The sequence below is a fragment of the Pseudomonas sp. SDO55104_S430 genome (assembly GCF_054070595.1).
Genome location: NZ_JBSVXG010000029.1, coordinates 1 through 43,808, shown reverse-complemented (window position 1 = coordinate 43,808; position 43,808 = coordinate 1). Strand labels below are relative to the sequence as shown.

The 43,808-nt window shown below is 60.1% G+C and carries 37 protein-coding genes and 1 pseudogene; 21 read left to right on the top strand and 17 right to left on the bottom strand.

Going from position 1 to position 43,808, the window contains the following annotated elements; genetic code table 11:
- Positions 1-160: 160 nt before the first annotated feature.
- Complete coding sequence (gene tynA, locus ACW9JE_RS08285; RefSeq protein ID WP_457432476.1) at positions 161-2,449, bottom strand: primary-amine oxidase; 2,289 nt, start codon at positions 2,447-2,449, stop codon at positions 161-163.
- Positions 2,450-2,851: 402 nt separating this feature from the next.
- Between tynA and ACW9JE_RS08280 the strand changes: the two genes are divergently transcribed.
- The 6 genes and pseudogenes from ACW9JE_RS08280 to ACW9JE_RS08255 all read left to right on the top strand — a co-directional run bounded on the left by ACW9JE_RS08280 (position 2,852) and on the right by ACW9JE_RS08255 (position 9,077).
- Positions 2,852-3,268 carry a DUF6306 domain-containing protein gene (locus ACW9JE_RS08280; RefSeq protein WP_224540753.1) on the top strand — a complete coding sequence of 139 codons (417 nt, stop codon included), beginning with the start codon at positions 2,852-2,854 and terminating at the stop codon, positions 3,266-3,268.
- A 16-nt stretch (positions 3,269-3,284) separates the two neighbouring features.
- Positions 3,285-4,439 (top strand): cyclopropane fatty acyl phospholipid synthase, encoded by a 1,155-nt coding sequence (gene cfa, locus ACW9JE_RS08275; protein ID WP_457432475.1) that lies wholly within the window; start codon positions 3,285-3,287, stop codon positions 4,437-4,439.
- 147 nt (positions 4,440-4,586) lie between these two features.
- Positions 4,587-4,685, top strand: a pseudogene (locus tag ACW9JE_RS08270) (hypothetical protein); the annotation flags it as partial.
- Between the two features lie 318 nt (positions 4,686-5,003).
- Entirely contained in the window at positions 5,004-5,516 is a 513-nt protein-coding gene (locus ACW9JE_RS08265) for a sigma-70 family RNA polymerase sigma factor (RefSeq protein ID WP_175377663.1), read from the top strand.
- Between the two features lie 55 nt (positions 5,517-5,571).
- Positions 5,572-6,555: a FecR family protein gene (locus tag ACW9JE_RS08260; RefSeq protein ID WP_457432474.1), complete on the top strand. Its 984-nt coding sequence runs from the start codon at positions 5,572-5,574 to the stop codon at positions 6,553-6,555.
- Between the two features lie 98 nt (positions 6,556-6,653).
- Positions 6,654-9,077: a TonB-dependent siderophore receptor gene (locus tag ACW9JE_RS08255; protein WP_457432473.1), complete on the top strand. Its 2,424-nt coding sequence runs from the start codon at positions 6,654-6,656 to the stop codon at positions 9,075-9,077.
- Positions 9,078-9,179: 102 nt separating this feature from the next.
- On the opposite strand, the gene ACW9JE_RS08250 is transcribed toward ACW9JE_RS08255, so the two are convergent.
- The 3 genes from ACW9JE_RS08250 to ACW9JE_RS08240 all read right to left on the bottom strand — a co-directional run bounded on the left by ACW9JE_RS08250 (position 9,180) and on the right by ACW9JE_RS08240 (position 13,057).
- The gene (locus ACW9JE_RS08250; RefSeq protein ID WP_457432472.1) at positions 9,180-10,496 is read right to left on the bottom strand and encodes an MFS transporter; all 1,317 of its coding nucleotides are present in this window, start codon (positions 10,494-10,496) and stop codon (positions 9,180-9,182) included.
- Between the two features lie 91 nt (positions 10,497-10,587).
- Complete coding sequence (gene rraA / locus ACW9JE_RS08245) at positions 10,588-11,100, bottom strand: ribonuclease E activity regulator RraA (protein WP_457432471.1); 513 nt, start codon at positions 11,098-11,100, stop codon at positions 10,588-10,590.
- A gap of 1 nt (position 11,101) precedes the next feature.
- The gene (locus tag ACW9JE_RS08240; RefSeq protein WP_457432470.1) at positions 11,102-13,057 is read right to left on the bottom strand and encodes an aconitase family protein; all 1,956 of its coding nucleotides are present in this window, start codon (positions 13,055-13,057) and stop codon (positions 11,102-11,104) included.
- Between the two features lie 94 nt (positions 13,058-13,151).
- Here ACW9JE_RS08240 and ACW9JE_RS08235 point away from each other — a divergent pair, with 94 nt between their 5' ends.
- From ACW9JE_RS08235 to ACW9JE_RS08205, 7 genes are all read left to right on the top strand, one after another.
- On the top strand, positions 13,152-14,060 hold the full coding sequence (locus ACW9JE_RS08235; protein ID WP_457432469.1) for a LysR family transcriptional regulator: 909 nt from the start codon (positions 13,152-13,154) through the stop codon (positions 14,058-14,060).
- 159 nt (positions 14,061-14,219) lie between these two features.
- Complete coding sequence (gene napE / locus ACW9JE_RS08230) at positions 14,220-14,387, top strand: periplasmic nitrate reductase, NapE protein (protein ID WP_224539946.1); 168 nt, start codon at positions 14,220-14,222, stop codon at positions 14,385-14,387.
- A 33-nt stretch (positions 14,388-14,420) separates the two neighbouring features.
- Entirely contained in the window at positions 14,421-14,681 is a 261-nt protein-coding gene (locus ACW9JE_RS08225; protein WP_457432468.1) for a chaperone NapD, read from the top strand.
- Positions 14,678-17,182, top strand: a complete 2,505-nt coding sequence (gene napA / locus ACW9JE_RS08220) for a nitrate reductase catalytic subunit NapA (RefSeq protein WP_457432467.1) — start codon at positions 14,678-14,680, stop codon at positions 17,180-17,182. Before ACW9JE_RS08225 ends, napA begins: the two co-directional genes overlap by 4 nt.
- An 11-nt stretch (positions 17,183-17,193) precedes the next feature.
- A complete protein-coding gene (locus ACW9JE_RS08215) occupies positions 17,194-17,679 on the top strand; it encodes a nitrate reductase cytochrome c-type subunit (protein WP_224539952.1) in 486 nt (161 codons plus the stop codon).
- A gap of 9 nt (positions 17,680-17,688) precedes the next feature.
- On the top strand, positions 17,689-18,285 hold the full coding sequence (locus ACW9JE_RS08210) for a cytochrome c3 family protein (RefSeq protein ID WP_457432466.1): 597 nt from the start codon (positions 17,689-17,691) through the stop codon (positions 18,283-18,285).
- A gap of 246 nt (positions 18,286-18,531) precedes the next feature.
- Entirely contained in the window at positions 18,532-19,980 is a 1,449-nt protein-coding gene (locus tag ACW9JE_RS08205) for a PucR family transcriptional regulator (RefSeq protein WP_457432465.1), read from the top strand.
- 121 nt (positions 19,981-20,101) lie between these two features.
- Here the strand turns inward: ACW9JE_RS08205 and ACW9JE_RS08200 are convergent, their stop codons facing one another.
- From ACW9JE_RS08200 to ACW9JE_RS08170, 7 genes are all read right to left on the bottom strand, one after another.
- Complete coding sequence (locus ACW9JE_RS08200; RefSeq protein ID WP_224539958.1) at positions 20,102-20,452, bottom strand: cupin domain-containing protein; 351 nt, start codon at positions 20,450-20,452, stop codon at positions 20,102-20,104.
- Between the two features lie 12 nt (positions 20,453-20,464).
- Complete coding sequence (locus ACW9JE_RS08195) at positions 20,465-21,847, bottom strand: NAD(P)/FAD-dependent oxidoreductase (RefSeq protein ID WP_457432464.1); 1,383 nt, start codon at positions 21,845-21,847, stop codon at positions 20,465-20,467.
- 37 nt (positions 21,848-21,884) lie between these two features.
- Complete coding sequence (locus ACW9JE_RS08190) at positions 21,885-23,285, bottom strand: amino acid permease (RefSeq protein WP_457432463.1); 1,401 nt, start codon at positions 23,283-23,285, stop codon at positions 21,885-21,887.
- 213 nt (positions 23,286-23,498) lie between these two features.
- Entirely contained in the window at positions 23,499-24,248 is a 750-nt protein-coding gene (locus tag ACW9JE_RS08185) for a hypothetical protein (RefSeq protein ID WP_457432462.1), read from the bottom strand.
- Between the two features lie 85 nt (positions 24,249-24,333).
- Positions 24,334-26,181: a DUF5666 domain-containing protein gene (locus ACW9JE_RS08180; RefSeq protein WP_457432461.1), complete on the bottom strand. Its 1,848-nt coding sequence runs from the start codon at positions 26,179-26,181 to the stop codon at positions 24,334-24,336.
- Complete coding sequence (locus ACW9JE_RS08175) at positions 26,178-27,023, bottom strand: DUF6502 family protein (RefSeq protein ID WP_457432460.1); 846 nt, start codon at positions 27,021-27,023, stop codon at positions 26,178-26,180. Before ACW9JE_RS08175 ends, ACW9JE_RS08180 begins: the two co-directional genes overlap by 4 nt.
- 192 nt (positions 27,024-27,215) lie before the next feature.
- Positions 27,216-27,902, bottom strand: coding sequence for a hypothetical protein (locus ACW9JE_RS08170; RefSeq protein WP_457432459.1), 687 nt, complete (start codon positions 27,900-27,902; stop codon positions 27,216-27,218).
- Positions 27,903-28,364: 462 nt separating this feature from the next.
- Here ACW9JE_RS08170 and ACW9JE_RS08165 point away from each other — a divergent pair, with 462 nt between their 5' ends.
- A complete protein-coding gene (locus ACW9JE_RS08165) occupies positions 28,365-28,850 on the top strand; it encodes an Hcp family type VI secretion system effector (protein ID WP_457432458.1) in 486 nt (161 codons plus the stop codon).
- Between the two features lie 44 nt (positions 28,851-28,894).
- Entirely contained in the window at positions 28,895-29,569 is a 675-nt protein-coding gene (locus tag ACW9JE_RS08160) for a DUF4225 domain-containing protein (protein ID WP_457432477.1), read from the top strand.
- A 744-nt stretch (positions 29,570-30,313) separates the two neighbouring features.
- Here ACW9JE_RS08160 and ACW9JE_RS08155 read toward each other — a convergent pair.
- Complete coding sequence (locus tag ACW9JE_RS08155; protein WP_457432457.1) at positions 30,314-31,162, bottom strand: FMN-dependent NADH-azoreductase; 849 nt, start codon at positions 31,160-31,162, stop codon at positions 30,314-30,316.
- Positions 31,163-31,231: 69 nt separating this feature from the next.
- Positions 31,232-32,005: a ParA family protein gene (locus tag ACW9JE_RS08150; protein ID WP_457432456.1), complete on the bottom strand. Its 774-nt coding sequence runs from the start codon at positions 32,003-32,005 to the stop codon at positions 31,232-31,234.
- A gap of 213 nt (positions 32,006-32,218) precedes the next feature.
- Here ACW9JE_RS08150 and ACW9JE_RS08145 point away from each other — a divergent pair, with 213 nt between their 5' ends.
- Positions 32,219-33,982 carry a SulP family inorganic anion transporter gene (locus ACW9JE_RS08145; RefSeq protein WP_457432455.1) on the top strand — a complete coding sequence of 588 codons (1,764 nt, stop codon included), beginning with the start codon at positions 32,219-32,221 and terminating at the stop codon, positions 33,980-33,982.
- Between the two features lie 144 nt (positions 33,983-34,126).
- Here the strand turns inward: ACW9JE_RS08145 and ACW9JE_RS08140 are convergent, their stop codons facing one another.
- Complete coding sequence (locus ACW9JE_RS08140) at positions 34,127-35,329, bottom strand: YbfB/YjiJ family MFS transporter (protein ID WP_457432454.1); 1,203 nt, start codon at positions 35,327-35,329, stop codon at positions 34,127-34,129.
- A gap of 139 nt (positions 35,330-35,468) precedes the next feature.
- Between ACW9JE_RS08140 and ACW9JE_RS08135 the strand changes: the two genes are divergently transcribed.
- The 3 genes from ACW9JE_RS08135 (at position 35,469) to ACW9JE_RS08125 (ending at position 39,592) form a co-directional block, all read left to right on the top strand.
- Complete coding sequence (locus ACW9JE_RS08135; RefSeq protein WP_457432453.1) at positions 35,469-36,056, top strand: TetR/AcrR family transcriptional regulator; 588 nt, start codon at positions 35,469-35,471, stop codon at positions 36,054-36,056.
- Between the two features lie 52 nt (positions 36,057-36,108).
- Positions 36,109-36,996 (top strand): aromatic amino acid DMT transporter YddG, encoded by an 888-nt coding sequence (gene yddG / locus ACW9JE_RS08130; protein ID WP_457432452.1) that lies wholly within the window; start codon positions 36,109-36,111, stop codon positions 36,994-36,996.
- A 166-nt stretch (positions 36,997-37,162) separates the two neighbouring features.
- Entirely contained in the window at positions 37,163-39,592 is a 2,430-nt protein-coding gene (locus ACW9JE_RS08125) for a TonB-dependent siderophore receptor (RefSeq protein WP_457432451.1), read from the top strand.
- 117 nt (positions 39,593-39,709) lie between these two features.
- Here the strand turns inward: ACW9JE_RS08125 and ACW9JE_RS08120 are convergent, their stop codons facing one another.
- Positions 39,710-40,585, bottom strand: a complete 876-nt coding sequence (locus ACW9JE_RS08120) for a helix-turn-helix domain-containing protein (RefSeq protein ID WP_457432450.1) — start codon at positions 40,583-40,585, stop codon at positions 39,710-39,712.
- A 138-nt stretch (positions 40,586-40,723) separates the two neighbouring features.
- Here ACW9JE_RS08120 and ACW9JE_RS08115 point away from each other — a divergent pair, with 138 nt between their 5' ends.
- Complete coding sequence (locus tag ACW9JE_RS08115) at positions 40,724-41,626, top strand: DMT family transporter (RefSeq protein WP_224542092.1); 903 nt, start codon at positions 40,724-40,726, stop codon at positions 41,624-41,626.
- A 9-nt stretch (positions 41,627-41,635) separates the two neighbouring features.
- Here the strand turns inward: ACW9JE_RS08115 and ACW9JE_RS08110 are convergent, their stop codons facing one another.
- Both ACW9JE_RS08110 and ACW9JE_RS08105 read right to left on the bottom strand, forming a co-directional pair.
- Complete coding sequence (locus ACW9JE_RS08110; protein ID WP_224542094.1) at positions 41,636-42,145, bottom strand: DUF2165 family protein; 510 nt, start codon at positions 42,143-42,145, stop codon at positions 41,636-41,638.
- 162 nt (positions 42,146-42,307) lie between these two features.
- Positions 42,308-43,282 (bottom strand): 2-hydroxyacid dehydrogenase, encoded by a 975-nt coding sequence (locus ACW9JE_RS08105; protein ID WP_457432449.1) that lies wholly within the window; start codon positions 43,280-43,282, stop codon positions 42,308-42,310.
- Between the two features lie 197 nt (positions 43,283-43,479).
- On the opposite strand from ACW9JE_RS08105, the gene ACW9JE_RS08100 reads away from it, so the two are divergent.
- On the top strand, positions 43,480-43,737 hold the full coding sequence (locus tag ACW9JE_RS08100) for a hypothetical protein (RefSeq protein WP_457432448.1): 258 nt from the start codon (positions 43,480-43,482) through the stop codon (positions 43,735-43,737).
- Positions 43,738-43,808 lie beyond the last annotated feature (71 nt).

Below are 43,808 nucleotides of genomic sequence, written 5' to 3'. Positions count from 1 at the left end.
ACAGTTTTTTGTGCCGATCACAGCATCTCCAAACAACCCGGAACCCTGTGGGAGCGGGCTTGCCCGCGAAGAGGCCGGTACATTCAGCATCCCTGTCGACTGACCCAACGCTTTCGCGAGCAAGCCCGCTCCCACAGTTTCTTGCCGGTTTCTTTGGGTGTTACTTCGGCGCATTGAGGTTCAAGGTCGGGGTTTCGTCGAAGAAGTTCCACGGCTTGAGCAACACATGCACCCACTCGGTCGGCATGATCGGCCACTCTTCGGCGCGGGCGATGTGGGTGGTGCCGGTGGTGAGCCAGACCACGTCGTCGGTGTTTTCGATGGAGTGGTTGTCCTGGGTGAACTGACCCAGGCCCGAGTCCTTGTCCGAGCGGTTCGGGTACTTGCCTTCCGGGTACTTCTCTTCAGGGTTGTACTGGGTCACCCACAGTTGCTTGTCCATGAAGCTCAGGCGGTGGTACAGCCATTCATCCTTGCCGAAGTTGGCGCCCTTGGCCACCGGGTGCGTGCCGCCGGCATACGGAATCAACTGGTAGGAGACCGGGTTGCCTACCTTGTTTTCCTTGCTGAAGTTGGTCAGCAGGCGCACAGTCGACGGGTCGAATTTCTGCGCGGCCTGTTGTTCGGTGCTGACCACCTTGGTTTCGGTCTGCATGGTGCTGGTGCGCGGGCCGCCGCGGTCGTTGGGCAGCACCACCGGGTTCACTTCCACCAGCGAGTTGCTTTCGCCGTCCACGTCCATGTCCAGGCGGAAGTTATAGATGTGCTGGTGCGTGGTGCCGACGATGTTGTGGTCGAGCAGCGTGCCGTAGCGGGTGTCTTCCTTGGCGGTGTCATCGTGCATGGTCTTGGACTTCACGCCCTTGACCGCTTCGATGCCGGTGGCGCCGGCGTCGATGCCGATGGTGCCGTTCTGCTGGAAGACCCAGTCGAAGATGTAGTCGTAGTTGCCCACGGTGCTGATCCAACGCACCACCAGTTCACGCCGCTCGGTGCTCAGGTTCGGCTGGCCCATTTCCTGGTGCTTGTACTCGGGCCCCGCATAGCGCTCGAAAATCGCCATGGCTCGTGGAATCTTGGTCGGCGCGCCGGTGTAGTCGGCGATGGTCGCGTCCAGCAGCACGGCATTTTCCGGGGCGTCTTTGCCACGGGCGATCGGCGAAGTCAGGGTGCCCATACCGTAGTCGCCGGAATCCAGGTAGGCCTTGAAGTACCAGCCGACATCCGGGTCACCGTAAGGCACGATCATGCCGCCCAGCGAGCCCTCGTACATGATTTTGCGCTTCTTGCCCTTGTCGTCGTAGGTGACGGTGGACAGGATCGGCCCGACCCGCGAATCCATCCGCACGTGGAAGTCCCAGTTCTGCCAGTGAATGCTGTTGCCGCTGATGGTGTAGTTCTTGCCCTCGGGCTCGGTGATTTCCAGCGGCTTGACCGCCACGCCCTTGCGCCCGCGTCCGTCATAGGGCGTGGGTTTCATCGGCACCGGGATCAGCGCTTCGTCTTCGATCTTGATCAGCTTCTTCTGTTCCAGATCGACAATCGCCACCAGGCCTTCGATCGGGTGCGCCCAGTAGTTGCCGTCGCCGACATCCAGGTAGCTGACGATCTTCAGCAGGCGCTTGTCCTGGGCCAGGCCGTCCTTGCCGTCGAAGTAGCCGACGGTCAACGGCGTGGCGACAACTTTCTTCACATCATTGATGCCGCGCTTGGCCAGGGCCTGGGCGTATTCCGGGCTGGCCTCGACCGCCGATTGCACGGTGGCGAAATCATCCAGCAACACCATGCCGTGGGCGCCCTCGATCGGTTTCCAGGACTTGAGCTGCTTGCTGTCCAGATCCACCAGCGCTTCGATCACATGCTTGCCGTCCAGTACCACGATGGAGGCCTCACGCGGTTGCGCGACGTTCTGCCCGGTGAAGGCGAAATTCCACACCTGATCCTTCGGCGGCTCCTTGACCGAGACCTCGGTGAAGCGGAAGCCCGGCTTGTAGTTCTCGGATTTCTTGACGATGTCCACCGCCGTGGTGATTTCATCCGCGCTCAATGGGTTGAGCGGGTTAGGGCGGGTTTCCACGACGAAGGTGGTGTCCAGGCCCGACTGGAAGACCTGGTTGATGAAGTCCTTGGACATGTAGGCGGTCTGGCCCTTGAACACCACGGGCACCGTCAGCTCCATGCGCTTGCCGTTGAGCATGGCCACTTTGCTGTTCGGCTTGACCTTGAGGAAGACCCCGTCCTTGGCGATGGTGAAGACATCGGCGTAGTCGTCCCACTTCACCGAGGCGCCGAATTCCTCGAGGCCCGCTTGCAGCGGCACCATTTCCGCGTGGCCGCCATGGGCCAGCGCGTCGCCTGCAAAGAAAGGCAGGCCAAGGGTGCCCAAGGCGATGGCCAGGGCCAGCGGGGCCAGTTGTTTTCTGTTTTTTGTTTTCAGGGAGGTGAACATTCTGGGTTCCTTCGGGAATACCGGGTCAGGCATGCCAGCACTTTGCAGCAGCCGGTGAATGGCTGCATTGGAATGGCTGCCAGAATCCTTCGGATTTGTGCCTGAGGCAACATTTCCGCTGAACGGTTTGGCTCGGTGGAACTGGTTTTTTATATCAATGTTGAAAGTAAATAGTGAATTAGTCGTATGGATTCAATGATTTACTGTTTTAGTTCACTCGCTACAGCTTCAAGTTATTGCTGGTTGCCTGCATTTTTTTTGCACTAAACATTGGCGCCATTGATCGGTTGCGCTCGCCGGTTTTCCATCAATATTTTTGCTTTGAAGGCTCATCAATATTCATTACGGCTGTGTAAATGGCCGGGGATATGCTCGTGAACGACGTTTCAGGAGTCGATTATCGTGAGCGAATTAGTCAAGCACGAAACCATCAGCCTGCTTCAGGAGTTGCTCGAAGCGGAACGCGCCGGCGCGCGGCTGGCAACGGAAACACTCAAGGAAGCGACCGAAGAACAGCAGCAGGAACTGTTGAACAAGATTCAGAAAGGCGAGGCGGAAAGTTGCCGGCGCATACGGGACTGCATCAAGTACCTGGGTGGCATACCCAGTGCCAGCGTCGGCGAGTTTTACAACAAGGCCATGGCCATTGAAGACATCGTCGACCGATTGTTCTTTATCGACAGAGGACAGCGTTGGGTGATCAAGAAACTCAACTCCAACCTTGCGCTTATTCCCGAGAAGTTTGTTCGAAAAGAACTGGAAAACGTTCTGAAGATTCATGTGCTCAATAGTGATGCGTTCAATCTTAAATATACGTGATGTGTAAGGGTTGTTTATGCGGACTGAATTGACTGGCTGTACCGATACGCAAGCAAACCAGACCAAGGCTCATCGGTTTGTGCAGGGATTGTTGAAGTCTGCGGGTTTGTCCATGAACGGCTGCGCGCCGTTCGACATGACCCTGCTGGGCGATGGCGTGCCCGAGGCGGCATTGTCCAGGGGCAACCTGGGCTTGGGCGAGGCCTACATGGCGGGGTTGTGGGATTCCCAGGAGCTGGACGAGTTCTTCTCCCGGCTGATGCGTTCCGGGGTCACCGACACGGTCAACCCGTTCGCCATCATTCTCCATGCGCTATCGGCGAAATTCACCAATCGCCAGACCCAGGACAAGGCCTGGGAAGTCGGCCAGAGGCATTACGACCTGGGCAACGACTTCTACGCCAGCATGCTCGACGGCCGCATGACCTACACCTGCGGTTACTGGAAAGACGCCAGCACCCTTGAAGATGCGCAAAACGCCAAGCTCGATCTGATTTGCCGAAAGCTTGATCTGAAACCCGGCATGAAGGTGCTCGACATTGGCTGCGGCTGGGGCAGTTTCATGTCGTATGCGGCCGAGCACTATGGCGTTGAATGTGTCGGCGTCACCATCTCCAAAGAACAAAGCGAGTGGGCAAAAAAGCGTTATCCACACTTGCCGATCGAATTCAGGTTGCAGGATTACCGGGATGTGAATGAGCAATTCGACCATATCGTCAGCGTCGGCATGTTCGAACATGTAGGGCGCAAGAACCATCGCGTTTACATGGAAACCGCCAATCGTTGTCTCAAGGATGACGGACTTTTCCTGCTGCACACCATCGGTAAGAACATCAGCAAAACTGCCCCCGATCCATGGATCGACAAATACATTTTCCCCAATGGAGATCTGCCCTCCATCGCACAAATCGCCACTTCGATCGAAGGCCTGTTCGTCGCCGAGGATCTGCACAACTTCGGCGCCGATTACGACAAGACCCTGATGGCCTGGTTCGACAACTTCGAACAACACTGGCCGCTGTTCTCGGCGGAACTGGGCGAGCGCTTCTACAAGATGTGGAAGTACTACCTGCTGTCCTGCGCCGGCGCGTTTCGCGCGCGGGATATCCAGTTGTGGCAGTGGGTGTTGTCGAAGAAAGGGGTGATGGGGGGCTATTCCCGCGTCAGCTGAGCACCGATCCCCTGTAGGAGCGAGCACGCTCGCGATGGAAGCCCAGACACCGCGGGGCATCAGGCAACCCGCGTCAACGTTGACGACCATCGCGAGCAAGCTCGCTCCTGCAGATTTCGTGGTGCTTAGCTGGTTGCTGGAATGACCCTGGCTCGGGATGCGATGTTGCAGCAGCGGTTGCTGATCAATAATCCGCGGGAAGTGAGTGAGGCGGATGCGTTGGCGATTTATCAGGCTGCGTACTGAAAGCAGTACCATTCCTTCGAGATCGACGCGCACTTTGTGGCGAGGGGGCTCGCCCCCGTTGGGCTGCGAAGCGGCCCCAAAACCTGCCACCGCGGTCCTTCAGTTACACCGCATTGGCAGGATTTACGACTGCTGCGCAGCCGAACGGGGGCGAGCCCCCTCGCCACAAAGTAAATTGCCGACTTATCGCCCTCTGTCATTTCTTCGACTCCCCACCAAACGCCCCTCCGCGAATGAAAACAACGCCCGACCACAAGTCATTGCTTCAGCTTAATACGAAGCATTACTATTCACGCCCCGTTCACACAGCACACCGCAATGACCCTCAAGTTGCCCCGCAGACACGGCTTTTTCGAGCATTACGAAGAGTTGGTCGGGACCTGGACTCGTCGCCTGAGAAATCGTCAGCAGGCCGAGGATCTGGCTCACGACACCTTCGTGCGCGTGCTCGAGTCCGATTCGGCGGCGGTGCAGCAGCCACGGGCGTATTTGCACCAGACCGCGCGCAATATCGCGGTGGATGCCTATCGGCGAGAGGATCGGCGTGAGGAGCAACGGGGCGCCATGGAGTCAGAGGCGATCGATCTCAGTGTGTCGTCAGCCGGCGACCCGGAGCATTACATGCATGCGATCCAATTGGCTGATTCCATCGAGCGGGCGCTCACGGAGCTGCCGATCAACTGCCGCAAAGTGTTTGTCTGGCAGAAGATCGAAGGCCTGACCCAGGCGGAAATCGCCGAACGCCTGGGACTGTCCAAGAACATGGTGGAAAAGTATATGATCCGCACGTTGCGGCATCTGCGCGACCGCCTTGATGGACTGCAATCGTGATGCGCGCCGCCGCTGTAGGGCGTCTATTTTTATCCCCAGCCAAACAGGAACTTCCATGATGGATACTCGTGATTGCGCGTGCGGGCAAACAACAGTTCGCGATGACGCGGCGCGGTGGTTTGTGCGTTTGCAGGAACCTGCCGTTGATGTCGAGATGTATCGCCAATTTGAACACTGGCTGGACGAGCACCCTCAACACCGAACCGAATTCGAATGTCTTCAAGGCGTCTGGAAAGCCGCCGACCTGGTGCCGTCGGAGCGTCTTCTGGCGCTGTGCGAAGAGGCGCCGGCGCCGATCAAGCGCCGGCCGATCCTGCGTTATGCGGTGGCCGCCAGTGTGGTGGCGGTGGCGCTCGGTCTGGGACTGTTCAGCGGTCTGAATCACCCATCGCCTTACACCGCGGAGTTTTCCACAGCCCTCGGCGAGCGCCGGCAGGTGGCGCTGCCCGATGGCTCGACCGTGGACCTGGACAGCCGCAGCAAGATCCAGGTGCACTTTGAGAAGAACCGCCGTGGCATCGAGCTGACGGAAGGCGAGGCGATGTTCAGCGTCCAGCATGACAGCAGCCGGCCGTTCGTGGTCGAAGCCGGCAGCGGCAAGGTCACGGTCACCGGCACCCGTTTCGATGTGCGCCGTGGCAGCACCGACACGCGGGTGGTGGTGGAGCAGGGCACGGTCAAGGTTCAGGGCCGTTCGGCGCCCGACAACGATTTCATCAGCCTCACCGCGGGCCTCGGCACCCATGTCGATGCCCAGGGCAAGGTCGCGGCCGCCTACGCGGTCAACCCGACGGAAATGACCGCCTGGCGCAACGGCAAGCTGGTGTTCAACAACACAAGCTTGAGCGATGTCGCCGAGCAGGTGTCGCGTTATCGGGCCAAACCACTGACGGTCGCAAGCCCGGCCGTGGGCAGCCTGCGCCTGACCAGCGTGTTCAAATCCGACAACACTGATGCGCTGCTCAAAGCCTTGCCGAGCATCCTTCCGGTGGCCGTTCGCACCCTCGATGACGGCAGTCAGGAAATAATTTCAAAATAAAATTCAGGTTTTTTTCGAGTTCAGCGTCTTCCTGTTCAACTGCAACTGGTTTGCATTAACAAGCGCACACTCTTGCGATCCACAGGAATACGTTCGACGTGAAAAAATCCACCGCTCAAACCCCGACCTTCCCTTGGTTGCCGCTGGCGCTCGCGCTGGCGGTCAACGTTGCGATGCCTCAGGCATTCGCCGCCGATGCCATCCACATCCAGGCACAACCATTGGGTCAGGCCCTGACTCAGCTGGGTCAGCAAACCTCGTTGCAGGTTTTCTTCAGCCCTGACCTGGTCGCCGGCAAGCAAGCCCCGGCGGTGGATGGCAATCTTTCGCCGGAAGAAGCGCTGCGTCAGTTGCTGCAAGGCAGCGGCCTGCAGTATTCCATCGATGAAGGTTCGGTGACCCTGATGCCCGCACCGACGCAGGCCTCCAACGGTCCGCTGGAACTGGCCGCGACCGACATCAAGGTGGTCGGCGACTGGCTGGGCGATGCCGATGCCGCCGTGGTGCAGAACCACCCGGGCGCGCGGACGGTGATCCGCCGCGAAGCCATGATCGAGCAGGGCGCGATGAACGTCGGTGATGTGCTCAAACGCGTACCCGGCGTGCAGGTGCAGGAAGCCAACGGCACTGGCGGTAGCGACATTTCCCTCAACGTCGGTGTGCGCGGCCTGACGTCGCGCCTTTCGCCACGCTCCACCGTGCTGATCGACGGCGTGCCGGCGGCCTTCGCTCCCTACGGCCAACCGCAGTTGTCCATGGCGCCTATTTCCTCAGGCAACCTGGACAGCATCGACGTGGTGCGCGGCGCCGGTTCCGTGCGCTACGGGCCGCAGAACGTGGGCGGCGTGATCAACTTCGTGACCCGCGCCATCCCGGAACAACCGACCGCTGAAATCGGCACCACCCTGGAAACTTCCCAGCACGGTGGCTGGAAGCACATCGACACCGCCTTCATGGGCGGCACCGCCGACAACGGCATGGGCGTGGCGCTGTTGTACTCGGGCGTGAACGGCAATGGCTACCGCGAGCGCAACAACGGCAACGACATCGACGACGTGATCCTCAAGACCCATTGGGCGCCGACCGATTACGACGATTTCAGCCTGAATTTTCACTACTACGACGGCAGTGCCGACATGCCCGGCGGCCTGACCCAGGCCCAGTACGACGCCGACCCGTTCCAGTCCGATCGTAACAACGACAACTTCAGCGGCCGCCGCAAGGACGTGTCGTTCAAGTGGGCCCGGCAGATCGACGACCGCACCCAGGCCGAAGTGCTGACCTACTACACCGACAGCTTCCGTGGCAGCAACATCGCCGCCCGCGACCAGAAGACCATCGGCTCGTTCCCGCGCACCTACTACACCTTCGGCATCGAGCCGCGGGTGTCCCATGTGTTCGACGTCGGCCCGACGACCCAGGAAGTCAGCGTCGGTTATCGCTACCTCAAAGAAGGCATGCACGAAGAGGCGAGCCGCCTGGCGCTGGTCAACAACGTGCCGGTGGTGCGTCCGGGCTCGGATGGCCATGTCTATCAGGACCGTACCGGTGGCACCGAGGCTCACTCGGTGTATATCGATAACAAAATCGATGTCGGTAACTGGACCATCACCCCGGGCGTGCGTTTCGAACACATCAGCACCGAATGGCATGATCGCCCGGTACTCGACACCGCCGGCCGGCCTGTGCAGGAAAAACGCCGCAGCATCGAGAGCAACGAGCCGCTGCCGGCGGTGAGCGTGATGTATCACATGTCCGATGCCTGGAAACTGTTCGCCAACTACGAAACCTCGTTCGGCTCGCTGCAGTATTTCCAGCTCGGCCAGGGCGGTTCGGGTGACAACACGGCCAACGGCCTGGAACCCGAGAAGGCCAAGACCTACGAGATCGGTACGCGCTACAACGATGACGTGTGGGGCGGCGAAGTGACGCTGTTCTACATCGACTTCGACAAAGAGCTGCAGTACATCAGCAACGATGCGGGCTGGACCAACCTGGGCGCAACCACGCACCGGGGTATCGAAACCTCGATGCATTACGACCTGGCGGCATTGGACCCACGCCTCGAGGGCCTGACCGCCAATGCCGGCTTCACCTATACCCGCGCGGTGTATGAAGGTGAAATTCCGGGCTTCAAGGGCCGCGACCTGCCGTTCTACTCGCGTCAGGTGGCCACTGTCGGCCTGCGTTACGACGTCGAGCGCTGGACCCATAACATCGATGCCTTCGCCCAGTCCCAGCAGCGCGCGCCGGGTGTCGCGGTGAACGCCGACGGCAGCTTCACCAACAACTACATCACCGAAGGCACTGCCGATGGCCAGTACGGCGATATTCCGGGTTACGTCACCTGGAACGTGCGCAGCGGCTATGACTTCGGGCCTTCGTTGTCGAACTTGAAGGTGGGGGCAGGGGTGAAGAACGTCTTCGACAAGCAGTACTTCACTCGGTCCAGCGACAACAATGCGGGGATGTACGTGGGTGCGCCGCGGACGTTCTTTGTGCAGGCCAGTGTAGGGTTCTGATAGACCCGCTTGCCGGATCGCTCCCACATGGGTTGGTGATCACAACAACCCCTGTAGGAGCGAGGCTTGCCCGCGAATGGTGGTAAACGATGACGCGGCCGGTCAGACGGTTTTGCGATCATCCGGCAGCCCCCAGTAGATGAGGCCTGCGCAAATCACACAGAACGGTGCCAAAGCCAGCATCCCCATGTAGGTATTGCCGCTCACATCATTGATATACCCCACCAACAACGGCGCCACCATCCCGCTGAGCTGGCCAACGGTGTTGACCGCCGCAATCCCGCCCGCAATGGCCAACCCGGTAAACGCCTGCTGCGGAATCGTCCAGAAGATCGGAATGGCAATGAACACACCGGCAGTCGCCAGCACCAGAAATGACGTCAGCAGCACATAGTGATCATTGAAGTAGCACGCCGCGAAGTAACCCACCCCGCCGACCATCATGCACAGCCACAGATACTTGCGCCGCTCTCCGGTGGCATCCGAGCGCCGGGTGACGTAGATCATGCCGATCGCCGCCACCAGATAAGGCAGCGCCGTCAGGAACCCCACCGTCAGCTCGCTTTTGATCCCCGACGCACTGATCAAATGCGGCATCCAGAAATTGAGCCCGTAGCCGGTGAGCTTGATCATGAAATAGATCACCGAGAGCACCGCCACCTGCCGGGTGAAGATCACTTTAAACAGCGACGACTGGATCGGTTTGTTCACCTTTTTGTCGTTATCCAGATTGCGCTGCAGCAAATCCTTTTCACCCTGGGTAAGCCACTTGGCTGACTGGATATCCCGGTCGAGCTTGAACAGCACGATCACGCCCAACAGGCTGCAAGGCAATCCGGACAGCACGAACAGCCAGTGCCAGCCGGCCAGCCCGAGAAAACCGTTCATGTATTCCAGGATCATCCCCGACACCGGCGCGCCCAGCACCCCGGCCAGCGGGATCGACAGGAACCATAGGCCGTTCATGCTCGCCAGGTTCTTCTTGGGAAACCAGCAGGCCAGGTAGAACAGGAGCGCCGGCCCGAAACCCGCCTCCATCACGCCGATCAGAAAGCGCAGGAAGTACAGGGTGTACTCGTTATAGGCAAACACCAGCGCCGCGGTCGCCAGCCCCCAGGAGACCATGATCCGGCAGATCCAGCTGGGCGCGCCGTACCGCTTGAGGCCATAGCTGCTGGGCACTTCGAACAGCACGTAGCCAAAAAAGAAAATGCTCGCGGCAAAACCATAGGCGGCGTCCGACAGCCCAAGCTCGGCCTGCATCTGGGTCTTGGCGAAGCTGATATTGATACGGTCGAAATAGGAAAACAGAAAACACACGATGGTCAGCGGCAGAATCCGCCAGGCGATACGCCGGTACAGCAGGAGTTCATCGATACCGGCGGTATCGATCGCAGCGCCTTGAATTGCAGTAGCCATGTCATTTCTCCGTAATTGTATTTGTTGGAGATCATTCATTCCGGCGCCACTGGCGACCGGCTATAGCATCAGGAAATCTTCAGCGTGCGAGTTACCTTGGACCCTCCAAAGCGCCGGGTAACTCAATGCGACTGAGCAGCACCCCGTCAGGGTCGGCATACAGCCAGTCGCCGGGAAACACATCGACACCGCGTATCGTCAGCACCTCTTGAACGATGCCGCCGCTCTCGTTATTCGAGCGAACCGGCCAGCATCCGGTGGCGAAGATGCCCAATTGCGTTTGCGCAAGCTGTGCCGAGTCGCGCACATTGCCGTTGATCAGCACACCGGCCCAGCCATTTTTCAGCGCCAGGGCCGCCAGGTTGTCGCCCAGCAGCGCCAGGGGATTGAGTCCCGCATCGATCACCAGTACCCGACCTTCGCCGTTGCCTGCCAGCAGCGTTCGAATCTCGCCATTGCAGCCATGGGCCTGGAGCGTGACGACCGGCCCCTGAAAACGCTGAAGTGCGCCGAACCGGCACCAGTCACCCGGCAATACCCGCAGGTTGCCGTCGATGAGCAGCGCTGCGTGCCGATCACACAGATCAGAGGTCGACAGGTTCATCTCAAACCACCTCCTGGCGGGCCGACTCACGCAATTCTTCAAAACTGCCCAGGCGTCCAAGCAGCGCGCTGGCCGCAACGGTATAGGGACTGGCGAGCCACACCTGCCCCGGTCCGGATCGACCGGGGAAGTTGCGGTTGATCGCACTGACCGTCACCTGATCGGCCCGGGTCGACGAGCCCGGCCCGCAGTTCGCGCAAGCGCCGCAGCCCGGCATGATCAACTCGACGCCGAGACGCTCGAAGGTCTTCAGGTAACCCTGTTCGATGCAGTAATCGCGAACGGCCAGGGTGCCGAATTGCAGATAAAGCCGGGTGTGCTCGGCGATGGTCAAGCCATGCTCCACACCCCACGCCAGTACTTCGTGGTAGTAATCGAAGTCTTCGCGCTTGCCGGCGGTGCAGGAACCGCCGTAGGCAATGTCCACGGCGATCTGTTGATCCAGCTCTGCCAGCGCCACTCCATTGCCGGGATCTCCGGGCGCCGCGACCAGAGGCGTCAAGCGCGAGCAGTCGATGGAAAACTGCTGTTTGTACTCGGCACCTTCATCACTGAACAGCCAGTCCTCCAGCACGATCTCCACGCCGCGCCGCTCGCGGATGAAATCGACGGTCTTCTGGTCCGGCTGGACGATCCCGGTGAAACCACCCAGCTCGGCAACCATGTTGGTCAGCGTCGCCCGCTCATCGATAGACATGGCCCGCACCGCTTCGCCGCTGTACTCGAACACCGCACCGATGGCGTTGCCCTGGCGGATCGACTCGTTGCGCAGCAGCTCCAGCACCACGTCCTTGGCGGTCACGCCGGGCTTGAGCCGACCGCTGAGTTCGACTCGGATGATCTCGGGCATTCGGCAACGGATGTAACCGGTGGCCCAGCTGTTGGCGATGTCGGTGGCGCCGGCCCCGAACGCCAGACAACCGAGGGCGCCGGAATGTGGCGAATGGGAATCGGTGCCCACCACCACCTGGCCCGGCATCGCGTGCTGTTCGGTCATCAGGGCATGGCAGATGCCTTCAGAACCGCTGCTTTCCTTCAACGCGCCATGGGCGACCACCGGGTAGCGGCGGACGAATTCGTCATGGGCCGAGGCCAGTCCGCCGACGGCGGCGAGCAGGTTGTCGCGCACATGGGGAAAGCTCTGGTTGGCGAGAATCAGGTGATCCTGGAAGGCGATGATTTCCTGGGGGCGCACCAGATTCACCGCCTCACCGAACGCCTCGTGCATGAAGTGCGCGCACATGCCGGTGAAGTAGTCATGGCTGAAGCGCCAGTCGGCGGAAATGAACAGACCATCGCCCCGCGCCACCGGTCCCTGGCTGATGCGCCGACGCTCGATGATCTTTTCCACCAGGGTCAGCGGACGATCACGGGGAATCGGATTGAAGACCTTTTCGTCTCGCGGCGGTAATTCGGCTTTGCTGTAAGGCAGCAGACCGCCCGCACGAATCACCGCTTGCGTAACCGCGTCACGCCCGACGAGAAACTCCTCGATATCGATGGCTTCACCTGCACGAATCCGCGAGATCAGGCCGAAATCGGTCGATGTATAGATACCGATGTTGTCGCAGTTCTGGCGATAGATCCGCTCGAAACTCTCGGCGATGATCAGGCGAATCCCCGCGGATTTCTCTGCCAGGGGGCTGGACTCGCGGGACGAACCCTTGCCATAACGCTTGCCGGCCACGGTGATCTGGAAGCCGCCGTTCTTCACCGCAAAATTGCCGATCGGCAGCACGCCCTGGGTCTTGAAGCCCACATAAGGAAACTCACCCAGGCGATGGTCGTAGGTCATCATGATGACCACCGGGGTGATTTCGTCGGTAGAAATATTGTCGCGAAGCGGCAAGGCCTCTGCCGTGGTCAAGTCGCGTCCCTGCAGTTGAGCTTTCACAGCTTCACTGCTGTCGGACAGGAACAGGATGCGTCCGTCAAAGCGGATTTTTGTGTTAGTCATGTTCTATCTCCTCACTGAGAGGGATACTAAACGTCGCACCTTCAAGCGATAGTGATCATTCATCAGCACAGCCATCACCAAATATCGGTACTCAATGCACTCCATCTGGCGATTCGACCCGACCTCCCTCAAGCTCTTCATTTCCGCCTGTGAACTGGGCAGCATTGCCCGCGCGGCGGAGCGGGAAAACATGGTGCCGTCCGCGGTGAGCAAGCGCATCGCCGAGCTTGAAGAAGCCATTGGCACGCCCTTGTTCTACCGGCACAAGAAAGGAATCGAGGCGACACCGGCCGGTCTCTGTCTGCTGGAGCACGCCAGACGCGTGGTTGATGACATGCTGTTGATGAGCGCCGAAATGTCGGGTTTCGCCGATGGCCAGCGCGGGCATATCCGGGTGGGCGCCAATCGTTCGAGCATCATCCAGTTTCTGCCGCAGGATCTGCGCGCGTACCGCGATGCTTTCCCCGAGGTCGCGATAGAGTTGCAGGAGCAGACCAGCGAAGAGGCGGTGGAATCGGTGCTGAGCAATCAGAGTGATCTGGCTATCAGCACGGATCTGGCGGGAGCGGTTGAGCGCGGGCTCGAAGTGCATGACTACCATTCGGATGAATTGGTGGTGGTCGTGCCGCAGAACCATCCGCTGGCTGATCTTCCCGAGGTGTCCTTTGCACAGACATTGGCGTTCAGCCACATTGCGCTGCACAAGGACAGCCCGCTTTACCGCATGCTCGATCAGGCGGCGCGCAGCTCAAAAAAGACCATCAGTTATGAGGTTCATGTAAAGAGCTTCGACGCGGTGTGCCGCATGGTGCAGGCCAACCTGGGCATCGCCGTCATTCCCCGACAGGCGATCAGCTACACCGACGGCCCCGGGCTTTGCATCGTCACGCTGACGGACAGTTGGGCGACCCGGCGTTTTCACATCGTGACGCGCCCTGCCCCGTATCTGACGACGGTGAGCAAAAGCTTTCTGGAGTTTCTTTGCGCGCAGGTTGCCAACTAGCGCAACTATTAATGCGAATGCCTCTTAATAGTGTTGATAAACTTTCAATGAGCCAACAATTGATTTAGATCATTACCGCCGGTCGCCAATCCCGCCAACATGAAACCCTCGTTTTTATAGTGAACTAGGCTGTTTTGAAGTTCGGCTGGAGATAAACCAATGTCATTGGCTGAAGAACAAAAAACACAGCGCCGAAAGGAAACCCGGCTGTTCCTGTTTCTTGTCGTCTGTCTGTTCCCCTTGCTGTCGGTGGCGATTGTCGGCGGCTACGGCTTCATCGTCTGGTTTTTCCAAATGCTCTACGGACCGCCTGGACCGCCTGCCTGATCAACTTTGGTAAGCGCCCGACGGAGTCAGCCCATGGATGAAACCTTGCATATAGCCAGTCTCGTAGTACTTGCACGGCCCGAACTTTTCGAAGCCGTCAAAGCCAACTTGCGTCTTCTCGATCATCTGGAACTGCATCAGGAAAGTCCCGCCGGAAAACTGGTGGTGGTACTTGAGGCAACCCACGAAGAGCAGATCCTGCAACGCATCGAACAGATCAACAACTTGCCCGGTGTTCTCAATGCCGCGTTGATCTATCACCAAATCCTCGACCACGCAGGGGAAACCGAATGAGCATGTCCCGCCGGGAATTCGTCAAGGCCCAGGCCGCCGCCATTGCCGCCGCCGCTGCCGGCCTGCCGATCGCCACTTCCGCAAGCAACCTGATCACCGAAGCCGACATGGTCACCCTGGACTGGAACAAGGCGCCCTGCCGTTTCTGCGGCACCGGTTGCAGCGTGATGGTCGCGACAAGGGACAACCGGGTGGTCGCCACCCATGGTGATGTAAAAGCCGAGGTCAACCGTGGGCTGAACTGTGTGAAGGGTTATTTTCTGTCGAAGATCATGTACGGCGTAGACCGCCTGACCCAGCCGCTGCTGCGCATGAAAGACGGCAAGTTCGACAAACAGGGCGAGTTCCAGGCGATCAGCTGGGACAAGGCCTTCGACATCATGGAAGAGAAATTCAAGCAGGCCCTGAAAAACAAGGGCCCCGAATCCATCGGCATGTTCGGCTCCGGGCAATGGACGGTGTGGGAAGGCTACGCCGCTAACAAGCTGATGAAGGCCGGCTTTCGCAGCAACAACATCGACCCTAACGCCCGGCACTGCATGGCCTCGGCGGTGATGGGCTTCATGCGCACTTTCGGCATGGATGAGCCGATGGGCTGCTACGACGACATCGAAGCCACCGACGCCTTCGTGCTCTGGGGCTCGAACATGGCGGAGATGCACCCGATCCTCTGGAGCCGCGTCACCGACCGACGCCTGAGCCAGCCCCACGTCAAGGTTGCGGTGCTGTCGACCTTCGAACACCGCAGCTTCGATCTCGCCGACATCCCCATGGTGTTCAAGCCACAGACCGACCTGTTGATCCTCAACTACATCGCCAACCACATCATCGAAAGCGGCGCGGTGAACAAGGATTTCGTCAGCAAGCACACGCGCTTCGCCAAGGGCGCCGAGGACATCGGCTACGGCCTGCGCCCGGACGATCCACGGGAAAAGAACGCGAAGAACGCCGACAAGGCCAACACCTGGACCGACATGTCCTTCGAGGATTTCGCCGCCTTCGTCAAACCCTACACCCTGGAGCGCACGGCGAAGGAAACCGGGGTCACGGCCGACCGCCTAAAGAGCCTGGCCGAGCTGTACGCCGATCCCAAGCGCAAGGTGGTGTCGTTCTGGACCATGGGTTTCAACCAGCACACCCGCGGGGTCTGGGCCAACAACCTGATCTACAACATCCATTTGCTCACCGGCAAGATCAGTGAACCGGGCAATAGCCCGTTCTCCCTGACCGGTCAGCCCTCGGCCTGTGGCACCGCGCGGGAAGTCGGCACCTTCTCTCACCGTCTGCCCGCCGACCTGGTGGTGACCAATCCCAAGCACCGCGCCACGGCGGAACAGATCTGGAAGCTGCCCGCCGGCACCATCCAGGAGAAGGTCGGCTTCCACGCGGTGCAGCAGAGCCGCATGCTCAAGGACGGCGTGCTCAACGTCTACTGGACCCAGGCCAGCAACAACATGCACGCCGGCCCCAACATCATGCAGGAGGTGTTGCCCGGTTGGCGCAACCCGGAAAACTTCGTGATCGTCTCGGACGTCTATCCCACCGTGTCCGCCCAGGCCGCCGATCTGATCCTGCCGAGCGCCATGTGGGTAGAGAAGGAAGGCGCCTTCGGCAACGCCGAACGGCGCACGCAGTTCTGGCACCAACTGGTCAGCGCACCGGGTGATGCCAGGTCCGACCTTTGGCAGCTGATCGAGTTTTCCAAGCGTTTCAAGACCGATGAGGTGTGGCCTGCCGAGCTATTGGCCAAGTCTCCTGAACTCAAAGGCAAGACCCTTTTCGATGTGCTGTACAGGAACGGTCAGGTCGATCAGTTCCCGGTGGCGCAGATCGAAAACGGCTTCAAGAACGACGAGGCCAAGGCCTTCGGTTTCTACGTGCAAAAAGGTCTGTTCGAAGAGTACGCGCAGTTCGGTCGCGGCCATGGTCATGACCTGGCCGGCTTCGACCGCTACCACAGCGAGCGCGGCCTGCGCTGGCCGGTGGTGGACGGCAAGGAAACCCGCTGGCGTTACCGCGAAGGGCTCGACCCCTATGTCGAGACCGGCAGCGACGTGCAGTTCTACGGCCAGCCGGACAAGAAGGCGATCATCTTCGCTCTGCCCTACGAGCCGCCGGCCGAAGCCCCGGACGAGCAATTCCCGTTCTGGCTGAGCACAGGGCGCGTGCTCGAACACTGGCACACCGGCAGCATGACCCAACGGGTCGATGAGCTGTACAAGGCCGTGCCCGACGCCTTGGTGTACATGCACCCTGAAGATGCCAAGGCCTTGCAGGCACGGCGCGGCAGCGAGGTGAAACTGATCAGCCGGCGCGGCGAGATCCGTGCGCGCATCGAAACCCGCGGGCGCAACAAGCCACCGCGCGGCCTGGTGTTCGTGCCGTTCTTCGATGCCAACAAGCTGATCAACAAGGTCACGCTCGATGCCACCGACCCGATCTCCAAGCAGACCGACTACAAGAAATGCGCCATCCGCATCGAATTGATCAGCGCGGCATGAGGAGAACCGTCATGACCTTTCGAATCCTGCCGTTGCTTTTGCTCGCCGTGATCGGCGCGGCCATCGCCGCCGAAGTCAATTACCCGCTGGATGCGCCGGCCCCCAACGGACGGCGCCCCGGTGGCACCATCACCCAGGAAATGCAGGCACCGCCTTTGGCCGAGGATGAAAACAAGGACATCAAGCGCGAGCGCAATTACCCGGAGCAACCGCCGACCATTCCCCACACCATCCGCGGTTATCAGATCGACAAGAACGGCAACAAGTGTCTGTCCTGTCACAGCCGGGCCAACAGCCCGCGCAGCCAGGCGACGATGATCAGCATCACCCACTACATGGATCGCGACGGCCAGCCGCTGGCGGCGGTGTCACCGCGTCGCTACTTCTGCACCCAGTGCCATGTGCCGCAAAAAGACGTGCAGCCGTTGGTGGGCAACAGCTTCGAGACCATCGACCAGATTCTGCAAGACGACGCCAACAACGCGAAGAAGCCTTGAGGAGGCGCCATGAAAGCACTGTTCGCCCTGCTCAAGGATTACTGGGGCATCCTGCGTCGGCCCAGCGTTTATTTCAGCCTGGGGTTCCTGACGCTGGGCGGTTTCATCGCCGGGATCATTTTCTGGGGTGGTTTCAACACGGCGCTGGAGCTGACCAACACCGAGAAGTTCTGCACCTCCTGCCACGAGATGCGCGATAACGTTTTCGTCGAGTTGCAGGAGACCATCCACTACACCAACCGCTCCGGCGTACGCGCCAGTTGCCCGGACTGCCACGTGCCCCACGAATGGACCCACAAGATCGCGCGCAAGATGCAGGCCTCGAAGGAAGTCTGGGGCAAGCTGTTCGGCACCATCGACACCCGCGACAAATTCCTCTCCATGCGCCGCGAGCTGGCAGAACACGAATGGGCCCGGCTCAAAGCCAACGACTCGCGCGAATGCCGCAACTGCCACAACTTCGAGTTCATGGATTTCACCCGGCAGAGCAAAAGGGCGGCAGCGATGCATTCGACGTCGTTGGCCAAGGGTGAGGCGACTTGTATTGACTGCCATAAGGGGATCGCGCACAAGTTGCCGGATATGAGTGGGGTCAAGGGTTGGTGACCGTCCGACGTTAGACCCGCGGTGTTCTTGGGATCATCGCGGGCAAGCCCGCTCCCACAGGTTCTGTGGGTGTACGCACATCTTGCAAACAACCGAAATCCCTGTGGGAGCGGGCTTGCCCGCGAAGGCGGTGGTTCATCCGAAATTTATGGGCCTGACACTCCGCCATCGCGAGCAAGCTCGCTCCTACAGGGGGATGTGAACGGGTACCATAGGCCCCCTCGAAACCGCCGGATCACCCCCACCATGCTCACGGTCCAGGACCTGCTCGATATCGATATACTGAAACTGCGCGCGATCGCCGGCCTGACCGGCACCGGCAGGACCATCACCTGGGCCCATGCCGTCGACCTGCCGGACCCATGGCGCTGGGTTTCCCCGGGTGATCTGGTGATGACCACCTGCGGCGGCATTCCCTTTGATGCGGACGAACAGGTTTCCTGGCTCGAACAACTGGTGCAGAGCAACGCCAGCGCCCTGGTGGTCGCGCCTCGCGATGACGCCCCGGAACTGTCCGACCTGATGCTCGACGCCGCTGACCGCCTGCTCTTCCCCATCCTTCGGGGCAGCTTCGAGCTGGAGTTCGTCAAGCTCTCCCACTATGTGATCGAAAGCGTGCTGCAGGCGCAGCGCGAGCGCTTCAATGCCAGCGAGCGGCTGTTTCAGACCTATGCCGAGGCGCTGCGCAAGGAGCCGGACATGGCCGGTCGGCTGTCGATCCTGGCGAGCACGCTGGATTTGAGTTTGAGCATCGAGGACGCGGTTAGTGGCACTGCAATCGTCGAGTCGGCCACCGTGTATAAAACTGCGGCAGAACGCCTTGAGCGAATCCCGATTGGCGGGCGTACTCGGGCCAATCTGGTCATGGCTCGCAAGGGTGAAAGAACCCAGAGTGATCCGATTCTGGTGCGTTCACTGGTGGGTCTTCTGGGGGTCGAACTGGAGCGTTTGATGATCCAGCGCGACCTGCAGCGCGATGAGGGATCGGCGTTGCTCCGCAGTCTGTTGACCAATGAAACCGAGTTCAGCCTGGCGCGGCCGATCCTGGCGCAACGCGGGCTGGCCGGGACGCTGGTCAGCGTGGCGATCAGGCCTGGCATCAATGGGCCGTGGGCAGCTGATGAATTGCATCAGGCTCCGGTCTTTCACCGTACGTGCCCTTTGCTGCTGAGTGATAACGATCTGCTGATCGCCCTCTGTCACGATGACAGCGAGATTTTCGATGCCCTTCGCGCCAGTCTCGGCGCAGGTACAGCGATCGGCGTCAGCGGGCCCATCGCCACGGCGACGGGTTTCCGCGAAAGCGTCAGACAAGCGCGTCTTGCGCTGATGCAGGCCCAGGAACTGAATGCCGGTGTGCTGCGCTACGGCGAGGCGGAAACCGGCCTGATCATGGCGCCCAAATCCCTGGCCGAAGCCCGGGCGTTGGTGGGGCGTTACCTGGGACCGCTGATCGAGCACGACCGAACCCAACGCGCGGCCTTGCTGGCGACGTTGATGGCCTTTCTGGAGAACGACGGGAACTGGAAGGCTACTGCGCTGGACCTGGACATTCATCGCCAGACCCTGGTCTACCGACTCAAACTGGTGGAGCAACTGACGGGCATCAAGCCCACGACCACGCAGGGAATCGCGCGGTTCTGGATTGCGATACAAGCGGGGAAGAATACCGAGTTGTTCGATAACAACCCGTAACCCCGGAACACTCGAAAAACCTGTGGGAGCTTGCCCGCGATGGCGGTGGGTCAGCCAATGAAAATGTTGAAGCTGCCGGCCTCTTCGCGGGCAAGCCCGCTCCCACAGGGTTGGGGTTGGATCAGTAGATGGCGTAGACCTTCCTCACCGTCTCCAGCACATCCCAGCGCCCGGTCCAGCCCGGCGGCAAAATGATCAGGTCCCCGCCGCGCACATCCACGGTTTCCCCGCTGGCGTCATCGGTCAGCTGGGCGCGACCAGACAGGATGTAGGTGAACTCCGTATCCGGACGATTGACCACCGGCCATCCCCCCGGCTGACATTCCCAAACCCCCAGATTACCCGTCGCTTCAGGCGCCAAAGTCTGAATAGCAATTTGCGGATCGCCCTTGTCTGCCCCCGCACGCTGACCAGCGGCCGTCAGCGGCAACTCATGAATAGCGGCATTTTTGATAATGGTGAAAGTTGGCATGAAGCTCTCCTGTTAATGCGCACCGGTCAGCTTTTCCAGCAACATGGCGGTGCGTGATGGGCGATGGGTGAGGCGCTCTTCGATATCGCTCAGGGACGCGGCGGCAAGTCCGCTGTTCACTCCCAGCCAGCGCAGTGGCTCGGGCTCCCAGGACGGTGAGCGATGGTTGACGATCGGCAAGCTGTTGATGTCGTCGTCCTGTTCAAGAATCAGGTTGCGCAGGATGCGGCCTGCCAGATTGCTGGTGGCGACACCATCACCAACGTAATTGCCGGCCCAGGCGATGCGGTTCTTGCGGTCGATGCTCACGGTCGGGCACCAGTCCCGGGAGACGCCCAGCGCGCCGCCCCAGCGATGAGTGATCCGGGCATCGGCAAGGTCCGGGAAGAATTCGAGCATCGTCTTGTGGATCTTGCTGTGAACGTTGTCCACCAGATCCGAATCCTCGGAAATCTTCGAGCCCCACTGATAAGGCGCGCCCCGGCCACCGAACACCAGACGCCCCTCGGCCGTCACCTGCCCATACACACGCAAGTGACGCATATCGTTGAAGGCCAAACGGTGATGCAGGTTCAGCTTGCGCCTTAGATCCTCAGGCAACGGCTCGGTGGCCAGCACCAGCGAATACAGCGGAATCACAAAGCGTGAGTGCCCCGGTTGCTGCGAAGTGAAAGCTTCGGTGGCGCGTACCGTGAACTTCGCGTTGATCGAACCCTGCGCCGTACGCACAACGCCCGGCGCATGCTCAGTGACCGCCGAATGTTCATAAATGGTCGCACCCATCTGCTCGACCAGCTTCGCCAGCCCGCGCACCAGCTTGCCGGGGTGAATCAGCGCGCAATGTTTGGTGTACAACCCGCCCAATGCGCCCCGCGCACCGACCGTGGCGACAGCCTGGGCCTGATCGAGCATCTGCCACTGATCCGGCAGCCCGAACCGCGCCGAGGCCTCCACCGTTGCCCGCACCCGGTCAAGCTGCGGCGCGCTGCGAGCCAGAGACAAAAATCCTTGCTTGGCGTAATCCGCATCGACCCCTTCCAGAGCCAGCACACGGCCGATCTCGTCGACCGTGTGGTTCATCGCGCCCTGCAGCTTCAAAGCCGCTTCGTGGGAATACATCTGCGCCACCCGGTCCAGGGAAATCGGGAAGATCGCCGAGGCCCAGCCGCCGTTGCGGCCCGAGGCGCCGAACCCGACTTCGTGCTTTTCCACCAGCACCACGCGCAACGACGGGTCGCTCTTGAGCAGGTAGTAGGCCGTCCACAAGCCGGTGTATCCGGCGCCGATGATGGCGACATCCGCCTCCACCGAACCTTCCAGCCGCGCACGGCCCGGGCCTTGCTCGAACCAGAGCGGCTTGTTGGGCAGTTGGGTCAAATCAATTTTTGCTGACATCGGATGGCTTCCCATAGACGGCCATGAACAAGGAGTTTCAAGCGACAGGTGTGCGCTGCGCGGCCACTTCACCGGCCCGTTGCCGGCTGCGGAACAGGCGCAGCAGTCCGTACGACGCGGCAATCGCGGCGATGGCGATCAGGCATTGCCCAAGGCTCAGCTGCATCGACGGATCGAAGGCCATGCTCACCAGAACGGCGATGATCGAGGCCGTCACCAACAGCGGCAGCCAGGGGTGCCACCACATCGCGAACTTCAGGCTGCCCTCTTGCAACCAGCGGCGGCGAAGCTTGAGTTGCGACAGGCAGATCACCAGGTACACGAACAGGAACACCGTGCCGGAGGAGTTGATCAGGAACTGGAAGACGGTGTCTGGCCAGATTGCCGCGATCACCACGCAGCCATAGCCCACCAGCGTCGATGCGATCACCCCACGCACCGGCACGCCCTTGCGGCTGACGCCGGCGATCCAGCGCGGCGCTTCGTCGTTGGACGCCAGCACGTACAGCAGTCGCGATGAGGTGTAGAGCCCGGCGTTCAATACTGACAGCACCGCCACCAGAATCACCGCCGTCAGCATGTGACCGGCGCCAGGGATGCCGATGTGCTCCAGGGTGGCCACGAACGGCGACTTGCCGGCCTTCATTTCGGTCCACGGCTGCGCCACCACAATGAAGAAGGTCGCCAACACGAAGAACACCAGAATCCGCACCATGACGGTGTTGACGGCCTTGCGGATGTTGCGCGAAGGGTCTTCAGATTCGGCAGCCGCGAGAGTCGCGACTTCGACGCCGGTCATGGAAAAGATCACCACCACGACGCCGGTGAACAACGAACTCAGACCGTGAGGCAGGAACCCGCCATGGTCGGTAAGGTTGCTGAAGCTTGCGGTCGAGCCCGGCCACAGATGGAACACGTAGGCGCCAGTGACCAGCAGGAACACGATGATGGCCGCGACCTTGACCCCGGCGAACCAATACTCGGCTTCACCGAAGGAATGCACCGACATCAGGTTCAGCAGGGTCATGCTCACCATCAGCCCCAGCGCAATGATCCACACCGGTATGTCGGGGAACCAGCCATTGATGATCTGCCCGCCGACCACCGCTTCGAAGCCGACCACGATCACCCAGAAATACCAGTACAGCCAGCCGGTCATGTAACCGGCCGGTCGCCCGAAGGCCATGCGTGCGTAGTCGACGAAAGAGCCTTTGGCGGGATGCGCCGCCGCCATCTCGCCAAGCATGCGCATCACCAGGGCAACGATGATCCCGGTGATCGCATAAGTGATGAAAGCACCGGGCCCGGTGGACGCGATGACCGCGCTGGACCCCACGAACAGCCCGGCGCCAATAACCCCGCCCAGGGCCAGCATGCTGATGTGTCGCGTCTTCAAGGCACGCTTCAAACGTGGATCGTGTTCAGTCTGAATAGGCATCGGTTGTCTCCTTTTATTGTTAGTCATCAACAGCGCCTGGGTTGAAGACTAGGGAGGACCGATGAGGCTGAACATCGACAAAATCCTAGGGGGATGGTGTCGGGTTAGACAAATGTATGAAGCCTATTCGCGGGCAAGCCTCGGTCCTACAGATGTTCAACCCGTAGGAGCGAGGCTTGCCCGCGAAGGCGATGTATCAGACAAAGAAATCTTTCAGAAGGTGTGGAACAACATCAACCCACCCTCCGCATCCGGGCTGGCATCGGAAAAGCCCTTGACCGCATACAACTGGACCTTCCACTCATGATTGAGCCGGTGGGTGAGGAACAGGGTCAGCTCCTGAATCTGCGAACCGGTGGAGACAACCCTGTCCCGCCAGTCATAGGAAAGCCCCGCCGATGTGCGGGTGGCCACTGGCATGGCGAAGCCCAGGGTGGCAAAGAACGGATCGTCGAAATCGGTACCCGTCGGGTCGCCGTATTTCTTCCAGCCCAAAGTGGCAAAGCCGGTCACCCGGCCGAAGCCCTTGGCCACGTCGACCTGGGCGGTGTAGTCGGTTTTGCCGGTGCCCAGGCACTGGTCTTCATCGGCGGTGGGAAACTTGACCTTGCCGATCAGGTCCACCAGCAGCCCGCCTTCACTGCCATCGAGCACCGCGTAATCGACGCTGGTGACGGTATCGCCCATGCCGCTTTCCACGTCCCGGCAACCGCCGGGCAGCGGATCGCCGTCGGGGCCGACTTCGGGGTTGGTGATGCGCAGCCAGGGGACGGTGACCTTGTAGATCATGGGGCCGGTTTCGTACTTGGCCACGACCGGCACGTACCAGATTTCCGAGGTGGTACCCGTGCCATAGTCGCCGCTGGAATAGTCGACGCCGATGGCGGTGCTGAAGGTATCGGCCAGAGCCGGTACCGAAAGACTTGCCAGCAGGCTGGCAAACAGGGAAAGCACGGGTCTCATCTTCACCTCAAGTCCTGTCGAGAACTGTGATCGGACTTACCCAGCCTAGTTGCTTATTGACCGGTTGTAGAAATGACTGCGCCGCTCACTGGCGGCCTGATCGATCTGGACGTTCTGCCTTCTCGGTTTTTTCGACTTTCTCAGGCTTTTCGATCTTCTCCACTGTGTCCGGTCGTTCGACTTTCTCAATGCGCTCCGGGAGTTCTACTTTTTCCACCTTCTCGACCTTTTCCGGTCGCTCGACTTTCTCTACTTTTTCGACCTTCTCCGGTCGCTCCACTTTTTCCACTTTTTCAACTTTTTCCGGTCGTTCCACCTTTTCGACTTTCTCGACCTTCTCCGGTCGTTCCACCTTCTCGACCTTCTCGACCTTCTCTACTCTTTCTACTTTCTCGACCTTCTCGACCTTCTCAACTTTTTCGACTTTTTCAACCTTCTCTACCCTCTCGACCCTGTCAGACGGCCCGCTATTGTCGATTCTCTCGACTTTATCAATCTTGTCGGACGGTCCGCTGTTGTCGATCCTTTCAGGCTGCTCAACCTTCTCACCGCGCTCGGACTTGCCGGACTTGTCCACCGATTCGGACTTGCCGCTTTCATTGCGGTCGACGTGATCGCTGCCGCCGCCCTTGCCACTGCGGTCATCGAGGCTTTCATTGCGATCCCTTGAATCGCCGCTTCCACGACCGCTGCTGCCGCGGTTGTCTGTGTTACTGGAGCCGCGTGAATCATCGGAGCCACTATCAGAGCCATGCCCCGAATCCTGCCCGGTACCACGCTCCATCCGACCGCGCCCCGAATTATCGATGCGTTCATTGTTGAACTCGACACGGGTTGCCCGCACTTCTCGGCCACCACTGAGCACCCCGCTCACCCGAACCCGCTGGTCCACGGCCAATGCTGCGGAGCCCTCGCCAACAAACACGGTGTCGCGACCCAGTTTCACGTTGAAGCCACCCACCACCACGCGACCATCCTGCTTGCTCTGCACAAGACCTTCGATGACGGCTTCGCGCACCCGACCGGCAAACGGCAGGCTCGGATCGGGGCGGCTTTGCGCCACTTCCAGTTGGCGACCGGACCACTGGCCACGCACCAGCACTTCCTGAGCCGGTGCCACACGAGTGCCCAGTTTCAAACCTTGCAGAGTGCCGGCGCGATCGACCGTACCGATGGCGCTGGCTTCCTTGAGGCCCGGCGCCCGCTCGATGCGGCTGGCCACCACTTGACCCTGGGCATCACGCAAGCCGCTGACCCGCACCGGATCGCCCGGCCGCAGCCCTTCGGCAACCCGGGCGCCTGCCGCCAGGCGCACCGGTTGTCCCATGACCCGCAGCGGCGCCTTGGCATTGGGCAGCGCCGTCAGCGGCCCTTCATAGACGTTGATGATCGAAATGCGCCCGGCCTGCAGGCCGCGCTTGGTCGGGAAGGCTTCCACGGCCACGACCTGACCGATCGCCAGATGCTCGCTGCTGGCGGCGACGCCGTTTTCGCTGACCGGCACGTCCTTGCCGAAATGCACTTCCATGCCATTGACGCAGATCGAGGCGAAGCCGGTGATGGTGCCGACGATACCGGTGCCGCCGGTACCGCCCGGACTGAAGATCGGTGCGCCGGTGCCGCCCACGCCACCGTTGTCACGATGAATGACGGGGCCGTCCACACCGGCCGCCACCGCGCCGGTGCCACCGGTGCCGCCAGGACGCTGCCTGGTGACAGGCGCGCCGGCGCCGTTGCCCATGCCGCTGGTTTCGCTGCTGACGCCGGTTCCGCCGGTGCCACCCGGGAACTGCATGCCGTTTGCACCGGCCATGCCCACTTCATCGCGGCTCACACAGGCCGGCGCTGCGTCCACCCACGCCGAAGTCACCGGGTTCAACCCCAGAACCAGGACGAGCGAGAAGGCACTGAAGCAGCGCTTGAGGGAAATCATGGCGCGGGTTTCACCGGCGAATTGGGCTCTGTGGGCTCAGTGTAGAAATAAAGTCCGATGGTGATGCGCTGGCGTTTATCGATCGTCGGCAAATCCGCGCTTTCCAGATCTGCGGCGAGCCGGCTGAACTCCAGCAGCGTCTGCATGCCCTCGCTGGCCACGGCCTCGCGCAGTTTCTCGACGCTGACCGCACTCAGAGAATCATAGTGCACGCTACGTTCGAAGAGCGGCTCGCCTTCGCCGCTCAGGTTATGCACCGCGGCGCTGGCATGGTCGTGCAGGTTGTGGCCAAGGTATGCGGCTTTTTCGTCGAAGCCCTTTTGTGGCACGAAGGCCTGGGCTTCAAGGTGTACGCAGTCCTGCTCATCGAGCCGCACGACGCCCAGACGCAACCACTCGTCGAGCACCACCCGTGCACGGATGTCAGTACTGATTTTCGCCACCAGGGCATCGAAGGAGCAGTCACCGCCGGCGCTGGCCAGTCGCGGCAGCGGCAATGCATGACCGGAACGTTTGCAGAATGGCTGGCAGGTGGTCCACGCGTTGACCAACTGTGCGCCCAGGGTGATGTTTTCCGGCAGAGTCGAGACCGACGCTTCGCTCTCGCTGCGCAACCGCCGGACATCCTTGCGATGAACTCCCGTCAGCAGGCTGATGCGGCTGTCGCTCGGGGCCTTGTCGTCCAGGCGAAATTCCCGATCGGCCACATCGACGAAGACTTCCTTGAGCAGATCGGCGAACACCGTGTAAGTGACCCCTTTGCGCAGCATCAGGCGCACGAGCGGGCGCATGACCCGTCGCAGGGCACTTATCAGAGAGGGAGGGAGTGTTGGCGATTGCATTCAGCGAATTCCTTGACAGTTGACCCCAGTATAACGACGCGGGAAAAAATCCCATACGAGCTTGTTGCCTTCTTTTCCGGGACAGCTGTAAAGGTTGCAAATAATGCATCAAAGGGGGCGTTTCGGTCCGAGTCACGCCTCATGCAAAACCCGCCCCCGAGGTTTTGCATGAGTTCTCATTTGCCGCGCAAGTCAGCTCCTGTGATTGTCATCCCCCGGTTCGCCGCCGACATGAACGCCGCGGTCATCACCCGGTTCGCCACCCACATGGTTGCCACGATTATCACCAGGCTCGCCGCCAACATGATTGCCATGGTCGTCGCCAGGCTCGCCCCCAACATGATTGCCATGATCGTCCCCGGGCTCACCGCCCACATGATTGCCATGATCATCGCCAGGCTCTCCACCAGCGTGATTGCCGTGATCGTCACCGGCTTCAGCATGATTGCCGTTGCGTCCGGAATTCGAGTTCCCAGCGTGGTCCGAGCCCGCATTGCCGTGACCGCTGCCACTGTTGCCGCCACCATTGCCAGCATGACCGCCACCGTCACCACCACTTCCGCTACCGCCGCCATTTCCACCATGGCCGCCTCCGTTTCCGCTGCCACCACCGCCGCCGCCACCGTGACCACCGCCGTTACCGCCACCACCACCGCCTCCGTTACCTCCTCCGCCTCCACCGCCGTGACCACCACCATTACCGCCACCGCCTCCACCACCGCTACCGCCACCACCGCCGCCGCCATGTCCGCCACCTTCTTTGGCGTAAGCGCTGGAGTCGTGGGAAATCGAATCAGGAATCAAAACAATGGACGCCGACAGCACACCACCGATGGCCATCGCCAATAGAGCCCGTTTGAAAACTGCTTGAACTTGCATATTCCGCCTCCTGGTCATCACCGCGAGAAACGTCGAATCAAGTCGGGAATGGTCTTAATTTTTGTTGGAATTCTGTGCGTGGGATATTTTCCCACATCGAAAAGCTAGACCCGTTTGGACAGACGTTCAAGCGGCGCAGGGAAAAGCCGACCGGTGGTTGGTCAACGAGGATATTCGTCAAATAATCGTCTCCGAGTTTGAGACGCGTGCGCCGATCCACGTGTGCGAGCCTGCTCGCGAAAAACGTCTCAACAGCACGTTCAAGGTTTGGGGAGCAATGGAACCAAAAACCAACGTCAGCCATACCACCTCACAGACATACCTAGCCGGATCTTTTACCGAACCGCCAATAGTCAGCAGACCTAAGCTCGACATATTCCGTAAAGTTTCTCGACAACTACTTACGGCGCGACTGAAACGCTTGCAATAGTATGTCCAACTGACTAACAAGGAGTGTCACGTATGGCTAACCATGGTTACATGACCATCACCGGTAAGGCTCAAGGACTGATTTCGGCGGGTTGTTCAACCCAAGATTCTATCGGCAACAAGTGTCAGGCAGGGCATGCGGATGAAATCATGGTGCTCTCTTACAGCCATAATATGTCTAATGTCGGAAATATCATCAAACCAACTCATCATCCAATTATCATAACCAAAAACGTTGATAAGTCTTCGCCGCTTCTTGCTCAAGCCCTCTCATCTAGAGAAGAAATAAACTGCACCATCAGTTTTTATCGCGTGTCTTCTTTTGGCCTGCACGAAAAATTCTATTCTATATCGATCAATGGTGGGATTATTGCTGACCTGACACTTGAAATGCCCCACGCCATCTTACAGAACGACGCCGAACCGCAAGAGCATGTCGCCATTCGTTATCGAGACATCACATGGAGCCACCACACCGCAGGCACCAGCGGATATAGTACGTGGGGGAATAACGATTGAAACCAAAAAACGGAAGTTGCATACCTGGTAGCTGCGACTACTGGATGGTGAGTGCCGCGGCTGGAAAACTTGGAAGCCAAGCCAGCACATTGGGTGTTAGATACATCAAAGACGGCACGCTGCGTTTACAATTCAACCGCGAAGTCGCTTACTATGCCAAAAATATTGTTAATGATGTCTCGCAGGGCAAAAAAAGCCCTGAGCAGGGCCTGCAGGACCTCAAAAACGAACAGAGCAGCCTGCTGAGTCAGTCATATGAGATTGCTCAAAAAGGCGTGGGAGCAATGGCGGGGGCATTTCAAATCGCAACAGGGGCCGGAATCTGCTACGGCTCAGCCGGTACGCTGTGCCTATTCGCAGGCGTCCCGATGATGGCCCATGGCGCTAATAATCTCTATGAGAACGGACGTAACCTCTTAGAGAATCGTTCTGACACCCAGGGCCCAGTGAGGAAGGTTTATCAGGAGGGCGCTAAACTACTCGGCGGCGGAGCACTTGAAGGGAATATGGCTTATGGAGCTGTTGACTTAGGACTTTCTGTATATGGCGCCGGGAGAATGGTATTAAAGCCAGATGCTTGGCGCCTATATAGATACATAAACACGGACTATATAAGATCATACAAGGCAATGGGCAGTAGTGCGCTGATATTTGAAGGAGTTAGCGATAGCGTGACAGGTAGATCAATGTACTTGGAGTACAAAGGTAATGACAAGTAGCGTTATGGTTTCAATTGCATATCTATCGCTATCTTTGATAGTGCTGTCTTTTTTATATTTTTTGTCGAGATTTTTTTCTGGTGTAAAATTCAAGTGGAAATGGTTTTTTATATGTTTGTCTCTGACTATTTTTTTTGGATCATTTCATATGAGCACCGTAAAGTACGGATATGACATTATCTTTCCCGCACTAAAACCTCTCCTTCAAGGCAATGATGCAGTTGGATGGATCGCGTTTGTGAGTATTTTTCTCCACACATGCTGTGTTCCCACCCAATATGCGCCGAGGCGCTGGTTTTCACGCAAGTAAACTCAAATCGAATCACCCCGTCCAGGATGCCTCCCCCTAATCAACAAAGGGCATGACTGCTGCTCCCTGCGCCGCTGAATATTGTCCTCCGGATTATGCAGTGACCGCTCCTCACCTCGGGCGACCTCTTTCGGTGCCGCCCACTGTCAGCCAAGACCGAGATGCGCAATTGTTTTATTGAGGCGGATGCGTAGGAAGAGGGCCCTGAGCGGAGGTGGCCGGCTTACGTTGGTTTTTGGTTCCACTGCTCCCCGAATCTTTTTTCCAGACGGCCCGCGTCTTCATGGACGTCCATCGCGAGCAGGCTCGCTCCCGCAAAGCGCTAATAGCGGCATTGTGTCCTTTGATCATTTGATGAAGTGGAAAAGCAGGATTGACGCCTTGGTGACTTTTGCACTGCGAGCACCGGCTCAAAGCACATGAGTCAGGCGGCGTTATCCAGCCCATTTGCGGGCGACTTCGAGCAGTTCGATACGGGCTCTGGCGAGCGCCGCTTCCCGCGCTTCGGCTGCCGCGAATTGCGTCGGCTGCGCGTCGACGAACGCAGGGGCTCGAACGCCGATGAATCCGAAGGCAGCGTTGAGCGATGGCGTCAGCGCATCCATATGCGCCAGAGGCATGCCGGCGCGCATGTCCGTGCCTCGGGTGGTGATGAACAGGGCTTTTTGCCGGGCCAGTTGGCCGACGTACTGGCCTGATTCGTCGACCACATAAGTCAGCTCAGCACGAACGATATTGTCGATGAACGCCTTGAACACCGAGGGATAGGAGAAATTGTGCATCGGCATGGCAAACAACAGCGCGTCAGTGTCCAGCACGCGGCGGCACAAGGCCGTTGACGGCGCCAGGGTTTGCTCCATCGCCGCGGTGCGCTGCGCCGAAGGCGTGTAGGTGGCGATGGTGAATGACTCGTCGATATGCGCCGGCGGCTGCTGGGTCAGGTCCAGATAGTCGATTTCGAGCTCGACGTTCTGTTCGCGCAGGCAAGCAATAAAGTGGCGGGCAAGCGCTCGCGAATTGGATCGTTGGCCTTTGGGGCTGGCATCGACGTGCAACAACTTCATACAGGCGTTCCTCGGATGACGGATGGGGTACGCCTGACTATGCAAACCATGCGCCATCCCCCTGTGGGAGCGGGCTTGCTCGCGAAGGCGTCCCCACAGACGCCCTGATTTCAAGAATGTACCCACCACAATTGTGGGAGCGAGCCTGCTCGCGATGAATGCCCAGACACCGCCGACATCCAGGTACCCCGTGTCATCGTTGACCACCATCGCGAGCATGCTCGCTCCTACAGTAGTTCGGCGCCATCCATGAAATGTTGCGTCCCACAGGACCATTGAGAGCAGTGATCAGCTCGCTTGTTCCAACGCTGAAAACAGGCTCACGAACTCCTGCGACAGCTTGTGCCGTGGCGCCAGATGAATCATCGGCACCGACGCCTCATGAGACTCACGCATCTTAACCGTGCTGCTTAAGTAATCCGGCAACACCGGCAAACCTTCCGCTACCAGTTCATCGATCAGCGACTTGTGCAAATTGGCCCGCGCCTCGAACTGGTTGACCACCACCCCTTCCACGATCAACGACTCGTTGTGGTCAGCCCGCAACTCGCTGACGTGCGCAATAACGCTGTAAAGCGCCTGTCGGGAGAAGCTGTCGCAATCAAAGGGAATCAGCACCCGGTTAGCGGCGATCAGCGCGCTGTAGGTATAGAAATTCAGCGACGGCGGCGTATCGATATAAATGCGCTCGTAATCCTCGGAAAGCTCCACCAGCAGACGCCGAAGCTTGTTGATCTTGAACTTGGACTCAAGCTTCGCCTGCAGATCCGTCAACTCGCGGCTGGCCGTGACCAGATGCAGATTGTTGTAGCGCGTATCGGTGATGGCCACGCGATTCTTCTTGCTCGCTGGGCCGCTGGACAGGGTCTGCTTGAAGAAATCGGCGATTCCCACGGGAATGTCATCGCCGGTAAGGCCTGTCAGATAGTGGGTCGAGTTGGCCTGGGGATCGAGATCCACCAGCAACGTCCTGTAGCCCTCCGCGGCACTGACTGCCGCGAGATTGCAGGCGATGCTCGATTTGCCAACGCCTCCTTTTTGATTGAACACCGCTCGACGCATGGGACCGACAACCTTAATTAAGAATCCTTGTTAACAACTGCACTCGATCATAAGAATGAAATATTTCAGAATTGTTTCCAAATGACATTTTTATTGCACTTTCGAGTCAGCCATTGAGCCTGGACCATGGTTTCGACCATGAAGTGACTTGCAAGTCGTGCGATTGAGCTAACGTCTAGATGTTCGCCTTGCCAGGTTAAGGACCACCGCACCATGAGCCATTCGGATTCTTCGCCGCCAGTTACGGAACCGGGTCGCATTGCACACAGGGTTACCGGCGGCAACACCGGTCTGAGCCGTTGGCTGCCGGGGCTCAAAACGCTGCGCGAGTACAAGATCGCCTGGCTGCGTCACGACATCATGGCCGGCCTGGTGCTGACCACCATGCTGGTGCCGGTCGGCATCGCCTACGCCGTAGCATCCGGTGTTCCGGGCATTTACGGCCTGTACGCCACCATCATTCCCCTCATCGCCTACGCCCTGTTCGGGCCCAGCCGGATTCTCGTACTCGGGCCGGATTCCTCGCTGGCGGCGGTGATTCTCGCCGTCATCCTGCCGCTGTCCGGCGGCGATCCCATGCGCGCCGTTGCCCTGGCCAGCATGATGGCGATCGTCTCGGGGTTGGTGTGCATTCTCGCGGGCATCGCGCGGCTGGGCTTCATTACCGAGTTGCTGTCCAAGCCGATCCGCTACGGCTATATGAACGGGATCGCGCTGACGGTGCTGATCAGCCAGTTGCCGAAGCTGTTCGGGTTTTCCATCGATGCCGACGGTCCGCTACGAAATGTGATGGCCATCGTCACGTCGATCCTGGACGGCAAGACCAACTGGGTGACCTTTGGGGTGGGCGCGGCGACGCTGGTGGTGATCCTGCTGCTCAAGGGCCACAAGCGCATCCCCGGGATTCTGATTGCCGTGGCGGGTGCGACGATTGTCGTGGGCATGCTGGACCTCGGGGCGCGCGCCGGGGTCTCGATCCTCGGGCAACTGCCGCAAGGTTTGCCGGCGTTCGCGATTCCGTGGATAACCCGCGAAGACATTGTTCCGGTGATCATCGGCGGCTGCGCCGTCGCCCTGGTGTCGTTCGCCGACACTAGCGTGCTGTCCCGGGTTTACGCGGCGCGCACGCGTACTTATGTCGACCCGAACCAGGAAATGGCCGGCCTGGGGTTTGCCAATCTGGCGGCCGGGTTCTTCCAGGGTTTCCCCATCAGCAGCAGTTCTTCGCGCACCCCGGTGGCCGAGGCGGCAGGCGCGAAAACCCAGTTGACCGGCGTGGTCGGCGCGGTGGCGGTGGCGGTGTTGCTGATGGTCGCGCCGAACCTGCTGGAGCACCTGCCCAATAGCGCGCTGGCCGCAGTGGTGATCGCCTCGGCCATCGGCCTGATCGAAATCACCGACCTGCGCCGCATCTACCGCATGCAGCGCTGGGAATTCTGGTTGTCGATCGTCTGCACCATTGGTGTGGCGGTGTTCGGGGCTATCGAGGGCATCGGCATCGCCATCCTGATCGCGGTCATCGAATTCCTCTGGGATGGCTGGCGCCCCTACTCCGCCGTGCTGGGCCAGGCCCAGGGCGTCAAGGGTTTCCACGACATCCAGCGCTACCCGAACGCCACCCTGATCCCCGGGCTGGTGCTATTTCGCTGGGACGCTTCGCTGTTTTTCGCCAACGCCGAACTGTTCCATGACCGCGTGCTGGACGCCGTCGCGGCATCACCAACGCCAGTGCGCTGGCTGGTGATCGCGGCAGAACCGATCACCAGCGTGGACGTGACCTCTGCCGATATGCTGTCGGAGCTGGACCACACTTTGAAGGCGGCGGAGATTGAGTTGTGTCTGGCCGAGATGAAGGACCCGGTGAAGGACAAGCTCAAGCGGTTCGGGTTGTTCGAGAAGCTGGGTGAAGGGGCGTTTTTTCCGACGGTTGATGATGCGGTCAGTAACTACCTTTCTACCGCTCCCGAAAAACGCTGAACTACTGCCAAACACACCTGTGGCGAGGGGGCTTGTCGAAACGTCGCACCGCCCCGTTGGGTTGCGAAGCGGCCCCAAAAAGATGGGACTGCTGCGCAGTCCAACGGGGGCAAGCCCCCTCGCCACAGTGTCATCATGGTCTGGTCAATCTGCTAACTGGCTGCTGGTGCTTTGGCGCCGCTCAACCCCTCGCATCACAACCCACACCGCCTCACTCACCAACGCCAGCACAACCGCCACCCCACCAATACAAAACAGCAGCACATGATTGCCATGGCTACTGGCGAACAACCACGAATACGCATACCCGGCCAACGCCTGAAACAGCGCAAAGACAACCGTGGCCCGACTCCACGCAGCACTTTGGGCCACCGGATCACGGGTCAGTTGCTGCACGCGCCCGAGGGTGACCGGTACGATTCCGGGAGGAAAGCTGCCAATCACGAACACCGCCGGCACCAGCCACAGCGTCTGGCTCGACAGCGCAAGTACAGCAATGGCGAACAACTGACTAGTCAGCGCCACTCGATTGCTGGCAGTCGGCCCGATGCGGTCAGACAATGCACCGTAGACAACCGGCCCCGCGATCGCCCCCAGGCCATAAACCACCCAAAGAATGGCGGCCGAGTGAGTGCCCCACCCTAGCCCCCTCGCCACGTAATCGACGAGGAACAACATCGTCGGCACCAGCACCACGGCCATCAGCGCGTACTGCACATAAATCAGACCCAATCCCGGCGAGACAGCCGTGCTTCCAGACACCGGCGCTGCCACAGGCGCAACGGCGCGCGGCCAGCCGGTCCAGCTGATCGCAGTCAGCACCAAGGCAACCACCCCCAACCCGATCCAGGTCTCACGCAACCCCACTTCCAGCAACAGCGGAACCACGGTGCCCGAGGCGGAAATCCCCAATCCCAAGCCAAGAAAAATCGCCCCACTGGCCAAGCCCTTACGCGCCCCCGGCAGGTACGGCAACACCGTGCCAGCCGCCAGCACCATGATCACGCCACCAGCCAGACCGGACACGAGGCGCCAGGTGAAAAACCACAGGATCGACAACGGCAACGCACAAGCAAAGAACGCCAGCGCCACCAGCAGCATCATCCACTGCAAGCTGCGTCGAGCCGTGAACATCCGTGCCAGCGGCCGACCGCAGAAGGCGCCGACAAGGTAGCCAACCAGATTCGCCGCGCCAAGATAGATCACTTCGTTGGCGGCGAACCAGTGAGCTTCGATCAGCGCCGGTACCAGCGGCGTGTAGGCAAATCGCGCCAGGCCAATGCCGACCAGACTGGCGCAAAGCCCGGCCAGCACGGCATGCAAGGGGTGAGGTTGTGTACTGCGCATGGGTGACTCCTGAGGTGCCTCGATGGGGAGGCGCAAAGTGTGCGGATCATCTTTGACAGGCCTGTCATGGTTGGCAGTGTTGACATGTTTGACAGGCATGTCAAGATCGCCCTCATCCCCTTCACGCAGGACGATCGACATGGCGGGCGTACGTCAATTCAACGAAGAGCAGACCCTGGATCTGGCCATGGAGCTGTTCTGGCGCCAAGGTTTCGGGGCGACCTCGATGCCGCAACTGGCGGAGGCGACGGGCGTTTTGCGCGGTTCGCTGTACAACGCTTACGGCGACAAACAGGCGCTGTTTCTCGAAGTGTTCGCCCGCTACAAGGCGAGATTTCTCGACGCCGTACGTCAGGCGCTGGACGAGCCGCAACTGGATCTGGCGCTCAAGGCGTTTTTTGCCTACACCATCGCTTCCATGACCCTGGGCACCCCGCCGCGCGGTTGCCTGACCACCAAGACCGCCATCGACGAAGCCGCCAACAGCGAGCCGATCCGCGAAGCCTTGCGCGGTTTGCTCGATGGTTTGGAGGCATTGCTCGTGGAGCGTTTTTCTACCGAAGAGGCCCGAGAGCGCCTGACTTTGGACCCCGTCGCTGCGGCGCGATTGGTGGTCAGCCAGACCCGGGGAATCGTGGTGATCGAACGGCTTTACCAGGACGCGCAACGCCTGCAGGACATCGCCGATTCGCTGGTTGCGGTTCTGACGCATCCAACGGTGAAGTGAAATACGCCGGCCAATTACCGTAGACTTCGCACCCTTTGGGCGTGAGGAAAAGATGCAGATCAGAGGCGAACGGGCCGCCACGGCGTGTGGTTTGGTGGCGATTCTTTTGTGGAGCACCGCCGCGGGACTGATCCGGAGCGTCAGCGAAATCTTTGGCCCCCTGGGCGGAGCCGCGTTGATCTACACGCTGGGCGCGATCATGTTGGTGGCCTTTTTGGGCAAACCCCGTCTGCGCTCCACGCCGCGCATCTACCTGATCTTCGGCACCGCGCTGTTCGTCGCCTATGAGGTGTGCCTGTCGCTGGCCCTGGGTTTCGCCAGCAACCGCAATCAGGCCATTGAACTGGGCGTGGTCAATTACCTCTGGCCCTGTCTGACCGTGTTGCTGGCCATCGTCATGAACGGACAAAAGGCGCGCTGGATCATCGTACCCGGCACTGCACTGGCGCTGTTCGGCATTCTCTGGGTGGTCAGCGGCGACGGGCTGTCACTGCCCGGCATCGTCGCCAACGTGCAGTCCAATCCGCTGAGCTACAGCCTTGCTCTGGCGTGCGGGATTACCTTTGCGCTGTATTGCAACGTCACGCGCATGTACGCCGGCGGGCAGAATCTGGTGGCGCTGTTTTTCGTCATCACCGCCTGTGTGCTCTGGTTGAAGCTGGGGTTGAGCAGCGAGGTGCTTCCTGCGTTTAACCTGCATGGCAGCCTGCAGTTGATCGCCGCCGGTGTTGCCATGGCGGGCGGTTACGCGCTTTGGAATATCGGGATTTTGCGCGGCAATCTGACGTTGCTAGCGACTGCTTCGTATTCTGCGCCGGTGCTTTCGTCAGCCTTTGCGGCGGTGTGGTTGGGGGCGTCCTTGGCGGCGCAGTTTTGGCAAGGCGCGGTGATGGTGACGGTCGGATCCCTCATCTGCTGGCAAGCAACCCGCGAACGCTGATCCGCACCCCGTAGGAGCGAGGCTTGCCCGCGAAAGCGCCGGTTCAGACACCACATCTTCCAAAAATATTTTCATTTCCCGGTGAGGTAAACCCAAACCCCATCCGTGTAGTGACTGAAACAGCGAATCATTCGCATCCGTTGCGGTTCTACACAGGTCATGAGTCATGAAGTCCAGGGCAAAATCCGGTTCGGTCAAACAGTGGTTGGGTGCTTCTGCATTAGGTTTCTCGGCATTGGCGTTGCTGCCCCTGAGCGTGGCGATGGCCGCGGACACAGGCAGCAGTCAGCAACGCGGGCAGTTCAATTTCTCCCTGGCCGCCAAGCCATTGCCACAGGCCCTGAGCGACTTCACTCGCGTGACCGGCATCAGCGTCGTCTACACCGACGAAACGCCCTACGGTCTCAACGCTCCGGCAGTCAGCGGGCAGATGAGCGCCGAACAGGCCCTGCAACGTCTGCTCAGCGGCTCGGGCTTCACCTTCCGCCGTACCGATGGCCACACCATGGCCCTTGAACCGCTGCCCACCGAAGGCGCCCTGAACCTGGGCGCGACCACCATTACCTCGGTGGTGGAACAGTCCGAGAGCTACCAGCCGCCACCTGTGAGTTCCGTGGCACGCACTTCCGCGCCGATCCAGGAAATTCCCCAGACCATTAACGTGGTCGCCGCCCAGGTGATTCGCGATCAGGCGCCACGCAATCTGGACGATGCGCTGGCCAACGTCAGCGGTATCACTCAGGGCAACACGCTCGGCAGCACTCAGGATTCGGTGATGACCCGCGGCTTCGGCGACAACCGCAACGGCTCGATCATGCGCGACAGCATGCCGATCGTGCAGGGCCGGGGCATGAACGCTACGGTGGATCGGGTCGAGGTACTCAAGGGGCCGGCGTCGTTGCTCTATGGCATTCAAGACCCCGGCGGCGTGGTCAACATGGTCAGCAAGAAGCCCGAACTTGCGCAGTACAACGCCGTGACCCTGCGCGGTTCGACCTATGGCGAAGGCAAGAACGGCAGCGGCGGCACCTTCGACAGCACCGGTGCCCTGGGCACGTCTGGGTTGGCCTATCGCATGGTGCTGGACCACGAAGACGAAGATTACTGGCGCAACTACGGTGTGCACCGCGAGACCCTGGTCGCACCGTCCCTGGCCTGGTTTGGCGAAAGCACCAAGCTGCTGTTCGCCTACGAGCACCGGGAGTTCCTGACCCCGTTCGACCGCGGCACGATCATCGACCCCCGAGACAACCATCCGCTGGACATCTCCCGGGATCGCCGGCTCGACGAGCCTTTCAACAACATGGAAGGGCGCTCGGACCTCTATCACTTCGAGGCCGATCACGAACTCAACGACAACTGGAATGCCCACTTCGGCTACAGCTGGAACCGCGAAACCTACGACGCCAGCCAGGTGCGCGTGACCGCCATCGACACCAACAAAGGTACTCTGACTCGCAGCATGGACGGCACGCAGAACGCGATCAGCACCGATCGCTTCACCACCGCCAGCCTCGAAGGCAAGGTGAACGTGCTGGGCATGCAGCATGATCTGGTGTTCGGCATCGATGACGAGTACCGCAAGATCTACCGCGAAGACCTGATTCGCCAGAAAAGCCTGACCACCTTCAGTTACCTCAACCCGGTTTATGGTCGTGAAGTCGAAGGCACCACCGTCAGCCCGGCCGACAGTGCGCAGACCGATCTGCTGCGCAGCGATTCGGTGTTCTTCCAGGACTCGATCCACCTGAATGACCAGTGGATTCTGGTGGCAGGTGCGCGCTTCCAGGAGTACGACCAGTACGCTGGCAAAGGCGTGCCGTTCCACGCCAACACCGACAGCAACGGCCAGAAGTGGGTGCCGCGCGCAGGTCTGGTGTATCGCTACACCGATGCCTTGTCGTTCTACGGCAGCTACACCGAATCGTTCAAACCCAACTCGACCATCGCGCCCTTGAGTGGCAGCAGCGCCGTGCTCGACGGCAGTGTCGCGCCGGAGGAGGCCAAGTCCTGGGAACTGGGGGCCAAACTGGACCTGCCGGGCCGGGTCACGGGCAACATCGCGCTGTTCGACATCAAGAAACGCAACGTGCTGATCGCCAACTCGGAAGGGCCGGTGACCATCTACAGCGCTGCCGGCGAGGTGCGTTCCCGAGGGCTGGAGGTGGACCTGAGCGGCCAGCTCAGCGACCGCTGGAGCCTGATCGGCAGCTATGCCTACACCGATGCCGAAGTCACCAAGGACCCGGACTACGAAGGCAAGCGATTGCAGAACGTGGCCAAGAACAGCGGCTCGCTGTCGGCGGTGTATGACTTTGGCAGGATCATCGGCGGCGATCAGCTTCGGGTGGGTGCCGGTGCCCGCTATGTCGGGGAGCGGGCGGGCAACGCGGTGAATGATTTCGACCTGCCGAGCTACACCGTGGCCGATGCCTTCGCCACCTACGACACCCAGTTGGACGGGCAGAAGGTCAAGTTTCAGCTCAATGTGAAGAACGTATTCGACCGCACCTACTACACCTCGGCGGCGAGCCGGTTCTTCGTGTCGATGGGGGATTCGCGGCAGGTGGTTTTGTCCAGCACCCTGGAGTTCTGATCAGCGACCGCGTCATCGTTCATCGCGAGCAAGCCCGCTCCCACATTTGGAATGCGTTCCCCTGTGGGAGCGGGCTTGCTCGCGAAGAGGCTCTAACCGCCACTGAAAAACCTGGATCTACCGCAAAAACGCCTGCCGATACTCCCCCGGCGTCCCGCCCAATGCCTGGCGAAACCGATTGGTAAAGTGGCTGGCACTGGCAAACCCGCAAGCCAGTGCAATCTCTCCCAATGGCTGCGAGGTGCAGCGCAGCAGCTCCCGCGCGCGGTTCAGGCGTCGAGCCAGCACATACTGATGCGGCGGCAGGCCGAAGCTTTCGCGGAACATCCGCGCAAAGTGGTATTCGGACAGCGAGCACAACGCCGCCAGCTGCCCCAGGCTGATCGCCGTGTCCAGATGGCTATCGATGTACTCCACTAACAACCGTCGTTGATGCGCTGCCAACCCACCCTTGAGCCGCAGGTTCGGACGATTGCCGACCTGGCTAAGCAGGGCGTGACTGAGGATTTCATGAGCCAGGCTGCTGGTCAGCAGACGCTCACCCGGTTCGTCCCAGTTGAGCGTGATCAACCGCCTAAAACGCACCGCCTGTCGCGGGTCTTCAAGAAAAGTCTGCTCGCGCAACTGCAATTCCCGAGGCTCGCGATCCAGCAGCGTGACGCAACCCAGGGCGAATTGTTCGGGGCTGAAATACAGGTGGGCCAGGCGAATGTCGCCGTTGATCACCCAACCGGACTGATGGTCGGCGGGCAGGATGCACAGCTTGTCCGGGCCGCCCTTGGTGCCGGGCTGGTCGCGGCGAAAGGTGCCGGTGCCGCCATCGATGTAACACGACAACGTGTGATGACTCGGTGCCTCGTAATCCTGGGCGTCGTGATGGTTACTCCACAAGGCCGCAGACAAGCCGTCACCGAGCTCGGCGCTGTGCTCCAGGCGAGCATTGGGCGAGCGGTTGAGGGCTTGAAAGACTTGCAGGGTGTCCAGGGCGGCCATGTTCGATTCTCTCCGACGCCTTGCATCCTACTCCGTAGACCTGCGCCTGCCAGCCCGCTGCGCGACAAAAGCGCAAGTTTATGCAAGTGCCTTAGTCAGCGCCGCAGGACACTGGTGACCTATCGAGGAGCCTGCGCCATGAACCTTTCTTTGTATTTGCTGACCGTGCTGATCTGGGGCACCACCTGGATTGCCCTCAAGTGGCAACTGGGCGTGGTGGCTATTCCGGTGTCGATCGTCTATCGCTTCGGCCTCGCCGCGCTTGTGCTGTTTGCGATGTTGCTGCTCAGCCGCAAGCTGCAAGTGATGAACCGTCGCGGGCATCTGATCTGCCTGGCCCAGGGCCTGTGCCTGTTCTGCGTCAACTTCATGTGCTTCCTCACCGCCAGCCAATGGATTCCCAGCGGTCTGGTGGCCGTGGTGTTTTCCACCGCGACCCTGTGGAACGCCCTCAACGCGCGGGTGTTCTTCGGCCAGAAAATCGCTCGCAATGTGTTGATGGGCGGCGCGTTGGGCCTGCTGGGCCTGGGGTTGCTGTTCTGGCCTGAACTGGTCGGCCACACCGCCAGCCCGCAAACCTTGCTCGGCCTGGGGCTGGCCCTGTGCGGGACCTTGTGTTTCTCGGCGGGGAACATGCTGTCGAGCCTGCAACAGAAAGCCGGACTCAAGCCCTTGACCACCAATGCCTGGGGCATGGCGTATGGGGCGGCGATGCTGTCGGTGTGGTGCCTGGTCAAGGGCATTCCTTTCGACATGGAGTGGAATGCCCGCTACATCGGCTCGCTGCTGTATCTGGTGATTCCGGGCTCGGTGATCGGCTTCACCGCTTACCTGACCCTGGTCGGGCGCATGGGCCCGGAGCGCGCCGCCTATTGCACCGTGCTGTTTCCGGTGGTGGCGCTGAATGTCTCGGCATTCGTCGAGGGCTACCAGTGGACCGCGCCGGCGCTGATCGGGCTGGTGTTGGTGATGTTCGGTAACGTGTTGGTGTTCCGCAAACCCAAGGCAACCATGAGTGCGGGAGCGGGCAAGTTGGCTTGAGCAATGACTTCAGTTGTCCTTGCCCACCAACAGATAAATCAGGCCGAGGAACATGTATTCAATGTTGCTTCTCGCCCAGTCGAAGGCATTGCGTTGCGCGGAGTACTCCATGTCGAACCATTCGTTGAGAATGATCACGTAGAGCGTTTGATAAACAAAAAGCGCGGTGCTGAAACCGATGATGGCGAACTTCTTGGCTTCATGAAATTCGCCGCGAGGTGCGGCAAGTTTGCGGTACAGATGGTAAGTACCGACCAGGAAGCTGAAGGTGAAGATGATCTCCAGGGTGATGATTGCCCAGTAAAAACGGTGGTGGAACATCGTTGAACTGATGGCTCGATATTGCCGGGAGTCGTTGCCCTCGGTGTTGCTCATGCTGATGATTCGACCGATGTAGTCGGAGTAGGCCGCGTAGTCGGTGAAGTTGTTGGTGAGGGTCATCAGACCGAAAAGAGCGGCCATCAGGACGACCACTATCTTGCTTCGCCTGATAACGCCGGCGGTGGTGAAGTTGCTCATGCAAATACGCTCCGAATGCACGCAAAGTGCGGTTATTTCGTCGGAGTCTATAGCCGTTTCCCGTCAATGGGCCGGGGCACTGATTTGCAAGTTATGTCGTTGTTACACAGGTGTTTAAAGCGTTAAAAGGCGGCACGTCGACCGGGACGTGCCGCCTTGTCATCAGCCTTTCCAGACCTGTGGATTGACCAGATCCTGAGGACGCTCGCCGAGCAATGCGCTGCGCAAGTTGCTCAACGCACGGTTGGCCATGGCCTCGCGGGTTTCATTGGTGGCCGAGCCGATGTGCGGCAGGGTCACGGCGTTTTTCAGCTGGAACAGCGGCGACTCGGCCAGCGGTTCCTTCTCGTACACATCCAGCCCCGCGCCGCGAATCCGGTTGTTCTGCAGCGCTTCGATCAGGGCCGGTTCATCGACGACCGGGCCGCGTGCGATGTTCACCAGAATTGCACTTGGCTTCATCAGCGCCAGTTCGCGATGGCTGATCAGGTGTCTGGTTTTCTCGCTTAGCGGCACCACCAGGCAGACGAAGTCGGCTTCGGCCAACAGTTGATCCAGGGTGCGGAACTGCGCGCCGAGCTCCTGTTCCAGCTCGACCTTGCGGCTGTTGCCGCTGTAGATGATCGGCATGTTGAAGCCCAGGCGACCACGACGGGCAATCGCCGCGCCGATGTTGCCCATGCCGACGATGCCCAGGGTCTTGCCGTGGACATCGCAACCGAACAGCTGCGCACCGACGGTGGCCTGCCACTGGCCGGCCTTGGTCCAGGCGTCGAGTTCGGCGACGCGGCGGGCGCTGCTCATCAGCAGGGCAAAGCCCAGGTCGGCGGTGCTTTCGGTGAGCACGTCCGGGGTGTTGGTCAGCATGATCCCGCGTTCGCTGAGGTAGGCCACGTCATAGTTGTCGTAGCCCACCGAAACGCTGGACACCACTTCCAGCTTGGCGGCGTTCTCCAGTTGCGCGCGACCGAGTTTGCGACCGACGCCGATCAGGCCGTGGGCGTGGGGCAGGGCTTCGTTGAACTGGGCATTGATGTCGCCGTTTTTCGGGTTCGGCACGATGACGTCGAAGTCTTGTTGCAGGCGTTCGACCATTTCAGGCGTGACACGGCTGAAGGCGAGGACGGTTTTTTTCATGGGAGGCGGGCTCGGCGGACGTGAGGAATGCTTAGCAAGCTACAAGTATCAAGCTATAAGCCGCAAGTCTAAAAAAGCCGAGTGCGCCCTTAACTTGTCGCTTGCCGCTTGAAGCTCGTCGCTACCCTTCCGTTATACTGCCGCCTTTCGCGGCTCGCTGACCGGGCCCGACACTTTGCGTATCACCCGGAGCCACCATGACTTCCCCGAAACAACCACCGGTCGCCGACGCCCTGAGCGACGAGCAGGCCGAGCTGCCAGACAGCGTCGAGACCGGCGCCGATGGCGAAACCAGCGCCGCGATCCCTGCATTCAAGTTCCCGTTCAAGCCGGGTGAGTTGGCAGCGGCCAAAGGCTCCAATCAGCCTTGGTACAAGAATGGCGCCAAGAATGGCCACACCAAGACCCCGGGCATGGCCCCGCCGGGGACTCGGCGGTCGATGGGTAAGCGCTGAGATTCAGACTTTGTGGTGACTGTGCCGCCGTCTTCGCGAGCAAGCCCGCTCCCACATTAGTCCTACGTACA

Bases quoted from the DNA above. Each gene is read 5' to 3' on its own strand.
- ACW9JE_RS08110 (WP_224542094.1), bottom strand. From the start codon at position 42,145: ATGAGCAACTTCACCACCGCCGGCGTTATCAGGCGAAGCAAGATAGTG.
- ACW9JE_RS08155 (WP_457432457.1), bottom strand. From the start codon at position 31,162: ATGCTCGCGATGGTGGTCAACGATGACACGGGGTACCTGGATGTCGGC.
- ACW9JE_RS08125 (WP_457432451.1), top strand. From the start codon at position 37,163: ATGAAGTCCAGGGCAAAATCCGGTTCGGTCAAACAGTGGTTGGGTGCT.
- ACW9JE_RS08200 (WP_224539958.1), bottom strand. From the start codon at position 20,452: ATGCCAACTTTCACCATTATCAAAAATGCCGCTATTCATGAGTTGCCG.
- ACW9JE_RS08145 (WP_457432455.1), top strand. From the start codon at position 32,219: ATGAGCCATTCGGATTCTTCGCCGCCAGTTACGGAACCGGGTCGCATT.
- ACW9JE_RS08120 (WP_457432450.1), bottom strand. From the start codon at position 40,585: ATGGCCGCCCTGGACACCCTGCAAGTCTTTCAAGCCCTCAACCGCTCG.
- tynA (WP_457432476.1), bottom strand. From the start codon at position 2,449: ATGTTCACCTCCCTGAAAACAAAAAACAGAAAACAACTGGCCCCGCTG.
- ACW9JE_RS08180 (WP_457432461.1), bottom strand. From the start codon at position 26,181: ATGATTTCCCTCAAGCGCTGCTTCAGTGCCTTCTCGCTCGTCCTGGTT.
- ACW9JE_RS08250 (WP_457432472.1), bottom strand. From the start codon at position 10,496: ATGGCTACTGCAATTCAAGGCGCTGCGATCGATACCGCCGGTATCGAT.
- yddG (WP_457432452.1), top strand. From the start codon at position 36,109: ATGCAGATCAGAGGCGAACGGGCCGCCACGGCGTGTGGTTTGGTGGCG.
- ACW9JE_RS08105 (WP_457432449.1), bottom strand. From the start codon at position 43,282: ATGAAAAAAACCGTCCTCGCCTTCAGCCGTGTCACGCCTGAAATGGTC.
- ACW9JE_RS08170 (WP_457432459.1), bottom strand. From the start codon at position 27,902: ATGCAAGTTCAAGCAGTTTTCAAACGGGCTCTATTGGCGATGGCCATC.
- ACW9JE_RS08240 (WP_457432470.1), bottom strand. From the start codon at position 13,057: ATGACTAACACAAAAATCCGCTTTGACGGACGCATCCTGTTCCTGTCC.
- ACW9JE_RS08185 (WP_457432462.1), bottom strand. From the start codon at position 24,248: ATGAGACCCGTGCTTTCCCTGTTTGCCAGCCTGCTGGCAAGTCTTTCG.
- ACW9JE_RS08140 (WP_457432454.1), bottom strand. From the start codon at position 35,329: ATGCGCAGTACACAACCTCACCCCTTGCATGCCGTGCTGGCCGGGCTT.
- cfa (WP_457432475.1), top strand. From the start codon at position 3,285: ATGCGGACTGAATTGACTGGCTGTACCGATACGCAAGCAAACCAGACC.
- rraA (WP_457432471.1), bottom strand. From the start codon at position 11,100: ATGAACCTGTCGACCTCTGATCTGTGTGATCGGCACGCAGCGCTGCTC.
- ACW9JE_RS08165 (WP_457432458.1), top strand. From the start codon at position 28,365: ATGGCTAACCATGGTTACATGACCATCACCGGTAAGGCTCAAGGACTG.
- ACW9JE_RS08210 (WP_457432466.1), top strand. From the start codon at position 17,689: ATGAAAGCACTGTTCGCCCTGCTCAAGGATTACTGGGGCATCCTGCGT.
- ACW9JE_RS08100 (WP_457432448.1), top strand. From the start codon at position 43,480: ATGACTTCCCCGAAACAACCACCGGTCGCCGACGCCCTGAGCGACGAG.
- ACW9JE_RS08175 (WP_457432460.1), bottom strand. From the start codon at position 27,023: ATGCAATCGCCAACACTCCCTCCCTCTCTGATAAGTGCCCTGCGACGG.
- ACW9JE_RS08225 (WP_457432468.1), top strand. From the start codon at position 14,421: ATGGATGAAACCTTGCATATAGCCAGTCTCGTAGTACTTGCACGGCCC.
- ACW9JE_RS08160 (WP_457432477.1), top strand. From the start codon at position 28,895: ATGGTGAGTGCCGCGGCTGGAAAACTTGGAAGCCAAGCCAGCACATTG.
- napE (WP_224539946.1), top strand. From the start codon at position 14,220: ATGTCATTGGCTGAAGAACAAAAAACACAGCGCCGAAAGGAAACCCGG.
- ACW9JE_RS08205 (WP_457432465.1), top strand. From the start codon at position 18,532: ATGCTCACGGTCCAGGACCTGCTCGATATCGATATACTGAAACTGCGC.
- ACW9JE_RS08235 (WP_457432469.1), top strand. From the start codon at position 13,152: ATGCACTCCATCTGGCGATTCGACCCGACCTCCCTCAAGCTCTTCATT.
- ACW9JE_RS08135 (WP_457432453.1), top strand. From the start codon at position 35,469: ATGGCGGGCGTACGTCAATTCAACGAAGAGCAGACCCTGGATCTGGCC.
- napA (WP_457432467.1), top strand. From the start codon at position 14,678: ATGAGCATGTCCCGCCGGGAATTCGTCAAGGCCCAGGCCGCCGCCATT.
- ACW9JE_RS08190 (WP_457432463.1), bottom strand. From the start codon at position 23,285: ATGCCTATTCAGACTGAACACGATCCACGTTTGAAGCGTGCCTTGAAG.
- ACW9JE_RS08150 (WP_457432456.1), bottom strand. From the start codon at position 32,005: ATGCGTCGAGCGGTGTTCAATCAAAAAGGAGGCGTTGGCAAATCGAGC.
- ACW9JE_RS08265 (WP_175377663.1), top strand. From the start codon at position 5,004: ATGACCCTCAAGTTGCCCCGCAGACACGGCTTTTTCGAGCATTACGAA.
- ACW9JE_RS08195 (WP_457432464.1), bottom strand. From the start codon at position 21,847: ATGTCAGCAAAAATTGATTTGACCCAACTGCCCAACAAGCCGCTCTGG.
- ACW9JE_RS08215 (WP_224539952.1), top strand. From the start codon at position 17,194: ATGACCTTTCGAATCCTGCCGTTGCTTTTGCTCGCCGTGATCGGCGCG.
- ACW9JE_RS08115 (WP_224542092.1), top strand. From the start codon at position 40,724: ATGAACCTTTCTTTGTATTTGCTGACCGTGCTGATCTGGGGCACCACC.
- ACW9JE_RS08260 (WP_457432474.1), top strand. From the start codon at position 5,572: ATGATGGATACTCGTGATTGCGCGTGCGGGCAAACAACAGTTCGCGAT.